Genomic DNA, 56386 nt, shown 5'->3' with positions numbered 1-56386 from the left:
GATTCCCGCCTGCTGCTCCGCGGCATAGACGTGTTCGGCGAGCCCCGCCAACGTGAGGTGAGGCGGCAGGGCGATGTTGCCCTTGTCGTCGAAGAACTGGCCGATCAAGGCTTTCAGGTCCATGTGGGAAAGCTCCTTCGTAGGGTAGAGAGGGGCGCGCACCCCTGCTTCACGTACTTTTGACATTGAAAATATCAGAAGGAGTGTGCCGAACGTTACATGGCGCGCGGGCGGGACGTCGTCAAGCGCTACTGCGCGTCGATGGTGTCCTTAGCCCACTGCGTGACCCACTGGTTGGTGGTGACCCCTTCGATAACGTCCGGATTGTAGGCATACAGTGCATGAACGCCGTTGGCGTCGATGAGGTCACGCGCTCGTTCGAGCCCGTTGCTCACGTCCAGGGGCGCATCACAAATAGAGTCATTCGGCGCACAGATTTGGAAAGTGCGGTCCGCCAACTCCCCAAAGCCATTGGCGCGCGCACCGCGCATGGTGGCGCCCGGGACGATGCCCTGAATCAAGGTCGACACCGGCTGCAGGGCAATCTCCGCGCCCACGCCGCCGACGTGCGCACCCGGGTTAATGCCCACGCCGTCCTGGCGCCGGCCGTCCGCAATGAGGGCCACACCCGCCACGCTCTCCGCGGGGATGGGTCCATTGCCGCCGCCGATGCGGTCCGCCACATCACCCGCGATGACCGCTCCCTGCGAAAATCCGCTCAGGATGAACTTCGTGTCCGGGCAGGTCTCGTGCATGTAGGTCAGCTCGCCCTCGAGGCGCGAGGTGCCTTCGTTGCGGGAATCGTCGTAGCTCATCTCGTGCTGCGCGTTGATGTTCTTAAACTGCGCGGTATAGGGCAGTGTCCACACCTTGACGTCCTCGGGGACGTAGGCCTCCTTCAGGGGATTCGTGATCGAGAGCATGAAGGAATTCGGGTTCGCGCCCGGGTTGATCGGATCATCGTCCGCAGCGGATTCCCACGTTCCCGGCGCGGAGATGAATTCCACGCGCGGGCACCAGTCCGGCTGCTCGGGGGCCGTGTTGTCCTCCTCCTGGGAGGGGGCAGGCTCCGCAAGGTTTCCTTGTTCCCCTTCCTCGCGGGTGTTGAGGAAGTGAACCGCTCCCCCGCCAATCAGGGCGAGGAGGACGACCACGGCAAGGACGGTCAGTGTGTTACGCATGGTTTTACGCATGAAGAAGTTTCTACCTTGGGAAGGTGCGGGATTGACTGGAAAATCCCTGCCACATTACTGAGCGCAGAGCGCGCGGCCCTGCTCGGTGATGAGCTGGACGAGTTCTTCGTGGCCGAGTTCACTGCGGCCCTGCTCGATGAGCTGCCCGGCCACCGCGGGCACGGTGACGGTATCGCCCTGGCAGGAGGCCTGCGCGGCACCCACCAGCTGGTCTTCCACACCGTCGATGTTCACGCCCTTCTCAGCCACTGCGGCCAGGAAGTCCTGGTCCGGGCCCTGTTCAGGCGCGGGCGCGGGAATTTCGGAGATCTCGCGCGCACCGCGGTCCTCCGGCTCGTCATCCTGCGCTCGCTCACTCTGCTCGGAGGGGGACTCCGACGCTGAGCTGGACGACGCCTTGCTTGGCGACGATTCACCGCTCGCCCCCGAGGAGCGCTCCAGCGGCGCCACCGACGTTTCGGTGGCCTCACCTTCCTCGACGGTGGCGGAACCGCAGCCGGTCAACAGCGCGCCGGCGGCCAGCAACACGGCCGCGCCGGCTGCCGCAGCGGGACGGGCGGAGAAAAATCGCATAGCCGTCCCTACTTCTTATCCGCCTGAACCTGGCCCATGACCTTGCGGATAACACCGTGCTGGAAGGTCTGGGTCAGCCCGCCGGCCGGGATCGTCGCATAATCCTCGGTGGGCCAGCCGAACTCGCCCTGCTCGTAGCCGTGCTTTCCCCACTCATCGAAGATCTCTCCCTTGAGGATGTAGTGCGCGCCGGAGTCCATGGACCAGTAGATGTTGCCGTGCTCGAACTCCTGGAAGAAGCCGCCGTTGACGGCCTTCTCCTCACCCACCGGGAAGCCCAGCTCGGAGTCAGCAGCCTTCAGCTCCTTGTACTTCGCGCCGATAGCACCGTGCACGATGTGGAAGGAACCGTCTGGATTGCGGGTCAGTACGCCGTCCTCGAACTCCTGGACCTCGCCGTCGCCGACCTTGCGCGGCTCGGCTACCGGGTACTTGAGGTCGCCGCCCTCGAAGCCGTTCTTGCCCCAGGCGTCGAAGAAGTCCTTCGAGATAGGCCAGGCGCCGGTCTCCGGGGTCCAGTAGATGGAGCCATGCTCGAAGTGGACGTAGCGTCCGCGACCGTCGGGGGTCTTCTCCTCACCGGTCTTCGGGAAACCCAACCAGGAGGTCGGGCCACCGAGCTCGGAGTAGCGTGCGCCGATGCGGCCGATAACGGCGTGCGCACCAGTCTCCGGGGACCAGTAGGCAGTACCGGCCTGGAAGTCCTGGGCCTTGCCGCGCTCGGCGACGTCATACTCGTTGTTCACGCAGGAGCCGATGATGCCGGACTTGGTGGCCTCAGCGATGGCCCCAACCGGGGTGCAGTCCGCGCCACGGTCGCTCTTGTCCAAGCCGAGAGAATCGGCGATGTAGGGCCATGCCTCGGTCATCTCGAACTGCCAGTATTCCCAGCTGTGAACGCCGGTCGGGCGGAACTTGACGACCGGCTCGACGCCGGCGCGCTTGGCGTAGTCAACAAAGGTCTGGGTGGACATGCGCGAGATCGCTTCCAGGCCCACGCCGGCCATGTTGGCCTGACCCTTAGCCACGGAGCCGAGTTGGCCGTAGTCGTCCTTGCCGTTGCCGGCAGAGACGTAGACCTTCATGTCCTTGAGGTTTTCAATACCCAGCTTCGGATCGTGGTCGATCCAGTCCTGGGAGTAGAGATCGCCCCACATGTTGGTGGAGGTGAATCCGCCGGCATCGGCCTGCGCGGCGGTAATGGCCTCCGGCATACCGGTGGTGGTGGTGTCGAGGTAACCCGAGAAAGAGCCAACATACTTGAAGGCCCAGGGGTTGCGCTCGGCCAGGTTCATGGCGGCGGTACCACCCATGGAGATACCGGTCACGGCGCGCTTGCCGTTGGAGCGGTAGCCCTTCTCCAGGATCGGGATGAGCTCCTTCATCAGGAAGGTCTCCCACATGTAGTGGGTGCCGTTGTCTTCCTTCTGCCAGTCGGAGTAGAAAGAGGACTCGCCGCCCACCGGCATGATGAGGTTGACGTTGCGGTCGGCGTACTGGGACAGGATGTTGGTCTCGATGGTCCAACCGGACTCATCGTCACGCGCGCGCAGGCCGTCGAGTGCCCAGACCTCCGGGAAGGTCTTGTCCGGGCTGGAGTACCAATCGCGCGCGAGCTGAATCTGCACGACCTGCTCCTTGTCCGGCATCGCAGCGGACTTAATGTAGACCTTGAGGTGGCGGTTGGTCAGATATTCCACGCGAGAGACGGACACGCCCTCCGGCAGGCCCTCGATCTTCGGGTACTCCGTCTCCACCGGAGTACGCTGCGGCGGGTTGGACGGGGCGAAAGAATCGGAGAAGTTAGAGCTTCCCAGCAGGTCGGTAATGCCCTCGCTCGAGGAGCTTGAGGACTGCGCGTTTGCGATAGGCAGCAACGCAAAGCCCACTGCCACGGCGGTGGGCAGCGCAGCGATGGTCAGGCCCTTGCGGGCTGCGGACGGGGAACGCAGGCCGGAATCCTTAGCGGACCGGCGAGGCTGAGATGACGCAGTGTTCGGCATTGAAGAGTCCTTTTAAGGGGTATATCGAGATAAGGGCACGCGATGCCGCGAGCGAGTTCCGCAGGTTCCCCTCCTGCGGAACTCGCCGCCGCACGCGTGGTGAGCGGTCTAGTGTGTTCTCAAGTTTAAGTTTAACTTGAGACTTTCGGTAGGGGACACGCCCAGCGGTGGGATGAAAAAGCCGCCACACCCAAGGGCACGGCGGCTAGCTAGTTACCAGGCGTTCATAACGTTGAGCACCTGCGGCTTGGAGCGTTCCAGCTGGTAACCGAACTGCTCCCAGTTGTGCAGGCCCTGGGCCGGGTAATCCGTCTGCAGGCGAACACCCATCGCCCGAGCCTTGAGCTCCCACAGGCGGGTGGTGCCGTTGGCGAAGGCTTCCAACGCCATGCCGGACGCGATGTGCTGCGGCAGGTAGCGTTGTTGATCCAGCGGCCCCGGAACACCGGAAGCGGCGGACACGTAAACATCCGTTCCGTTTGCAGCCAGATCCGGGATCAGGTTGAAGGGGTCATTGCTGAAGCGCTTCGGGTTGATGACGGAGCCGTACATGGCGTTGATGTTGAAGCCGCCGGCGTCGAGAAGCGCCAGGCGCATAAAGGTCTGAGCTCCCGGCAACGTCGTGGTGAGGTAGCCAGAGTAGGACAGCGCCTGGCGGAACTGCTCGGGGTGCTTGCCAGCGAGGGTAATCGCTGCGGTAGCGCCCATGGACAGACCAGCAATGGAGTTATTGTTGCGGGCCACGCCGAAGTTGCCCTCAAGGTAAGCCGGCAACTCCTGCGTCAGGAAGGTCTCCCACTGGTAGTTGACCGGCTTGACCAGATCGTACGTAGCCGGACCATTCCAGTCCGCGTAGAAGGAGCCAGCGCCGCCCACCGGCATCACCAGGGTGATGTTGTGATCCACGTAGGTGCGCGCGGCGTTGACGTCATGGATCCACGCGTTGGTGGAATCGGTCGCGCGCAGACCATCGAGCAGGTAGAGGCCCGCGTTGCCGCCGTTCTTGGCTGGCTGGATCTGCACCGGGATGTTTCGGCCCATCGCCTGGGACCACACATCGCAGCGCTGCACCCAGAAGCCGATGCCATCCCACTCGCAGGTGCCGGTGGCGTCCGCGCGCAGCCAGTCACGGTGAGCTGCGGATGCTTCCTGGGTGCCGGCGGTCACGACCAGGCCCAAGGCCACGGCAATAGCGGCCACCACTGAGAGGACCCGAGTCCGCAGGCCAGAGCTTAGTGAACTCATGTTTCTCCTTAACATTTTTACTGCCATTACTACATCGCCAACACGCCAGCGATAGTTACGGATCAATAACAAGAATCTTTTGTAGCGTAACGCACCCTGGCAATTTTTGCCTCCCCGTGGGGGTATTTGCCAGCCCGCCTCAAGCTAGTGGGCAGGGTAATCGGCCGGATCGGCAGAAAACATGAGGGTGCGCCCCGTGGTCACGGAGAAGGCCAGGTTCGCGCGGAAGCGCTCCCACGTCAGGGGCTCGCTGTAGGAAGCAACAAGCTCCTGCACCTCTGGGGTGGCCAGCGCCGCCCGCGCCTGCCGAGTCTTCTCCTTGTCATACCACGGCGGGAGGTACTCGATGTCCGCGCCCGTCAGCGCCGCCTGCCACTCCAGCTCGAGGTGCTTGTCGTGGCCCACACGCCCGCCTTCCTCGCGGGGCATCCGTGCGGCCAGCGGGGTGGCCAGGCCGATGGTGTCGAGCACCCGCACGTTGAGCGGCGCGTTCATTGAGGTCATGCCCAGATTGACCAGGTAGACCGTCGGCGGCTCCTCCGCGCCCGGCTCGCGCGGGACGGTGAGCCAATTAAGAAGGTCCTTCTCCTTGTCCTCTACATAGATAACACCCAGGGCATCGCCGTCCGCGAGCCTCTCGGTGACCTCCCCGTAGCCGCGCATGAACTTCATCGTCATGTAGTCCCGTGCCGAACGCGGCGGGTAACCCGCCTCGCGGTTCGTGGCGTAGGTCCAGAAGTCGCGCTCATCCACGATGGACAGCGGCTGCTCGTAGGCCTCCCAGTCCGTGGGGTGCCCGCGCAGCACAACCACCACGGCCCATACCGCACAGAAGGCTGCCGCGAGCCCAGACACCAGGCCTCTCAGCGGCAGCACGAAGACCGGCAGGAGGGCGGCAAACAGCGGCAGCAGCAGCATGCGGCCGTGCATGAAGTCACCGCCGACGCGCAGCACGTACACCACATGCACCACCGCCGCACCGACCAGCAGGTAAGTGACGGTCGTGGAGCTTCGCAGGGCCGCCGGGCGCAGGTGGGCACGGAAGGTCCACAGCGCAGCACCCGCCAGCACGAGAACGGGCAGGTACAGGGCATACGGCCCAACGAAGTCACCGGCATAGTCCAGGCCGCTGCCCCACGCGCTTGACGACGCCGACTTGGCCACCGCCGTGTGCGGCGTCAACAGGCCGTAATAGCCCATGCGGAAGAATTGGTAACCCGCCGGGATGGGCAGGGCCGCGCCAAGAATGCCGAGCCAGACTTTCCAGTTGCGGTGCGCCGCCAAGAGGAGCAGGCCGGCCAGCCCGCCGTAGAGCGCGAATTCCGGGCGCACGAGCCAGGACAATCCCGCCCACAGCGCCAGCCAGTAGGCGCTGGCGTTATCGCGAGACTGCGCCCAGTGCTGGAGCAACGCCCACAGGGCGGCGAGGTAGAAGATGGACAGGCCCCACTCGAGTCCGGAGGTAAAGAAATCACGGGCAGGCGGCAGCGCGAGGTAGACCAGCGCGCCCGCGGGCGCCAGAAGCGGAGTGGCGAGTTGGCCCGAGCGGAAGAAGGCCCGGGCTGTGGCCCACGCCCCCAACATCATGGCCGCGACCGCCAGAAGCAATCCCAGGTTGACGGCGATGGACTCCAGCGGGGCGTTGGTGACCCAGCGGGCAAGAAGGATGAGGTACTGCCAGAGCGTCGAGGTATTGGCCTCCACGCGCTCGCCCGCGTTGAAAACGGGGCCGTTGCCCTCCTCCAGGTTGCGCACGGTGCGCAGGACGATGAGGCCGTCGTCGGAAATCCAGCGGCGCGCAAAGCCGCCCCAAAACGAGAAAACTCCGATCACGATGACCGAGGCCAGCGCGCTGAGCGCCGCCGCGGTACGTGATTCGGATTTTCGCATTAGGAGAGAGTCTAGCCCATCATGACCGGCATGATGTACACCGCCATGGCAATACAGGCCAGCCACAGAAGGGCCAGGATCTGGAGGACGCGATCCTCCAGGGCAATCTCATCCGGGGCACCGCCGTTGCCGCGGTCCACGTCAGCGGCATAGCGCAGGATGGCGATGGTAAATGGCACCATGGACACCTGGTACCACACGCTGGCCGGGCCATCAGACTCGTTGGAAAGCTGGAAACCCCACAGCGAGTAGGACATGACCACGGCGGTAGCGGCCAAAGTCCACACGAAGCGCAGGTAGGTAGGCGTATAGCCCTCCAAGGACTTACGGATCTTGGCGCCCGTGCGCTCCGCCAGAAGGATCTCCGAGTAGCGCTTGCCGGAGGCCATGAACAGCGAACCGAATGCGGCCACCAGCAGGAACCACTGGGAGAGCACGATGCCCGCGGCCACACCGCCAGCCATGGTGCGCAGCATGAATCCGGAGGACACCAGGGCGATATCAATCACCGGCATGTGCTTCCATCCGAAGCAATAGCCCAGCTGCAGGCCGATGTAGATGGCCATGACGATGGCGAGCTGCAAACCAGCCGTGGCCAAGAAGGACAGACCAATCGAACCGATGATGAGCACCGCCGCCATGGCATAAGCCAAGTTCACTGGAAGCACGCCCGCCGCGATGGGGCGGAAGCGCTTCGTCGGATGCGCGCGGTCCGCCTCCACGTCGCGGGCATCGTTGATGAGATAGATGGAGGATGCGCCCATGCAGAAGACGATGAACGCGAGGAGGACGTCGAGAAGCACGCGCGTGTGGAACAGCGAATCCGCGCCCGCGGCCGCAGGGGCGGCGAGAACGAGGACGTTCTTGACCCACTGCTTGGGGCGCAACGCCTTCACCATGCCATCGGCGAGGTTTTTCGGCGGCTTGCGCTTGCGGCCGGTATCGATGCCGGAGGTGTGCGGCTCAGAGTGGAAGACTCTCTGCTCACCGTCGTCGACGCGGTTAGGACGTTCGCTCATGCGGTCTTCCTTTCATAGCGATGGCATGCTTCCGCGGTGGCGGCTCCCAGCAGGGCGCCGATCGCCGTATCGGATGGGTAATGTACCCCGAGCACCATACGCGAGGCCATCATGACCGGCACACCAACGAGCGGTGCCGGGGTTCCCAGAACGTAAGCGGCGCCCACGAGGAACGCGCTTGTCGACGTCGCGTGCGAAGAAGGAAAGGACAGCTTAGAAGGGGTTTTCACGCCGACTTTGACGTAGTCATAGTCCGGGCGCTTGCGCCGCACAATGCGCTTGATCACAACGCTGGCCGCGTGCGCCGTGAAAGCACCCGCACCGACAGCTACCCATTGGCGGCGGCGCGCCGGATTCTGGTAATTCACGGCGGCACCTAAGCCGGAGAGCGCCAGCCAGCCCAGGGCGTGCTCGCCGAAGTGGCTTAAACCCCGCGCGTGGGCAGAACGCCGGGCGCATCGAAGGCCGCATCCTGGATCTTCTCGAGGACACGGGATTCGGCGACAGAAAGCTTATTGGGCATCGAAGACCTTTCGCCAGGACTCGCGGGAGGTCAGCTCCGGCAGAGCCGCGCGGTACTCGGCGCGCAGGTCGTCGAAGTTATCCTCAATTTCCTTGAGCAGCTCGCGGGTGGACTTCACCAGCTCGAGGGCCAGCTCGCGGTCGCGCTTGCGGAAGGCCACGCCAGTGCCGCCCGCGGTGGAGACGGTGGCGGAATCCACGCGGGAGAGCGTGAACCAGCGGGCCTCCTCCGGGGTGAGGTTGAGCTGCGGTGCTTCGTGGTGTGCCGGGTCTTCCTTGGTGACCAGGTGCTTGGCGGACTTGATGAGCCACGGAATTTTCTTGATCTTGCCCAGGCGGCCACCGACATTGCGGGTGGGCACGCCCGGCGCGCCGGTGGGCGCGGGCAGCTGATCCGCCGAATCGATGATGACGGCGTCCGGGAACTCCTTGCGGATTGCGGCGATGCGCGGCAGCGAGGACTCCAGGATGTCGAAGAGCTGGTCCGGTCCGGCCAGGAAGTCCTTCATGGCTTCCAGCTGGATGGCCATGGTGGAGTACTCCATGCACATGGTGTGCTTGAGGGTGGACTTGAAGATGGACTTGGTAATCCCGCGCGCATCGCCCTCGTGGTAGAGGGCCGCCACGATGAGGCGGTTGCGCAGGTGGAAGTAGGCCTGCCAGTCGATGGCATCGTCCTTATCCGCCCACGCCATGTGCCAGATGGCAGCGCCCGGCCAGGTCACCGTGGGGAAGCCGTGGGCGGCGGCGCGCAGGGAGTATTCGGTGTCATCCCACTTGATGAACAGCGGCAGCGGCTGCCCAATGCTTTCCGCCACGACGCGCGGGAAGAGGCACATCCACCAGCCGTTGTATTCCACGTCGACGCGGCGGTGCAGCGCGCGGGAGTCATACTTCTTCGGGTCGAGGTGGGACTGAGCGTCACCGATGGCGCGCAGCGGGTACTTGGCAAAGTCGTGGTCATAGACGGCGTGCTCGGCCGCACCCCACATGAAGTCAGCGCGGTTCACACGCTCGCCGGTGGTACGCAGCTGGGAGCGCTCCTGCAGGTTGAGCATCTGGCCGCCCACGATGAAGGGCTTGGCAGCGTAGCGCGCTGCTTGGACCGCACGGAGGATGGAATCCGGCTCGATGGCGATGTCATCGTCCATGTAGAGGATGTAGGGCGAGTCGGTGTTTTCCAGCGCCTCGAACATGATGCGGGAGTAACCGCCCGAGCCGCCCAGGTTGCCCTGGCGGAACTCGCGGAAGCGCTCACCGAAGTGCGCCACGGCCTCGTCGTAGCCCGGCTCGTCCGCCGGGTGCTGGTTGCCCTGGTCCGGCATGAGGACGTAGTCGATGATGCCGTCCACCACCGGATCCTCCGCCAGCGCTTGCAGCGCCGCGACGGCGTCGGTGGGGCGGTTGAAGGTCGGAATGCCCACGGCCACGCGCTTCTCCTGCGCCGGGTACTCGCTGCCGTCCGGCAGGAGCTGCGGGTTCGGGGCGTGCGGGGCGCACCAGGCGGCGTCGCTAAGCACGGTGTCCTCAACGGCAGAGGCATCGAACCACAGCAGGCCGCCGTCCTCGAAGTTCTTCAGGGGCAGCTCAAACTCGTGGTGGCCGGTGGTTACCACGTGGTTGGCCACGGCGATGCGCTGGCCGTCCTGCTTGGAACGGTAGAGGGAAATGTTGGCCTCGCCCTCGACGTCCATCGCCAGCACGATGGACTTCAGCTGGGACCAACGGCGCCAGTAGGCGGCTGGGAAGGCGTTGAAGTAGGTCTCGAAGGAGGCCTCCTCACCAGCCGGGATGGTCACGGAGGTGCGGCCGCTCCAGCTGAGTCGCTCGCGGTTCTGCTCGGACTCGATGAGGTAGAGCATGCGGACGTCGACCGGCTCGCCACGCTTGGGCAGCAGGATGCGCTGTACGGGTTCGTACGCAGCAGAATTGTTGGCAGTCACGATATCTTCGGTTCTCCACACAGATTTCGACAGTATTCAGAACCCCAGATTAGTGGTTAAGTACTGCTGCGCTGAGTTCCCACGCGGCTGCTCTTATATGACTCCTTGTCCGCATCCGCGCGCCTTAATCTACTGCAACGTCCACGTCAGCCGAGCTTTGCGCAAGAACGGTGCGCCTTGGCGAAAGGTTTCACACCAGAGGCTGGTGGAACCCTTTACGTCCTGGTGCGTCAGATCCCCAGACTTGGAACCCGAAACCTCCAGTTCACTGCTCAACTAGGCCACAGTGCTCGACGACGCCGACCTGCATGTTTCGGGTTCTAGGTCTGGGGAAATGCTTATGGCACTGGAATGCTCGACCCAACTAGTGTCAGATCAACTAGTGTCAGATCACAGCTCTCGGGGATTTAGGCCGTCACCGGTGCGTCCTCCGAGATGGGCTCGATGCCCAGGCGGTTGAGCATGTAGAGCACGCGGGCGCCGAGGTCATCGGCCAGCTCACGGGTCTCTTCCACGGTTTCGGCGGTGGCGATGTCCCAGATCTTGATGTCTTTGCCGGCCTCGTCGCGCGGGATCTCGCGGCCCAAGTACACGATGTAATCCGGGATGGTCACCAGACGCAGGTCCTCGACGTAGCGGTCCGGGTGCTCCGCCATGCCGCGCTCCTGGAGCACGTGGGCCATGTGGGAGTCAGGGTCGTTTTCCGGGTGGGCTACGGCGGCGTCCACCAGCAGCGCGTTACCGGCATACTTCTTCGTCAAAGCCACGGCTGCCTGCGCCAGCGCATGGTCGGCACCTGCCGAGAAACGCACGTGGATGCGGTGGGTGCCGAAGTGCTCGCGCACCTCGCGCTCCACCATCACGGGAATGAACTCTTCTAAAGTCGCGCCAGCCTCGTGACGCTCAATAGTGGCATCGAGGAAGGAGTCAATCTCCTGGGCAGTGTACTCGTGGCCATAATCTGCGTGTAAATCCTGGCGCAACGTATCGAAACGGCGGGCGTTCGGGGAAGTCATCTCTAAACTCACTTTCTGTTCGCCTATTGTTAACCTACTGTTAACCTTAAGTGATTGTTGGCCAGACCACAAGTTTTATTTTCTTTGGTCTAGTTCCGTACGCTGGCACAACCTCCCCATAAACGGCCAAAGGCCCGCCGGGTGTTCCGGCAGGCCTTCCTGGATTGTTCCTTCTTCTTATCGGGAATGCGCGTTGCGCGACTGCGCAGCTTGAGGTGTTCCTCGAGCCGCTCCGGGGACATCTTCCACATACTGCGGTCTGCGCGCTTCTTTTTGCGCTGGGCCATGCCGTCACCTCCTTTCATCGAGGTGTCTCAGCATAGCGCGCCACGCTGCGCTACCGGGAGCGGCCGGGCCAGCGCCGTGGCCTAGTGACCGCGCTCCTGCGTGATGGCTTGGCCATCACGGAAATAGGGAGCCAGCTTGTTATCGAACATGCTCAGCGCGGAGGCGATGGCCATGTGCATGTCCAGGTACTGGTAAGTGCCCAGGCGGCCGCCGAAGAGGACCTGGTTCTCGCGAGCCTCGGCGGCGGCGAGCTTGCGGTAGGCCTCCAGCTTGGAGCGGTCCTCCGGGGTGTTGATCGGGTAGTACGGCTCATCGCCCTTCTCAGCAAAGCGCGAGTACTCCTTCATAATCACCGTCTTGTCCTTGGGGTACTTATCGGCGCGCTCCGGGTGGAAGTGGCGGAACTCGTGGATGCGGGTGTAGTCCACGTCCGCATCGTTGTAGTTCATCACCGGGGTGCCCTGGAAGTCACCGGTCTCCAGCACCTCCATATCGAAGTCCAGCGTGCGCCAGCCCAGCTCACCCTCGGCGAAGTCGAAGTAGCGATCCAGTGGGCCGGTGTAGACCACCGGCGCGCTTGGCGACGCCCCCCGCACCTCCTCGCGCACGTCGAACCAGTCGGTGTTGAGACGGACGTCGATAAGCTCGTGCTCCGCCATCTTCTCCAGCCAGGCCGCGTAGCCGTCGACGGGCAGGCCCTCGTAGGTGTCGTTGAAATAGCGGTTGTTGAAGGTGTAGCGCACCGGCAGGCGCGTAATGTTCCCGGCCGGCAGCTCCTTCGGGTCGGTCTGCCACTGCTTCGCGGTGTAGTCGCGAATGAAGGCCTCGTAGAGCGGGCGGCCAATGAGCGCGATGGCCTTCTCCTCCAGGTTCTGCGCCTCATCCACGGCGAACTCGCCGGCCTGCTCCTTAATGAGCTGGCGCGCCTCGTCCGGGGAGTAGTAGCGGCCGAAGAACTGGTTAATCAGGCCCAGGCCCATGGGGAACTGGTAGGCCGTACCGTCGTGCATGGCGAAGACGCGGTGCTGATAGTCAGTGAAGTCGGTGAACTGGTTGCAGTACTCCCACACGCGCTTATTCGAGGTGTGGAAAAGGTGCGCGCCGTACTTGTGGACCTCGATGCCGGTCTCCGGCTCGGCCTCCGAGTAGGCGTTGCCGCCCAGGTGCTCGCGGCGCTCGACGATGAGCACCTTCTTGCCCAGCTGGGAGGCTGCGCGCTCGGCCACGGTCAGGCCGAAGAATCCAGATCCAACAACGATGAGGTCATATGCAGTCATGGCCATCAGCTTAAAGCAGTAACACGCACAGAACGGCGGGTGACACCCAAGCGAGAAAACTCGCGTGTCACACCTTCTTTCACTCCAACAACTGGCGTAACATCTGTCCCGTTAGTTAACTTTTTGCGCTCCTCTTAACCTCGTGGCGCACACCATCCTAGGGAGTAACAGTGCACCTCAAACGTCGTCTTGTTCCCGCGAAATCGACGTGGTCGACGCCGGTTATCGCTACGGTCACCTCGATCGCTGTGGTCGCTGCCGCAGCCGTGGGCGGCCAAACCCTTATCCAAACGCAGGAAGCGGGCAGCGGCCCCATCGAAGTGAGCTCGGCCTCCGAATCCTTCGGGTCCGGCGAAACGGTCGTGGTGGATGACCCGGCCATCGCCGCCCAGGGCGAGGGCGAAGGCCCGCGCGCCGTCAAGCAATTCCACCGCGATGAGACTTTCTCCTCCTTCGCCGTCACGTGGAAGGGTTCGCGCGACGTCGCGGCCTTCGTCCGCGCTAAGCAGCCAGACGGGTCCTGGTCCGAGTGGTACGACATGGACGCGATGTCCTACAACAACGATGACCCCTCCGCCACGAACGGCACCGAGCTCATCTTCGTAGGCGATACCAACGACGTGCAGGTCTCCATCAACAATGTGGATCTGGTGACCGGGTCGAACCTGGACGAAGAGTTCACCGAAACCCCCGTTGAGGACGCCGCGCTTGACGACGCCTCCTTCAACGTCGGCGACATCGCCCCCGTCGCTGAGACCGAAGAGCTTCCCGCCAATAGCGACGTCGACGGCCTTGAAGCTGTCTTCATGGACGGCAACGCCCAGGAGGGCGAGGTCATTGAGCCGACCGCTGAGACCGATGGCATGCCGCGCGTGGTCTCGCGCTCTGGCTGGGGCGCGGATGAGAATATCCGCTGCAGGGGCGCCGACTATGACGACGGTGTGAAGGCCATTGCGCTGCACCACACCGCGGGTTCCAATAACTACACCCGCGCGCAGGCGGCCGCGCAGGTGCGCGCCGCGTACAAGTACCACGCCCAGAACCTGGGGTGGTGCGATATCGGATACAACGCGCTGGTCGATAAGTACGGCACCATCTACGAGGGCCGTTACGGCGGGCTCGACAAGGCCGTACAGGGAGCTCACATCGGTGGCTTCAACCGGAATACGTGGGGTATTTCCATGATCGGCAACTATGAGACGGCTCAGCCGACGGAAGCCTTGCTGGAGTCCGTCACCGACCTGGCTGGCTGGAAGGGCGCGATTTCCGGTGTTGATCCGACCTCCCGCGTCTCCCTGCCCTCGGAGGGCTTCAGCGGCTCGCGCTACCCGGCTGGTGCCTCTGCCTCGGTCTATGGCCTCTTCGGGCACAGCGACGTTCACTTCACTGCCTGCCCGGGGCGCTACACCATCGCACAGTGGCCGACGATCCGCCAGGCGGCGCACAAGAAGTACCTCGCCATCAAGTCGGGCGCGTCTGGTTCGACCTCCACGGACTGGGGCAGCGTGGATACACCTACGCCGGATACCTCCGACTCCACGCCGAACGACAACCACGCGCCTTCCGCTCCTGCACCGGCAGCTCCCGCACAGGAGGCAACGTCCTCGCTGGGCGATACTGAAATCCCGATGAGCACCATCACCGCACTAGTCGGCCTGGCTGGCACGCTCTTCGCCATCATGTATGCCCGCTCGGACCAGCAGATTGACATGAACCAGACGGTCAATGGCCTGCCAGTGGAGCAGATCCCGGGCATCGTGACCAAGGTGCTTTCCCTGAGCAAGAACGAGGGCCTGAAGGAAACGTGGACGGCAGTCCTTAACGCCTTCGGTCCGGCGCTGGGTCTGGCTGTTGGCGGTCCGGATGAGTCGGCCGGCATCATCTACCAGCTCTTCCAGAACGGCGTCGTGCTGAGCTCCGAGGACACTGGTACGCACGCGCTGGTGGGACGCATCGCCAAGGAATGGGCGTCGGGCGACAACTCGGCAACACTCGGCTTGCCGACCTCCGACGAACTCCCCACCGGCTTCGGCAAGGAAGTCCGCGTGCAGTTCCAGGGCGGTTCCATCGTCTACAACCCGGAGACTGAGCAGATTCAGGTCTTCACGAACTAATCCCAGCCGCACCGCGTGTGCGCAAAACTCACGCGCACAGCCCTGTGGGATCGCCGATATTGCGGGAGCCACCTCGGTGGCTTCCGCTTCGGCGTTAGTTTGGGCCTAGGGTTTTAAGTATCGGGTGGCGCTCCGCCCACTAAGTCCTCTTCCGCCTGCTGCTTCAACGCTGCTTGTGCTGCCTTGTACGCCGGCTGGGAAGTAATCGGCTCCGCCCACGGTGGTACATAATCCACCCCACCCCGCAACCGGAAGACATAACCCGCGCCAGTCGGCTTATCTGGGTCATCATCATTAATGCCATTGTGATAGGCACACAACATCGTCAAATTCGGCGGATCCGTCGCCCCACCCGCCTTCCACGGCACCAAATGATGCACCTGACAATAATCAGCCGGCTTATTGCACCCTTCACGCGCACACGTCGGATGCTCCGCACTGGCCATTAACCGCTGCTCAAACCCAGCCAAACGCCGCACACGATGCAACCACACCGGCCCAATCGTGGGATGCACCAACGTCACATACCCCACCTCAGCAAACTTATAGCTGACAAACTCCCGCCCCGTCATCCGCCCACCATTAGTCAGCACAAGCTCAATATCATCGCCCTCACCGCGCACAATCTGGTCCAACTCATCCAAGGTGACCACCACATTGGTCGCCACCGCAGGCTTAGAACCCCCATGCGCTTGGTTGAAAAACACCTGACCTGCCGCATCCAACAAATCCGCCGGATTAATCGACTCCAACACCCCGCGCATCTCACTTATCCGCAGCGGCGAATCAGTAATAGTCAACGAATGCGGACCCACCTTCCGATACGTCAACCGCACCCCAAGTTCAGGCACCCGCTTCGGCCGCAACTGCTTCAACCGCTCCTTCGCCACCTTCGGGATACGGTGTGCCGGAGTCGCCGCAAGCCCAACGCGCAGATTCCACGCATCCAACTCCTTTTTCACCCTGCCGGTATAGGACTCAATCAGATTCAAAGTCGCCAGATCATGCCTTTGAGAAACCGCGGCTTCACGCGCCTGGCGCTGCTTGCCCGTAAAACGCGTCGGCCCGAAATACACCGCATGCAGCCCAGCCAACTCCGCAGCATCAGCCACAGAAGCACCACGCGCGCGTAAATCATCCACACTGCCTACCGCAAGCCCCACAAGATCCAACCCCGAACTGCGATAGGAGAAATAAGTCTCCAAATCCCCCATGCCCACGAGACTAAAACACCACCACACACCCCGCAACCGGAGGCAGAAAACTCTCAGAATCTGCTAGAAAAAGGGCAGGTAGCGCTGGGCTTCACGGCTACAGCGCGGCGGGGTACAGCAGCACTAGAACCAGCGCTCAAGCACCTTTGCCACACCTGCCTGGTGATGCGCTACCGTCACCGCATCTGCCGCCTCCATGACCTCTGGGTGAGCGTTCTCCATGGCAACCCCGCAACCTGCCCACTCGAGCATCTCGATATCGTTGGGCATATCGCCAAAGGCGATGATGTCTTCGCGGGCGATACCGTGATGCTCGGCCAGCCACCTAATTCCGCGCCGCTTCGTCACGTTGGGGGCCGCCACCTCGAGGATTCCCTCGGACATTGAGTAGGTCACGTGGGCAAGCTCGGAATCGATGTGCGGAGCAATAAGCTCGTAGAGTTCCGGTGCGGAGAACGCGGTGTTGCGGATCAGCAGCTTCACCGCCGGTCGGGACACCAATTCGCCGACGCTCACGAGGCCGAAGCCTTCAAAAAGCGCGTTCTCCGAATAATGCGATTCCACCACGAAGAGTTCCTCCACCGGATCCAAGACCGAGCCCCCCGTGCGCTCCGCGCCGAAGCCAACACCGCCATGGGGCTCGAGCACCTTCGTGGCCACCTCCACGATTTCCGCGAGGGCTTCAGGCGAGAGCTCGTGGGCGGAGAGCACGCGGTCCTCCGCCGAGTCATAAATCACCGCACCATTTGATGTCACGCACACCGGGCGCACGGTCAGCTGCTCCAGCACGGGCATGATCCAGCGGAAGGGCCGGCCGGTCGCCAGCGCAAACTCGCTGCCCGCGGCAACTGCTCGGGCCACTGCCTCGCGGTTTCGCCTGGGAACTCGGTGGTTCCGGTCCAACAAGGTGCCATCAATATCACTGATGATGAGGCGCGGAGCGCGGTCCGAAAATACGTCACTGGCCATAGCCCTGAGTCTACGTCAGAGCGATGCACACGAGGGCGCACCCGCAACCGCTGGTAGCCACAACAACGTCCACTGCAGCGTTAGATCCCCACCACCGTGCCGCAGTCCGCCACGCGCACAACGACGAAGGCGGCCGCCACGAGAATGCTCGTGACAGCCGCGCTTGCCTGCAAAGACTGCTACTTAGCCCTTAAGCAATAACGTCGTCATCGTCCACGTCTTCCCAGTTCAGGGAACGCTTGATGGCGCGCTTCCAGTCGCGGTAGAGAGCCTCGACTTCGTCCTTCTCGCGCTGCGGCTTCCAGACCTTGAAGTCGCCCTGCTGGGAGCCCAGTACGCTGAGGTCATCCCAGAATCCGGAGTCCAAGCCGGCAGCGAAGGCCGCACCGGTAGCGGTGGTCTCCACGTTCTTCGGGCGGTGGACCTCGACGCCGAGCATGTCTGCCTGGAACTGCATGAGCAGCTCATTCATGGTCATGCCGCCGTCGACGCGCAGCTCTGTGATCTCCACACCGGAGTCGGCGACCATGGCATCAGCAACGTCGCGAGTCTGGTACGCGGTGGACTCGAGCACGGCGCGGGCCAGGTGCTTGCGGTTGGCGTAGCGGGTCAGGCCCACGATGACACCGCGGGCATCCGGGCGCCAGTACGGAGCGAAGAGTCCGGAGAAGGCCGGAACGATGTAAACGCCGCCGTTGTCCTTGACCTCGCGAGCCAGGTTCTCAATGGACGCGGAGTTCGGGATGAGCTGGAGGTTATCGCGCAGCCACTGCACCAAGGAACCACCCATGGAAACGGAACCCTCGAGCGCGTAGACCGGGCGCTCGCCCTCGCGCTGGAAGCACACGGTGGTCAGCAGCCCGTTCTCGGAGAACTTCGGGGTGGTACCGGTGTTGAGCAGGAGGAACAGACCGGTCCCGTAGGTGTTCTTAGCAGAACCCGGGCGGAAGCAGCCCTGGCCAAACATGGCGGCCTGCTGGTCGCCCAGGATGGCGCGAATCGGCACACCGGACAGCGAGCCGCGCTCGCGGACGGTGCGGAAGTCGCCCAGGGACGGGCGGATCTCCGGCAGCATGGAGGTGGGAATCCCCATCTCCTTGCACAGTTCCTCATCCCACTCGAGCTTCTCGATGTCCATGAGAAGAGTACGGGAGGCATTGGTGACATCGGTGGCGTGCAGGGCCTCCTGGCCATTGTCGCCGTCGGCACCACCGGTGAGGTTCCACAGCAGCCAGGTATCGATGGTGCCGAAGAGCAGCTCGCCCTTTTCCGCGCGCTCGCGGGCGCCCTCGACGTTATCGAGGATCCACTTCACCTTCGGGCCGGCCGGGTAGGAGTTGATGATGAGGCCGGTGCGGCGGCGCCACTTGTCCGCACCTTCATCACCAGCGAGTTCCTTACAAATATCGGTGGTGCGGGTGTCCTGCCACACGATGGCGTTGTACACCGGCTTACCCGTGTTCTTGTCCCACACGACGGTGGTCTCACGCTGATTGGTAATGCCAAGTGCTGCGATATCTTCGACATTGATGTCGCCGTTGGCCAAAGCCTCACCCACAGCGCGGCGGGTGTTGCTCCAGATTTCCTCCGGGTCATGCTCGACCCAGCCCTTCTCCGGGAAAATCTGCTCGTGCTCGAGCTGGCCGACGGACACCTGCTCGCCGTCGTGGTTGAAAATGATGCAGCGGGTGGACGTAGTTCCCTGGTCAATCGCTGCAACGTAGTGCTTAGTAGACATTGTGTTCTCCGTTTCTGAGTAGTGTGGGTCTGATTTTTAGAGAGCCATGGACAACAGGCCGACAGCGACGGCCGCCAAGGTCGGTGCAACCACCGGAACCCAGGCATAACCCCAGTTGGCGCTGCCCTTGTCCTTGATGGGGAGGACGAAGGCGTACATGATGCGGGGTCCGAGGTCACGGACCGGGTTGATGGCATAACCAGTGGCGGTACCGAGGGACAGGCCCACGGACACGACGACGAAGGCAACAGCGAAGTACTTCAGTGGACCCAACTCGCCGCGGCCGGGCCAAAGGCGATGAACATGAGCAGTACGCAGGTAGCGATGAACTCGGTGACTGCGTTCCAACCGTTGTTCGGGTGCGCCGGGGCGGTAAAGAAAATCCCCCCAGTGTTCTTGTTGGCGCCGGTGACGTTGCCGGCTTCATCGAGGTTGTTGGCGTCGAAAAGCTGCTTAAACGTAGCCCAGGCAAGGAATGCACCAAGCATGGCGCCGAGAATTTGTCCCAGCAGGTAGTAAGGAACGAGGCCCCATTCAAGGGAACCGTTCACCGCCAGCATGATGGTGACCGCCGGGTTGAGGTGGCCGCCGGAGGGGTCGGCGACACTAGCGCCGATGAAGACCGCGAGGCCCCAGCCCATAGCGATGACGATCCAGTCCGAACCGCGCGCGCCAGAAGTTCGGAGGTTCACAACGGCGCACACGCCGTTGCCGAGCAGGAGCAGCAGCGCAGTGCCGATGAACTCCCACAGGAATGCATCCATTCCGGTCATAAGATGTCCTTTCTTATCTGCCTAGGCCAAGGGCCCAGCGAGGGATATCCACCGCTCGCTAGGCCCCGTGACTTTTAGGCTTCTTCCTTGGTGGCTCGTGCGCTGCCTGCGCGCTCGAGGATGTCGTTTGCCTCACGGTCGGTCAGTGCTGCCTCAGCGGCGAGCTCTGCCTCGGTGTGCTTGGTGAAGTGGGAGACTTCCCGCTCGATATCGGTCTGATCCCAGCCCAGCAGCGGGGCGACGAATTCAGCGATCGGCTGTGCGGCAGCGACGCCGCGGTCGGCGAACTCGATGGCCACGCGCAGGCGGCGGGAGACGATGTCGTCGATGTGCAGGGCACCCTCGTGGGTCACGGCGTAGCGCACCTCTGCCCAGATGTAGCTCTCAGCACCCGGAACCGGTTCGAGCAGCGTGGCGTCGTCAGCAGCCGGAGCCAGCACCTCACCGATCAGCGAGCCGTAGCGGCCGAGCAGGTGCTCGATGCGGTCCTCGCTGAGGTTGTAGCGGCGGGCCAGTGCCGGAACCTGGTTAGCCAGTGCGTGGTAGCCGTCCGCACCCAGAATCGGGGTGCGCTCGGTCACCGACTCAGCCACCTTGGTCCCCAGCTCCTTCGCGGCCAGATCCACCGCGTCCTTGCCGATGACGCGGTACGTGGTGTACTTGCCACCGGCGACGGACACCATGCCCGGTGCGACGCGGGCGACGGCGTGGTTGCGCGACAGGTTAGTGGTGGAATCGGACTTGCCGGACAGCAACGGGCGCAGGCCGGAGTACACACCGACGATGTCATCGCGGGTGATCTTGTCGCGCACGCGCTGGTTGACCTCGTCCAGGATGTAGTCGATATCCGCCTTGGTCGGCGCCGGATCCGGCAGGGACAGGCCCTTCTCCCAATCGGTGTCGGTGGTGCCGATGATCCAGTACTCACCCCACGGGATGACGAAAAGCACGGACTTTTCGGTGACGAAGCACAGCGCGGCATCGGCGTCGAGGGCATCCTTCGGAACCACGATGTGCACACCCTTGGAGGCATGAACCGTGAATTTTCCTTCGACGCCCGCCATCTGCTGAATCTTGTCGTTCCACACGCCGGTCGCGTTGATGAAAACCTTGCCCTTGACGGTGGCCTCGCGGCCGGTTTCCAGGTCACGGACCTTTGCAGCGGTGACGCGCCCGCGGGCGTCCTTCTCAAAACCAATCACCTCGGTGCCGGTACGCACGTTGGCCCCGTATTCGGCGGCGGTGCGCAGGACGGTCATGGTGTGGCGGGCGTCGTCGACAAGCGTGTCGTAGTAGCGCACGCCACCGACGACGGCGTCCTCCTTGAGGCCCGGGGTCACCTTCAGCACGCCCTTGCGGGTGAGGTGCTTCTGCATCGGAACGCTCTTGGCGCCTCCCATGAGGTCATAGAGGGTAAAGCCGCCGAACATCATGACGCGCTCCCAACCGCGGTGGGTCAGCGGGAAGATGAACTTCAGCGGCTTCACCAGGTGCGGTGCGAGGGTGGACATGTTGAGCTCGCGCTCCTTGAGGGACTCCGCCACGAGGCGGAAATCAAACATGGCCAGGTAGCGCAGGCCACCGTGGAACATCTTGGAGGAGCGCGACGAGGTGCCAGCGGCGAAGTCGCGGGCCTCGAGCACGGCCGTCTTCAGGCCACGAGTGGCCGCATCCACGGCAGCGCCAGCGCCTACGGAACCTCCGCCGATGATGACGACGTCATAGTCCTCGGTGGAGTAGTCGTTCCACGTCTTTTCAAAATACTCAGGGTTGAAGCTGTTAATACTCGTCGTGGTCATTGTTGACCGAGTCTCCTCTCTCGCTGCACGGCGTCAGAAAGTCCTGTCCAGTTGACGATGTGCGCAGCATGTTGCGCTCATCCACCACGCGCGTCCTGTGCACCGATGCCTCGGCCACCTGCCCGAAGGGCGGATGAAGAAGAAGTTTTCTCCCACGGCCAATGCTATAGGTCACGCCAAATTATCTCCGGAGACGCTACTCACACGTAAGTTCCGCTTCCGTAAGCTGGAGTTTCCAAGGCACTCCATAGGTGAACAAAATAAAATAACACCCCCTTCCGGGGGTGTTAACGGGCGTTGCGAACGCTTCTTAAGTCCAGGGTGTCAAGACTTATTTCTTCTCTTGCTGCAAGCGCGCCATGGCTTCCAGCACCTCGGCCATTCCGTAGCGCTCGGTGGAATACGTCACCGCCTGCGCAGCCTTAATCACCTCAATGGGTGCAGTCTCAAGCGCCACCATGCGCACGGCGACGCCGTCCCCACCCTCCACAAAGGTTTCATCCCCCGGCTCATTGGCAAAGAACAAGAGATCCTTCGGCTCGGCCCCAATCTTTTTCACCACGGCCGCCAGCCCCTCCGCGGGGGAAGAGGCCGTCACGACCTCTCCCCCGGGGGCATCGTTGAACTGCACCCCTTCGGCACCGTCCGAGCAGGCGATGCGCCAACACGATTGCGGAAGGTCCCCAAAGGCGGCAGCGTCCAGCACCTCGCCCTGCGGCGAGAGCACGACAAACTCCTCAACCTGCGGGTCGAGCTGCGTCAGCGCTTCTTGGAGCCGCGTCGAGATTTCCCCGTTTTCCATGCTCAGCGCGCTCTGATCCGCCACGACCACGCGCGGCGCTTCAGAATACTGCGCCTTCACGCGGTGGGGCAGGCGCGAGACAATGAGCCGAGATTGCGTCGCCGCGGAGAGCAACCCCTGTTCCACCACGGAGCCAGCGAAGATTTCCTTACTGCTCGCAGCCATGGAAGCTTGGGCCTCCATGACATCAGACTTCAGTTGCGCCATCACCCCCGTGATCTTGTCGCGGCCTTCCTCTACACCGCGCATGGCCTCTTCCACCACCGAGTTGAGGTTTTCCTTGATCCACTCGAGGGTTTCCGGCGCGGTACGCGGGCGGTCCTTCTCGGCGGTCTCGGCTTCGGCTTCTGCGGTACCGGTTTCCTCGTTACTACCCGGCTTCATCAACGCCATCCGATCGCGCATGAGCTCCACGGTGGCCTCGGACACGCGCTCCTTGAGATTGGTCAGATCATCGCGCAGCCGGCGCACGCGGTAGCGCTCAGTCTCCACCTCGGAGTCCTGGGCCTCGGCTTCCTCCAGCGTCGGCGCGCCCCCACCCTTACGGGCCGGTACCCAGTATTCGCCAGCCGGCATCGGGCCGAATTCCTCCTCGTACTGAGCCCACAGCCCCTCCAGAGCCTCCTGCATCCGGCGGCGCACCTCCGCGATATCCGCATCGAAATCGCCCGTGGTGTAGTAGGGCTCAAGAGCCGTGATCAGCACTGGGGTCTTGGTGCGGCCTAGGTGCTTCTTCTGGCCCTTCGTCCAAATGCGCTGGGAGCCGAAGATGACCTGCGGGATGATCGGCACACCCGCGCCGTGGGCGATACGCGCCGCACCGTTGCGCATGCTGCGAATCTCGAAGCTGCGGGAAATCGTGCCCTCAGCGAAGACCCCCACGAGCTCGCCATTCTTGGCCAGCTCAATGCCTTTGACAATCGACGCCCCGCCATCGATGCGATCCACCGGAACATGCCCCATCACCTGAAAAAGCTGCCCGGCCACCGGCGTCTGGAAGATGGAGGCTTTAGCCAAGTAGCGCACCAAACGCCGCTTGCGATAAGCCAAGAAGGCCCCGAAGAGGAAATCCATGTAGCCGGTGTGGTTGCACACGATGACGGCCCCGCCCTTATCCGGGATATTCTCCTCGCCGGACAGGCGCATCTTCAGCCCCTGGGCCAAGGTCACCCCGCGGCCAATGTGCGTAATCTGCCGGTAGAGGAAATTAGTCACAACGCTCATGATGCTCCAGGGAGGATTCAGGGCCTTAAGAGGGCACAACCGGGGATCGGAGGAGGCGCCTGCGGCGCCTCCTGTCATTCTTCTAGGAGTTTACGGGGTAAAGAACGTCCTTACCCACGAATGGGCGCAATGCCTCCGGAACCACCACGGAACCGTCTGCCTGCTGGTGGTTCTCCAGGATGGCCACGAGCCAGCGGGTGGTAGCCAGGGTGCCGTTGAGCGTGGCGGCGTACTGGGTCTTGCCGTTCTCATCGCGGTAGCGCGTGGAGAGGCGGCGCGCCTGGAAGGTGGTGCAGTTCGAGGTCGAAGTGAGCTCGCGGTACGTGCCCTGGGTAGGCACCCACGCCTCGTTATCGAACTTGCGGGCTGCAGAAGAACCGAGGTCTCCGCCCGCGATGTCGATGGTGCGGTAGGGCAGCTCCATCGCCGCGAGCATGTCCTTTTCCATGTTCAGCAGCTTCTGGTGCATCTCCTCGGCGTCTTCCGGCTTGCAGTAGACAAACATCTCCAGCTTGTCGAACTGGTGCACGCGCAGAATGCCGCGGGTGTCCTTGCCGTGCGAACCCGCCTCGCGGCGGAAGCAGGAGGACCAGCCTGCATACTGCAGCGGGCCCTTGGACAGGTCGATAATCTCTTCCTTGTGGTAGCCAGCCAGAGCCACCTCAGAGGTACCAACCAGATAAAGATCATCCGCCGGCAGGTAGTAGACCTCATCCGCGTGCTGGCCCAAGAAACCGGTTCCCTGCATCACGTCCGGGCGCACGAGCACCGGCGGGATCATGAGGCTAAAGCCGGCCTCACGGGCTTTCTGCGCAGCCAGCATCAGCATGCCCAGCTGCAGGAAGGCGCCGTCACCGGTGAGGTAGTAGAAACGTGCGCCGCCGACCTTGGCGCCCCGTTTGACGTCGATAAGCCCCAGCGTCTCACCCAACTCCAGGTGATCCTTCGGTTCAAAGTCGAACTGCGGCTTCTCGCCGACCTCCTCGAGCACGACGAAATCATCCTCGCCACCAGCCGGGGCACCCTCCACCACGTTGGAGAGCTGGTACTGCAGCTCCTCCACCTTGGCTTCGGCCGCGGCCGCTTCCTCGCCGGCCGCCTTGACCTTTTCCTTCAGCTCATTGGAGCCCTCCAGCAGCGCCGGGCGCTCCTCCGGGGAGGCCTGGCCAATCTTCTTGCCAAAGGCCTTCTGCTCCGAGCGCAGCTGGTCAGCCTTCACAATTGCCGCGCGGCGCTGCTCATCGGCGGCGAGCAGCTGGTCCACCAGGGCGGGGTCCTCCCCACGGTTTACCTGAGAGGCGCGGACGACATCGGGATTTTCGCGAAGAAATTTGAGATCAATCACGCCGGATAGTCTAGCGCACGGCCACACCTTTGCGCTGGTCATAACCAGCTGGCTATCATGGATAACATGGCAGCTCACATTATTACCGACGGCCCCGTGCCCAAGCACGCTCAGCTGCGGGATATTCTCTCCGAGCTCTGCCGCACCACCCTCAAACCCGGTGACATCCTCCCGGGCGAGCGCATTCTCGAGGAAACCTACGGCGTCTCCCGCATCACCGTGCGCCGCGCCATCGGTGACTTGGTGGCGGAGGGCCGCCTGCGCCGCGTGCGCGGTAAAGGTACCTTCGTGGCTCCGAACCCACTGGTCTCCCGGCTCCACCTGGCGTCCTTTTCCGATGAGATGGGCTACCAAAAGGTACAGGCTTCCTCGCGGATCCTGCTGGGCGAGCGCAGCACCGCCCCCAGTGAGGTCTGCGAGTTTTTCGGCACGGAAACCACCGTGGCCCATACCCACCTGCGGCGCCTGCGCTTGGGCGATGGCGAGCCCTATTCCATCGACGATGGCTGGTACAACTCCACCTTTGCGCCGTCGCTGCTGGAGAATGACATCTACAATTCCGTCTACGCGATTTTGGATAGCACCTTCGAGGTCCCCATCACCGAGGCCGAGCAGACGGTCACGGCCGTCGCGGCAGAGGAGGACATCGCCGAGCTTCTCGACGTCTCACCGGGCACCCCACTGCTGCACATCACCCGCCTCGCCCGCTCCGGTGATCGCCCCGTGGAGTGGTGCTCCTCGGTCTACCGCACAGACCGCTACCGGCTCACAACGCACGTCTCTCGCGCACGTATCTAGCGGCGCCGTGCTCCCGCACGGCGCCGGGCGGGCTAGAAGCCAGGGACGCTAAGGGAGTAGTATGAAGAGTTCTATGAGCACTTCATCTGCGTGGCGCTCCGCCTCCGCCATCCGCGTCGTCCTCGTTGCAGCCGTGGCCGCAGCCGCCTTCATGGCGTCCTACGGCCTCTTTAGCGGCGAGCCAACCGGCACCGATTCGGCCGCACAAGGCTCCGCTACCCCCAGCGCCGACGGCAGTCAGGCCGCCGATCCCTCCGAAGGAGAGATCGCATCCTTTACCACCGCCTCCGCTGGTTCGTGCGTGACGTGGGACATCGCCCCAGACGGCACTGCCACCGACTTCGAGCAGACCAGCTGCGATAAGCCACACCGCTTCGAGGTCTCCTCCCGCGAGGACCTCAGCGCCTACCCCACCAGCGAGTTCGGCCCCAATGCCAAGCGCCCCGACATCACTCGGCAAAACGCCCTGCGCGATGAGCTGTGCGAAGCCCCCACGGTGAGCTATCTCAACGGCAAGTGGGATCCCAACGGCCGCTACGACATCGCCTCCATCCTGCCGCCGGCCGCCTCCTGGGAACAGGGCGACCGCACCTTGCTGTGCGGCCTGCAGACCACCGACGCCAACGGCGTCCCCCAGGAATCCACCGGCAAGGTCAGTGAGGTGGACCAGGCGGTCGTCGCCAAGCCCGGCGAATGCCGCAAGGTGGATGAGAACCAGGTGCTCAGCACCGTGCCGTGCAGCGAGCCGCACCAGATGGAGACCGCATCCGTCATTAACCTGGCCGAGAAATTCCCCGATGGCTACCCCAACGACGAGGACATGGATAAGTTCCTCTCCGAAACGTGTACTCAGGACGCCATGGACTACCTGGGCGGCGAGGAAAACCTCTACCAATCCACACTGCAGCCTTTCTGGGGCGCGATGAACCGCGAGTCCTGGGAGGCCGGCTCCCGTTCGGTGAACTGCTCCCTCATCCATGTCAACGAAGGCCTGTTTTCCACCATTACCGGCTCCGCTGCGGAGGGACGAGATTCCCTGAATATCAACGGCGCCCCGCCCACCGAGCAGCCGAAGCGCAACCCGCTGCGTGATCAGAACGCCCAGCCGGGCGGCGAGAACTCCCAGCCGGCTGGCGACAGTGCCGTTCCCGCCGCCACTACTGCACCGGCGCCGGCCCAATAAACCCCGACTATTCCACAGGGAGTAAGCACATGTACGAGGTCAGCGAGGAACGCTTCGAAGAGCTAGTCGGTGAGGCCCTGGATAAGATTCCGGATCGCTTCGTCGACCAGATGCGCAACCTGGTCATCTTGGTGGAGGAAGAAAACCCAGACAACCCTAACCTGCTGGGCCTCTACGAAGGCGTGATGCTCACGCACCGCACCGCCTCGCACACCGGATACTTGCCGGATACCATCTCCATTTACCGGCAACCTTTGCAGGCCATTAGCAACTCCGAGGAGGAGCTCGCCCACGAGGTCATGGTGACCGTCTTCCACGAGGTCGGGCACTATTTCGGTTTCGAGGAGGACCGCCTCCACGAGCTCGGCTGGGGGTAGGCGCCCCGCCGGGTGCCTACCGTGGCCGCGCGAAACTAGACCTCGGTATCCGCCCAGCGCTCCAGCGTCCACTGGCCAAAAGGCTGACCCTGCGGCTCCATGAGGGTAAAACGGCAGTTCGGCATGTAGCCGGTATAGGCAAAGTCGGGGTCCACGCCGCAGGCATGCGTGGTCACCACGCGGATGGCAGCACCGTGGCTGACGACGACTATATCCTCATCATCCTCCAGCTCCGCAGCAAGATCCTCCAACACCGGTTGGTAGCGCTCGAGCACATCCACGTAGCTCTCACCGCCAGGCATCCGGGCAGCTTCATCGCCGTCGAGCCAGCCGCGCAGCGCCACCATGTATTCGCGGTGGGTATCCTCGCTGCCACTCATTTCATGCTCACCGGCAAAGACCTCGTGCAGGCCTACACGCACCTCCACCGAGACGTTGCGCTCATCGGCGGCCTCGCCGTATGTGCGGGCGGCCAGCATCGCGGTCTGCTGGGCGCGCAGGGCAATAGAGCACACAAAGCGCACGCGGCGCCCCGCGCACAGCTCAGCCAACTCGCGGCCAACATCTTCCGCCTGGCCGCGGCCGCGCTCGGTGAGCTCGGCGCCCGGCGGGCGGGTGTCCATGATGCGGTCAATATTGGAAAAGGTCTGGCCGTGGCGCAGCAGGATGATTCTTCCGGTCATGCTTCACCACACTATTGGCCGGTGCGCGCCTGCGCTACCCATTCATCGGCCTCTTTCAACCGCGCCAAATCCCGTGGGGCCTCCCCTAGCGCCACCACGGAAGGCCAGGAACCCACGAAAACGACATCCTCCGCGCGCAACCACAGCGCCCGCAGCGCCTCCGCGACCGGCTGGTCCTCGATGTGTCCGATGAGGTCGGCATGGAAACGGTAGTTACCGAAGACGGTGCGCAGCGGACGCGATTCGATGCGGGAGAGGTCCACCCCGCGGTGCGCGAATTCCTGCAGGGCCCCAACCAGGGAGCCGGGCTCATTGGGAAGGGTGAAGATGACGGACGTCCTGTCCTTGCCGGTCCGCGCGGTGGGCTTTCCGGCCGGCCCCACGAGGACGAATCGCGTCGTGGCCCCCGCGACATCCGCCACGTTCTCCGCAAGAGACTCCAGCCCGAAGACCTCCGCTGCCCGTGCCGGGGCAGCCGCGGCATCCACCTCCCCTCGCGCCACGGCCTGCGCCGCCGCGCCATTCGACGCCGCCGGAACATAGTCCACGCCCGGCAGGTTCTGCTCCAACCAACCGCGCACCTGCTGGTAGGCCACAGGATGCGTGGAGAAGGTGCGAAGAGTCTCCGCGGAAGTGCCGGGGCGCACCAGAATGGAGAAGGACACCGGCAGGTCTACTTCGCGGTAGATCTGGACCCGGGAGCCGTCGGCAAGCGCGTCAAAGGTGGCAGTCACCGGACCGTCCACGGAGTTTTCGATAGCCACGCAGGCATAGTCCGCCGCACCTGAGCGCACCGCTGCCAACGCCTCGGCCGGCGAGTTCACCGGCAGCCCCTCGGGGGAAGCAAAGTCTGCGGCGAAGTGCTGCATCGCCGCTTCCGTGAAGGTTCCGGCCGGCCCGAGGAATGCGATGGTGGTGCTCATGACAGCAACTTTATCTCACGTAACTACTAAACTGAGCCGCCATGGACAGCACCGAGTTCACTCTGGACAAGCTGCGCGAGGATCTATCTGGTCTGGGCCCCGCGGAGCACAGCTTCACGTACCTCGACCTCGAGCGCCGGCCGCACACGCACGGGCGCTTGAGCGGCTGGATTCTCTCGGTCAAGGACCTCAATGACGTCGCCGGCATGCCCACCACGCTCGGTCATGCCGAGCGCGCTTACGTGGCGGAGGAGACCGATCCTTTTGTGCAGGAGCTTATCGACGCCGGCGCGCTCATCGTCGGCAAGTCCGCCGCGCCCGAGCTGGGCCTGCGCGTGGACACCGAACCCGTAGGCCTGCCCCACCCAGATAACCCGCTCTACCCGGCCCATACCCCGGGCGGTTCCTCCGGCGGAGCGGCGGTCCAGGTGGCGCGGGGTCTGCTGCGCGCCGCGCATGCCTCCGACGGCGGAGGCTCCATCCGTGTGCCGGCTGCCGCCTGCGGCGTCGTCGGGTTCAAGCCGGGTGGTGAGGACCTCTCGGTGCAGGGGTTCATCACGCGCAGCATCGCCGATACCGCGACGCTGCACGGCCTTCGTCCGCGCGCCCGGCGCGCCCGCATCGGAGTGCTGACGGATCCCCTCTTCGCTAACACCGAGGTGGCCCCGCACATGCTGCGCGCGGTCGCAGAGGCTACCGCCACCTTTGAAGGCGCGGGTTTTGAAACCGTGGCCATTTCCCCTTACCCCCAGGCCGCGACTACCTTTGAGGCCTTCCAACACATCTTTAGCCGCCGGCTGGCCGGCCTTGACTTCGCGGAGGGTTACGCGGAGTGGATCCGTGCGAAGGGCCGGCGTGTCACGGATTCCGAATTCGCCTCAGCCCGCGCGCACGCCGCGCAGCTGCCGGAGCTGCTGGCACAAGAGTGGGAAGTCGATGCCATCTTGAGCCCCATGCTGGCCTTCGATCCGCCCCGGCGCGGTCACTTCCTAGCGCTAGAGCACCAGGCCAACTTTGATGAGCAAACGCGGTGGTCACCGTGGGGCTCGTTGTTCAACGTGGCGCAGCTGCCCGCCATCTCCGTGCCGTGGCCGGTGCGCGATCACCCGCCCGTGGGCGTGCAGTTGGGTTCAATCACGCTTGACGACGCCTCCCTTCTCGGCCTCGCCCAGGTGCTTCACCCATGACCGCGCGCTCACGCCTGCGCGCGGAAATCCTCATTGTCCTCACCATCACGTTTGGTATCTCGGGTGTGCGCGCCGCGCTGCGGTTGACCGATTCTCTGCTCAACCCGGCCCCGCTCAACGAGCAATCGGTCACCATCAACGCCTCGCAGTCGGCGACCACGCTGCTCGACCTTGCTTTCCAGCTCTGCAGCGCCGCGGTGCTCTTCGCGTGGGGAGCGCTTGCGCTCTATCTGATCTCTTTCCCGCCCCGCCCGCGGTGGCGCGATGGTGTGCACGGCGCGGCGTTGGCGGCAGTCATTGGTCTGCCGGGGTTGGTGCTGTATTACGTGGCGCTGCACTTCGGTTGGACCAAGGAGGTGGTGCCGGGGGCTTTTGACAGTTGGATTGAGATCCCGGTGCTGCTCATCAAGTCCTTCGCCAACGCGTGGGCGGAGGAGCTGGTGGTGGTGTACTGGTTCATGACTAGGCTCAAGCAGTCTGGGTGGGCCCTGCCCGCAACGCTGGCTGCTTCCTCCATCCTGCGCGGTTCTTATCACCTCTACCAGGGTGTTTCCGCAGGCTTCGGCAATATCATCATGGGCGTGCTCTATGGCTGGTACTTCCACCGCACGGGGAAGGTGTGGCCTCTGGTCATCGCGCATTTTCTGATCGACGCCATCGCTTTCGTGGGCTACACATTGCTCTTCGGTGCTTAAGCGCGGGCCGAGGGCTCGTGGCACCGAAAAGACCACGACCGCGCCCTGTGTGAAAGGTGGGGCGGAAGTGATTTCGCGGTACAGTGTTCCCCATGACCTACCAAGGACACGATCCAGAGCGCGATTCCCGCCGCGCTGGCGATCCCCACGGCGATTCCCGCCGCGCGGGTGCCACTGGCCCGGCCCACCCCCACGGCCCGGATGGCCCGCGCGGTGCGCATGCTGCCGGGCAGGATGCCGGTGAGTTCGTCCTTGGCGCTGACGGGCAGCCCCTGCGGGATCGTTATGGACGCCCGGTGCGTCGCCGCCCCTCCGGGCAGCGAGCTAATCCCACGCACTCTTCTTCTCGCGCTCAGCGCCCCAGTGCGCAGCGCTCGCGTCCGGAGGAAACCCGCTTCGACGTCGATGCTTATATGGCTCAGCACGCATCGCCGCGCCCGGCGCCCCAGCAGAACATGCCCGCCCGGGAACCTGCCGCCGGCGCATACCGGCGAAGCCCCGACGCACCGCCGCGCAGCTACTCCCCACAGACTGCGTCCCGCGGGCGTCCTGCTCGGCGCCCGCATAGCCGCCGCAAGAAGGTCAACCCGGCCAAGCAGGTCTTCGGCTGCTTAGGCTGGCTCATCGTCATCGCCCTCGTCTTCATGGTGGCCTTCACCTTGTGGACGGATTCGCGCCTGACCCGTATCGATGCCTTGCCCTCCGAGCAGGTGACGCCGACCTCCGGGACGAACTGGCTGTTGGTGGGCTCGGACTCGCGCCAGGGCCTCACCGAGGAACAACAGGCCGAGCTGGGCACCGGCGGTGACGTAGGAGTTGGCCGCACCGACACCATCATGCTTCTGCACATTCCCGCATCCGGAAAGGCCCAGCTGGTCTCCATTCCGCGCGATAGCTACGTCGATGTGCCCGGCTTCGGCATGGACAAGGTCAACGCCGCCTTCACCTACGGTGGGCCGCAGCTGCTGACCCAAACCGTGGAACAAGCCACCGGCCTCCACATCGATCACTATGCGGAGATCGGCATGGGCGGCTTAGCCAACGTCGTGGATTCCGTGGGCGGCGTGGAGATTTGTGTCAAGGAACCCATCAACGATCCGCTCGCCGGCATCGACCTCCAAGCGGGATGCCAGAAGCTCCGCGGCCCGGATGCCCTCGGCTACGTGCGCACCCGCGCCACCGCGATGGGTGACTTGGACCGCGTCGAGCGCCAGCGCGAGTTCTTCGCCGCGCTGCTGGATAAGGCAACATCCTTCTCCACCATCGGCAACCCCTTCAAGGCCATCTCCTTGGTCAACCACACCGCAGATTCCTTCATCGTCAACGAGAAGGACCACGTCTGGCACCTTGCCCGCGTGGCACTGTCGATGGCCTCGGGCGTGGAGACGAAGACTGTGCCGATCGGCGGCTTCCAGGACACGGTCGTGGGTAATGTCGTCCTCTGGGATGACGCCGAGGCCCAAGCACTTTGGGACTCCATGCGCTAAGGCTTCGACCGGTCGTTTCGATCAAATAGGGCTCCAAAACCTCGTGGTTTTGGAGCCCTATTTGATCGATATGTACCTAAGCCTCGGGGCGAAGGCGCCGAGGAATTAGCGCAGCGTCACCTGACGGGACTTGATGTTCTGCAGCTGCTTGCGCTCATCGGCGTTGAGGTTGGCGTCGTTGGAGATCTCCTCCTCCAACGCCTTGTTCACGCGGGACAGCTCGGCCTCGTAGGAGTCGTGCGCGACCTCTGGATCGAGGTCAAAGACCGGGGCGATCAGACCGTGGGTGCGGAAGACACCGGCGAACTTGGTGTCCTCGCCCAAGTTGAGTTCGCCGCGAGCGGCCACGCGTGCCAGCGCGTTGAGGAAAGCGTTCTCGTCATCGCACGGGCGGACCCAGCGGATGTGGGCCTTGCCGCCACCGGCGTTAGCCCAGAAGGCGGTGCCGACAAAGCCCTCAGCCTCCTGGCCCACCTGGTAGGACTCGATGACGGAATCGTTGGCGCGCTGCAGAGCCTGCGCCATCTGCGGCGGAACCTGTGCGCCCTCCGGCATCCACCACGCGAAGTCCTGGTAGACGTTGATCTCCAGCTCGGCGTCCTCTTCCAGCAGCTCCTTGAGCTCCGGCTGGGAGCCATCAGCAGCGGTGGACTCGAGGGTGGAGCCCGGCGCGTTGTTCTTCACCCAGTTCAGAGCGAAAGCCAAGTCGCGGCCCGGGTTGTGGGTGTGGGACTGTACCTGCAGGCCCACGAAAGCCTCGCCGCCAGACTCCTCGTCACGAATAAGCGCCGCGGTAGCACCGGGCAGCACGGTGGCGACGTAGACGTCCTTGTCAAAGCCCTTGACGGACAGCTTCGCCGTTGCGGAAGGAACAAATTCCTGCAGGGCGACGAGGCTAGCCTCAGCGGCGAGCCCACCGAAGGGGCGGGGGTCCTTTTCCAGGGCAGCGCGCTCGGCGGCGCGGGCAGCGAGCTTAGCTTGGCGGCGGGACATGCCCTCCGGCAGCTGTTCGTTCTTCTTTTTCTTCTTGGCCATACTGAACAACTTACCTGTTCATTACAGCTCAATGGCATGCAGGGCCACTTCCGGTTGGTTCGTGGCGAGAATATCCACCCCATTGGCCCACGCCCACTTCATGTCCTCGGGTTTATCGATGGTCCACATGTACGTGGGCAGGCCGTGCGCGCCAATCGCGTCGGGCTGCAGCTTGCCGCGCAACAGCGACATGCCCAGGCCAGTGGGCTGCGATAACAGGATGTCGGGGCGGTTGAAATGGCGCTCCCAATCGCGGCGCAGGTAGATGCGGTCGACGTGCGGGGCGAGCGCCGCCATTCGACGAATAGCCCGGTGGGAAAAGGAAATCATGTGGATCCGGGGGTCGTCGAGAAGCCCTGCGTAGCGCAGCCGCAGCACCATTTGCTCTTCGAGGATGTCGCCCTGCCCCGAGGGATGCTTGGTCTCAATGTAGAGGTGGTGCTTCTTATCCCCGAGCATCTCGAGGAGCTCGTCGAGAAGCAGCATGCGCTGGCCACCGCCAATCTTCAGGCGGCGCAGCTCCTCCCAGGTCATGCGAGACACTCGGCCCGAGCCGTTCGTGGTGCGGTCCAGGGTGGGATCGTGGTGAACCACCACCTTGCCATCACTGCTCAGGCGGATATCGCACTCGATACCGTGAATGGGAAGCGCGAGCGCTTTCTCAAAGGCAAGAGGGGATAGCTCCGGATATTTCCCGGAGTATCCCCTGTGGGCGACGATCTTCACTAGCCGAAGATTTCTTCCTTGATGGTGTTGAGCGTGTTGAAGGAGTTCTCAAAGCGCTCCTTCTCGTGGTCATCGAGGGCCAGCTCGATAACGCGGTTGACGCCGGAGCGGTCAACGATGGCCGGGGTGCCAATGAAGACATCCTCGTGGCCGTACTCGCCCTGGAGGTAGGCAGAGACCGGCAGCGCAACAGCCTGGTTCTGGATGACCGCGCGGGTGATGCGGGCCAGGGCCATGCCGATGCCGTAGGAGGTGGAGCCCTTAGCGTCGATGATGTGGTAGGCAGCGTCGCGGGTGTCCTCGAAGATCTTCTCGATGCGCTCGTTGTAGCCCGGGTCCTTCTCAGAACGGTGGGACAGGGAGACACCTGCGATGTTGGCGGAGGAGACGACCGGCAGCTCGGAGTCACCGTGCTCACCAATGATGTAGGCGTGGACGGAGGTCGGCGCCACGTCATCCATCTCAGAGAGCATGTAGCGGTAGCGGGCCGAGTCCAGGACGGTGCCGGAGCCGATGACGCGCTGGTGCGGGAAGCCCGAGGCCTTCCACACCGCATAGGTCAGCAGGTCCACCGGGTTGGAGGCGACCAGGAAGATGCCGTCGAAGTCGTTCTTCATGACGTCCGCCACGATGGAGTTCATGATGTTGACGTTCTTGTCCACGAGCTGCAGACGGGTCTCACCAGGCTTCTGCGCAGCACCGGCGCAGATGACGACCATGGAGGCGTCCTTGCAGTCTTCGTAGGTGCCCTTGGTCACGCGGGTGCGGGACGGGGCCCAGACGACGCCATGGTTGAGGTCCATGACGTTGCCTTCGAGCTTCTTTTCGTCGATGTCGATGATGGCCAGGTGGTCAACAGTGCCCTGGTTGACCAGAGCGTAGGCGTAAGCAACTCCAACGTCGCCAGCACCGATGAGTACTACTTTGTTTCCAACATGATTTCCCATGCCTCCTATTGTGCCCCCAATGTCCGAATTTTGCTCGTTATGCGCCCGAATTCACAGGACCAGTAGTCCGATCTCACATTTTCATGTCCGATTGTGCACGGTTTGAGGCTTCCCTGCGCGCCCGCGCTAAAGCTGGTTCAATGGCCACCATGCGTCAACTCGCACGCCGCATCGCACTGACAACCGCTCAGAAGGGCCTTCAGGCTGCAATCTTTTCCCTGGAGCTCATCAGCGATCTCACACCCGGCATGCGCATGACCGGCCGGCGGCGCCTGCCGCAAAATATGTGGCCCGGGATCTTCGGCGCGGAGGTAGCAACCTGGGCAGCCGTCTCCCCGTCGCTATTGCCACGCCCGTGGTGGGTCACCGCCGCCAACGTGGCCATCGGCCAAGGTGCGGGGCACCTCGCCGCTACCACCGCGGCCTTCGCAGCGAAGCGTGGGCTCCGCCTCGCTGGGCGACGCCCCCAGGACCACGTGGGCCCCACCACCCGGCGCTACTCCTACTACCTGCTTGGGCTCGGAACATTCATCGCGGGCATACGCTCCCTGCGCAACCAATCAGAACAAGCCCGCCTCGTTGGCAAGCTCAATGACCGCGGCCCCCAATCCGCAGCACTGGGCATGGTGGTGGGCACCGCGGGCTACGGCGCCCTGCTCATCGTCGGGGAGGCAGCGCAGATCGCCGTCACCCAGCTTTCCCGCCAGGTGCAGCGCTGGCTGCCCAGGTGGATAGCGTGGCCGCTAGCCGGCGGCGCGGTCGGCTTCGCTGCGGCTGTGGTCAGCGACCGCATGGTGTGGCGCCGGCTGCTCCGCAGGGCCTCCATCCAAGGTCTGGCCCTCAATAAATTGGTGTACCCAGGCTCCGCGATGCCGTGGGAGCCGGAACGCTCGGGAAGCCCGTGGTCCCACGAGCCGTGGACGGCCGTCGGCTCCCAGGGCAGGGCCTTCCTCGACCGCGGCCCACGCGCCCAGGACATCAAAGAAGTTATGCACTTCGAACGTGCCCACGAGCCGATCCGTATTTACATCGGGCTCATCCGCGGCCGTGGTCCGCACGCCGCCGCCCGCCACGCGGTGGCGGAGATGGATCGCACGGGCGCATTCCACCGCGACACCATCGTGCTGCAAATGCCCTCCGGCTCAGGCTGGATCAACAATTATTCGGTCAGCGGCTATGAATTCCTCACGCGCGGCAATTGCGCCACCGTAGCCCTGCAATTTGACTACCTGCCCTCCATGTTTTCCTACCTGGTGGATAAGAACCTCTCCCGCACCTTTGCGCGCGAGCTCATCGCCGCCGTTCATGCCCGCCTCGCGCTCTTGCCCGAGGACAACCGCCCGAAGCTGTACTTAAGCGGCGAGTCCTTGGGCTGCTATGCCATCGTGGAAAACTACGAGACGCTCGAAGAACTGCTAGCCGACTGCGATGGTGCGGTGTTCACTGGGCCGCCTCGGATGACCAGCTTCATGCGGCGCCTGCACCGTGAACGCGGTTCCTTGGAACGCCTGCCGCTTATCGACGGCGGCCGGCACCTCCGCTTCGCCAGCGTTCCCGCCCACATGGAACACGATGCCTTCGGCGAACCCTATGGCCCCTGGGAGCGCCCGCGCGTGGCGGTGGGGCAGCACGCCTCCGATGCCATCGTGTGGTGGGACAGCAAGCTCATCTATGCCCGCCCCAACTGGATCCACGAGCCGACCCCGCAGACCTTGTACGCAGATACCTTTAAGAACCTGCGCTGGCACCCGTTCATCACCTTCTGGCAGGTAGCACTGGACCAGATCAACTCGCTCAACGTGCCGGGCGGCCACGGCCACAACTACTTTGAGGAAACCTTCTGGTACTGGGATTCCGTCCTCGGATCCCAAACGCGCACCCAGCTCACTCCGGAGCTCGCTGAGCGCATGCGGGACTTTGTGGAGCGCGACCAGCTCAACAAACCTTCCGACTTCCGCACGCACGTGCGCAAGCAGCTCTAGCCGCGCGCCAGTGCGCTCACTGCGCTAGCCACACTTGACGCCGGTGCTGTGGTGCGGGCAGTAACCGTTGGGCACCTTGTGCAGGTACTGCTGGTGCTCGTCCTCGGCCAGGTAATACTCCCCCGAGTCCGTCTCACCGAGGAGGGTGACCTCGGTGGTGGTGGCGCCGAAGCCGGCGTCGGCAAGCTTGCCCGCGTAGGAATCCACGAGCTGCTGGATCTCCGCGCGTTCCTCCTCGGTCTCTGGATAGAACGCCGAGCGGTACTGCGTACCGACGTCATTGCCCTGTCGGAAGCCCTGGGTCGGATCGTGCGCCTCCAGAGCCTCGACCACTAGGTCGCGCAGGCTCACACGCTGCGGGTCATAGGTAATCTGCACGGCCTCCGCGTGGTTGGTCAGCCCGCGGCAGACCTCGTAGTACGTCGGGTTAGGAGTGGTGCCGCCCGCATAGCCCACGGACGTCGACTCCACACCCTCGGTTTCCCAGAACATCTTCTCCGCGCCCCAGAAACAGCCGATGGCAATGATGAGGGACTTCTGCCCTTCCTTCCACGGACCGGTGATAGGAGTCCCCAGGACCGCATGGGGCTGCGGGTTGTCCAAGACGGGCTCGGATCGCCCGGGAAGGGCGTCCTCCGCTGCCACCAGCTTGGGTTCTGGCTTGAAAAGAAACATGCAGGATTCTCCTTCGCGTAGTGTTGTCCTCCCCTTATACTCCGCTAGGCCGCTTGCAATCCAGGTTTTCGTTCACGGCGGTTCCCATTAAAAAAATATTGTGGCCAAATCCTCATCCGCGCCCTACGATGGGGCCTCGTACCCCAAAGAAAGGATGACACAAATGGCTGTTTACGAACTTCCTGAACTCGACTACGCATACGACGCTCTGGAGCCGCACATCTCCGCTGAGATCATGGAGCTGCACCACTCCAAGCACCACGCTGGCTACGTTGCTGGCGCTAACGCTGCGCTCGAGGCTCTGGAGGAGCAGCGCAACGGCGAGGCTAACGCTGACGCTATCCGCGCTCTGTCCAAGAACCTTGCCTTCAACCTGGGTGGCCACACCAACCACTCCATCTTCTGGAAGAACCTCTCCCCGAACGGTGGCGGCGAGCCGACCGGCGAGCTGGCTGAGGCTATTAACCGCGACTTCGGTTCCTTCGAGAAGTTCAAGGCTCACTTCTCCGCCGTTGCTACCGGCCTGCAGGGCTCCGGTTGGGCAGTTCTGGGCTACGACCACGTTGCTGGCCGCCTGATTATTGAGCAGCTCACTGATCAGCAGGGCAACATCTCGGTGAACTTCACCCCGCTGCTGATGCTGGATATGTGGGAGCACGCCTTCTACCTCCAGTACAAGAACGTGAAGGCTGACTACGTCAAGGCTGTCTGGAACGTCTTCAACTGGGATGACGTTGCTGAGCGTTACGCTGCTGCTACCAAGTAAGCATTCCGGCCTCCTTTAAGGCCATATTGCTTCGACCGCGCTGGGTCCTCTTCAATGAGGCTCGGCGCGGTTTCGCGTTTTCAACAAGCTCCAGGCCTTTGCACAGGACTCCTGCTCCCGGTGCGCGAGGCGAAACTGCCCGAGTTGCCAAAGTTATGCGCCGCCATTGCCGATCCGAGGGGGATCTTCGTCATGTAGGGCAGTTGGCCTATCGGTCAAGGCAATCCGCAGCCCGTGAGTGGCGGTGAACTACACCCCTTCTGCCCCACCCGCCCCAACTTTCCCTATAGAGATTTAGAAATTAAACCCACCTCCACAAAACAGCTATGGCATAATTCACACCACCTGCACACAGGGATGCGTATTACAGGCTTGCCTTCTTGCTGAGGAGCCAACGCTGATGCGACATCTCAATTGACTCTCTTCAGGTGGTTTTGTGAACTCACTACTTCTCGTCTTTATCGGACTCGCCATGATGGTGGCGGGCTACCTGCTGTACTCCCGCTTCCTTGCGTCGAAGGTGTATCAGCTCTCTGATAATTTTGCCACGCCCTCCCACACCATGGAGGACGGTGTCGACTACGTCCCTACTAACAAATACGTGCTGTGGGGCCATCACTTCACCTCGGTCGCGGGTGCTGCACCCATCATCGGCCCCGCCGTCGCCGTGATTTGGGGCTGGCTGCCAGCCTTCCTCTGGGTCACGCTCGGCACGGTCTTCTTTGCCGGAATGCATGACCTGGGCGCGCTGTGGGCTTCCCAGCGCCACCGCGGACAGTCCATCGGCACGCTCTCTGGGCGCTATATCGGCGCCCGCGGGCGCGCGCTCTTCCTCGTCGTGATCTTCCTGCTGCTGCTCATGGTCAACGCGGCCTTCGCGGTGGTCATTTCCAACCTGCTGATTTCCACGCCCACCGCCGTCATCCCCACCTGGGGCGCCATCCTCGTCGCCCTGCTCATCGGCCAGGCCATCTACCGCTTCCGTTGGAACCTGACCATCGTCTCCATCGTGGGCGTCGCTGCCTTGTACGCGCTGATGATCATCGGTGACCGCGTCCCGCTGGCCCTGCCGGAAACCGTCCTGGGCATCCCGGACCGCGGCGTGTGGATCATCCTGCTCTTCGTCTACGCCTTCATCGCCTCCCTGCTGCCGGTGTGGGTCCTGTTGCAGCCGCGCGACTACATCAACGGCCTGCAGCTCTTCGTCGGCCTCATCATCCTCTACGGCTCCTTCCTTATCACCCGCCCCGAGGTTGTTGCACCGACCGTGTCGGATCACGTCCCTGACAACACACCAGGCATCTTCCCGCTGCTCTTCGTCACCATCGCCTGCGGCGCCGTCTCCGGCTTCCACGGCGTGGTGAGCTCCGGTACCTCTTCCAAGCAGCTGGATAAGGAAACCGACGCCCGCTTCGTCGGCTACTTCGGCGCCGTGGGCGAGGGCCTCCTCGCACTGGGCACCATCGTCGCCACCACATCCGGTTTCAAGACCGCCGCCGATTGGGAGGCCGTCTACAACGAGTGGAACGCCGGCGGCGTCGGCGCCTTCGTCCAGGGTGGCGGCGCCCTCATGAACGAAGGTTTGGGAATCCCTACTTCACTCTCCGCCACCATCCTGGCCACCATGGCCGTGCTTTTTGCCGCGACGACGATGGACTCCGGTGTACGTCTGCAGCGCATGGTGGTCTCCGAGGCCGCCGAGCTCATGGGCATCAAGCTCAGCGGCCTGGTCGCCACCATCATCGCCGTCGGCTGCGCTTTGGGCCTGACCTTCTCCACCGGTGTCGACGGCTCCGGCGGCATGCTCATCTGGCCGCTCTTCGGCACCACCAACCAGCTCATGGCAGGCCTGACGCTGTCCATCATCGTGGTCATCCTCACCCAGCTGCGCCGCCCGACGTGGCCAGTGCTGCTCCCGTTGATTTTTGTTACCGTCATGTCTCTGTGGGCGGCGGTGCTGCAGCTCAAGACGCTGTTCCAGGCCGGAAACTGGCTGCTGCTCCTTATCGATGGCGTCATTATCGTCGCCGCCATCTGGGTCATCGCCGAAGCCATCGCCGCCATTTCCCGCGCCCGCAAGGCCCCGCAGGTGGTGTGGAAGGACGAAGACATCGAGCCGCCCCTGCCAGTCAATGCTCGATAAACTGAAGGCCTTTGGGCGCGGTCTAGACGAGTTCTACTCCGCGCCCTATCGGCGTTCCTTCGCTAAGGCGCAGCAGGAGGAAGACGATCTCTTCATGCTGCTTATCCTCTCGGAGGCCCTCGGCCTGCCGAATCCCGCCAGCTATTACACCTTGGAGCTACTGCCGCTGATGTACGAAGATTTCCACGCCTGGCACACGCGCATGGGCATGGAGCGCTCACCTTTGAACGGAATCTCATGTTGCTAGCCCCCGTCATGTTCTTCGGCGGCAAGGGTGGAGTGGGTAAGACCACGCTGGCCACCGCCACCGCGCTGCGCCTGTCCCAGGAAGGCAAGCGCGTGCTGCTGGTATCTACCGACCCGGCGCACAACCTGGGGCACATCTTTGGCACCGCGCTTTCCGACGTCCCCACTACCGTCCGCCCCCACTTAAGCGTCATCGAGATCGACCCGGCGCGGGCGACGGAGGAGCACCTAGAGGGCGTCGCCAAGCAAATGCGTCGTTTCATGCCAGAACGCCTCCACCGCGAGGTGGACCGCCACCTGGACCTGGCCCGGCACTCGCCCGGCACGCACGAGGCGGCGATGCTGGAGCGCATTGCGCAGCTCATCGAAGAGCAGCAGGATGGTGGAGGGTTTGAGCACATCATCTTCGATACCGCCCCCTCCGGGCACACCGCCCGACTCATGGCGCTGCCGGAAATCATGGCCGCGTATACCGATGGACTGCTCGCGCGGCGCGAGAAATCCGACAAGTTCGGCGCGGTGGTGCGCGGCATGACCTCAGCGGAGAAGGCCGTTTCCGCCAGCTCGCAGGACCCGGTGGACCGCCGCAACCAGGAGATCCGCTCCACGCTGCTCAAGCGCCGCCGCCGTTTCGAGCGTTTGCGCGCCGTGCTTTCCGACGAAGCCACCACGTCCTTCTTCCTCGTCCTCACCGCCGATCGCACCCCAGTGCTGGAAACCGCCGAGTTCTTCGCGGACCTGAGTTCCCATGGCGTGCACTGCGGTGGGCTGCTGGTCAACCGCCGCACTCCGGAAAGCACGGAAGAGTTTCTTCAGCAGCGCCGCGCCTCGGAGGATGCGGCCCTCGCTCTACTCTCGGAGAAACTGCCGGGCCAGCCGGTGCACACCTTGCCCTGGCTGCCGCATGAGGTATCCACCCCCGAAGCGCTCGCTGCTCTGGCCGCCGAGCTCCCCTTCGGCAGCTAGTCGGCCTCGACCAAGCTACCGCCCTCGGCGGTGCGTGTCACGACGAAATCCTTGAAGTGCTCGACTGGCGGGGCATCATCGCCCTCCCGCCACACCAGCCCCAGCTCACGGTAGGCCGCGGGCTGCAGTGGGATGGGGTTGCGGGCTTTGAGGTACGGGTCATCGAGCGGCAGCAGCGCCGATCCCAGGCCAGCAGCCACGAGGCCGGCCACGGTGGTCAGCTCCATGGATTCGAAGACGAGGCGCGGGGTGAATCCGGCTTCGCTCGCCAGGGAATCCAGCAGCATACGCGTTCCATAGCCGGGCAGCATGCCGATGAAGGGCTCCTCCCGAAAATCTTCCATGCGCACGCTGTCTTGTCCTGCCGCCCAATGCCCTTCCGGAACCGCGAGCCCGAGGCGTTGCAATTTGAGCTGGTGCCAGCCCACGGCCCCCGGGGTGGTGGGGCGGGGGCCAACGAGCGCGAGATCTGACTCCCCGGCCGCTACTCTCTCCACGAGCTCGCGCGCCGCGCCCTGGTGCAAGCGAATATCCACGTGAGGGTGTTCGGCGCGATAGGCCTTGAGCAGTTCCGGGACCATCCACGTGCCGAGGGAATGCATGAAGTCGAGGCGCACGGTCCCGCGCTCAGGATCCATGAGGCGGGAAACGGCATCGCGTGCGGCGACTTCGGACATCAACATCCGCCGGGCATGCTCCACGAATGCCTGGCCGCGAGCATTGAGTCGCAGGCGCCGGCCGCTGCGCTCGAAGAGGCTGGCCCCCACCTCCGCCTCAATGCGCTGCACGCGGCGGGTTAGCGCGGATTGGGAGAGCCCGAGGGCGTCGGCAGCCGCGCCGACGAGGCCATGGTCGGCCACGGCGACGACGCCGCGCACATCCTCCAGATTCATGCACACCTCACATGTTTTATGTAACTTTTAGACATTTTACACATAACCCGCGCTAGGCCATGCTTGATGCATGACCAGAACGCGGCGCGCCACCATTGCCATGCTCTTCGTGGGCTTGGCAATTTTTTCTTGCCTCTACCCCACCCAAGCCATGCTGCCCACCCTGGTGGAGGACATGGGCATGTCCCCCACGGAAGCCGCCATGACCATCTCCGCGGCCACAGGCGCGCTGGCTATCTGCGTGATCCCCGTGTCCATCATCTCCGAGCGCATCGGCCGCGGAAAACTGCTGCTCGTCTCTACCATCGCGGCCACGCTCATCGGCATGCTCGTGCCGCTGGCGCCCAATCCGGAGATACTTATCGCCACCCGCGCGCTCCAGGGCGCCGTCATCGCCGGCGCACCCGCCACCGCCATGGCCTGGATCTCGGAGGAGCTGGAAAGCTCCTACGTCGCCCGTGCCATGGGGTTGTACATCGCCGGCACCACCATCGGTGGGCTCACCGGCCGCCTCATTCCCACCGGGCTGCTCGAGCTCACGTCCTGGCGCTGGGCGCTGGCGGGCTCTAGCCTGGTCACGCTGATTTTGGCTATCATCGCGGCGATCTTGCTGCCCTACCAACAGAACTTCACCCCGAAAGCGATTCACTTCCGCTCGGAGCTGCGCGCCATCTTCCGCCATGCCCGGGATACCCGCCTGATTCCCTTGTTCATCGTGGCCTTCGTGGCGATGGGAACCTTCGTGTCCCTCTATAACTTCTTGGCTTTTCGGCTCATCGACCACTTCCACCTCGCGCCCGGTTTGGCCGGCTTGGTCTTCCTCTTCTACCTCACCGGCACGTGGTCTTCGGCGCGGGCGGGCCGGTTGGTCACGCAGGTCGGCCACGCCAACACCTTGCTGCTGTCCTGCCTGCTTTTTGCCGTGGGCATCGCGCTCTGTATGGGGGCACTGATCCCCACCCTTCTCGGCATCGTGCTCTTCACCATCGGCTTCTTCGCAGCGCACTCCACGGCCTCGGGGTGGGTGGGGCATATCGCCACTCACGACCGCGCTGAGGCCTCCAGCCTCTATGTCTTCTTCTACTACCTGGGCAGTTCCCTCCTGGGCGCGCTAGCGGGCGTGCTCTTTGATTTCCTGTCGTGGACCGGCTTCATCGCCGTCTACGCCGCCCTCGCCGCGGGCATCGCGGTGTTGAGTTGGGTTGTGAGAAAACCGGATAAACTCGTGTTTTATGGATAAGTGGTCGCCGCGCACATGGCACAGGAAAGCATCCCGCCCGGTCAGCCTGTGGATGATGGTCTTTCTTCTCGCGGGCGCAATCCATACCTTTATCCCGAATTACCGGTGGGTCCTCATCCACCTTTTCACGCTCGGCATCCTCAGCAACAGCATCGTGGTGTGGTCCCAGCACCTCACCGAAAAATTCGTGCAGCTCAAAGTTCCGATGTCGGCCCGCCCTCGCCAGCTCGCGCGGATTTATCTGCAGAATGCCGGCGTTATCCTCACCCTCGTGGGCCAAATCCTCAGTGAATATTGGGGCCACCACTGGGTGCTCACACAGATAGGTGCCACACTTGTCGCGCTCGCCGTGGTCTGGCACGGCGTGGCCCTCTTTGCCTTATGGCGCCAAGCGGAATCCAAAAGATTCCGCCCTGTCGTTGCTGCGTACGTAGCCTCAGCCTTCTTTCTTGCCGTTGGTGCCACCCTTGGTGCCTTCCTCGCGACGCACCCCTCCCATCCGCGCCTGCTCATCGCGCACGTGGCCGCCAATATTGGTGGCTTCGTGGGGCTGGCGGCGGCCGGCTCACTCACCATCTTGTTCCCATCTATCTGGCGCACCAAGGGAATCAATCCGCACATGGGCCTGAGCTTCACGCTGTTGGCGCTGGGCGTGGTGACCACCGTGATCGGCAGCGCGTGGAATGTACCGCAAGCGGGCCTCATCCTCTACTGCGTCGGCTGGGCGCTCAGCCTGCAGAGCTGGTTACTCAATGCCCTTAGCGTGTTCCGGGAACCACGCGGGCGCATCACCTTCCCGGCGCTTTCTGTGCTCTTTTCCTGCTTCTGGCTGCTCGGCGGTCTGGTGTATTACACCACCCAGCATTTCTTCTCCAGCGAGCCACAGATTCCCATGCTCGCGCTCGTCGTAGGGTTTGGCGCCCAACTGCTCATCGGCGTCATGGGCTATATGCTGCCCACCACGATGGGCGGCGGCCCTTCAGCGGTGCGGGCTGGCCTGCGCGAATATAACCGCTGGGGGCTGGGGCGCTCGGTCTTTATCAACGGCGGGCTTGCCCTCTGGCTGGCCACCTCCAGTTCCCTCACCATGGTTGCCGCCTCGCTGCTCTGCCTCGGTTCCATGGCCGTCCTCCCCATCCTCACCGCCCGCGCGGTCAAGGCCCAGAAAGCCGTGGTTCTCAAGAAGGCCGAAGGCCCAGCCCCAACGAGCACAACGGACTGGGACCAGGTGTGGGTGGCGCTTGCGGTGCTCATTATCCTCGGCGGACTCAGCCTCATTGTGTAGATCCCCAGACCTCGATCCCGCAACCTCCTGCGTGGGCAGTGGGGCGTCGGCAAGCGCTTGGCGACGCCCACCTGCAGGTTGCGGGTTTCAGGTCTGGGGACTTGCAAAACGGGAAGGCAGAAGAAGCTAGGGCTCGAGGGGAGGCACGCCCGGCGCGCCGGCGGACATCCACTCGCGGACCACGTGGGTAGCGCGCACATCGCCGGCGTTATAGCGCAGAATCTGCCCACGCGCGTCCGTGTCACCGGCAAGCGCAGCGCGGCGGGCGTTAACGGATTCTTCGCCGTCAAACTCTTCCGGCCATTCAAAGCCCGCGACCGGGGCCACGGTCTTCAGACCCAACCCCGCGGTGCCGGCGAAACTACGCTTGACGTGGACAAACATATCCACCCACTCCTCCGAGGAGATGAACTTTTCCACTTCCTGGAGGTTGGGGGTAGAAAAACGCTGCGCGGACCTGCGCATCCAATGGTTCTCCCCGTGGGCGGAGTAGCAATACGCCGCAAAGGTCTTTCCCGCCGCATGTGCGTCAGCGCGCACTCCCATGAGCCACTCCCAAAACTCGGCGAAATTCTCTGCTTCCGCCCGGCCGCCGAGCGGCTCCCACGTGGCAAAAGAGTGATACTCACCGTCCAGGAGTGCACCCCACAGGTAGGCGCCTTGATCCAGGTAGGCCTCCATATCGACGTCGACTTCCACATCCGCGCGAGGAACGCTGACCTGCCCGCGGCGCAGCAGGGGAATACCTTCGCGCCAGGCGACGGCGAGGGCGGAGGGGGCGCCGAGGGAAGCGTCAATAAGCCCCTGCACTGTCGTGATGCCCCGCTCGCGGTAGGGGTTGGCGCGGTCGCCCGGCAGGAAGAGGGAGATATCATCGCGGGCTTCCAGCTCTTCCCGGCACAAGGGCCAAAAGCGGCAGGAGGCGCACTCCTTGACACGGCGCGGGCCCGCGGGCAGCGGTTGTGCCAGTGCCTCATCGATGGCAAAACGCGAGGTATCCGTGACAAAAGCCTGGCTGCGGTCCTGCCCAATCGCCGCGCCCCTGCCAGAATTCAGCCCCACTTCTTCCAAGCCCCGTGCTGCCAGCGCCAAACGGTAGCCGTCGATGGCGTGATGCCGAATCTTGTACTTGGCCGGCAAGGGCTCGCTCAGCCCCAAGCGGTGGGTTGGCACGACGAGCGCGCGCGAGGCCTCATGCCGGCGCGCCACGCGGTGGTCGGAGACGATGACGGGGCTATACATTTCGCCGTCCCGAACAAGGAGCTCCACGCGCACCATCCACTCTTCGGTGGAAAAGACGGCGTTGGTGATGTGCGTATACCCGCGAGCTAGAGCCTCCAACGTGGCCAGGGCCCGATCGAAGTCGCTACCCTCCAGGTCAATGCGGCGAAAACGGCCCGGCCCCTTTGCGGGAAGGCGGCTCAAGGCGGCATCGATAGCCGCCGCATGGCGTTCCGCGCGGGCCTGACTTACCGCGGTACGTGGGATCTCGGGATGCGCGCGGCGCTGCACCAAGCGATAACGGCAGCCCACAAGATCCGTGGCGACGAGCACATCCTTCACAGCAGGTGAGCTTAGTAGACCACCTTGCTAGAGTTGTAGCGAGACCCTAAGGAAAAATAATTTAAGGACGTTTCAATGGGCATTATGAAGAAGATCCGCAAGGCCCGCCGTGAGGCCCGCGCTGAGGTTAAGGCCGCCAAGACCCGCGCAAAGGCAGAGGTAAAGGCTGCCGATAAGGCCAAGCACCGCCAGCAAAAGCTGTTGGCTAAGCAGGAGAAGGCGCTTATCAAGTCCGAGGAAAAGGGCCTGAAGAACCGCCGCAAGCACGAATACAAAATGGCCAAGAAGGAACTCGAGCGCATTAAGGAAGGCCGTTTAAATAAGAACAATGTTAAGCGTTATGCCGGCGCCCTGCGCACCGCCGCACCTCTTCTTTTGCCCCTGATTTACCGCGGCATCACCGTTGCCCAGCGCGAGGTTGAGAAGAAGCGCGCGCACAAGGCTGGCGTCAGCGCTGAGCAGCTGGCCTCCTTCTCCGGCCACGGCGCACCGCTAAAGGCGCGCACCGCCGGCATCCGCAACTCCCTGAAGGACGCCCAGCTGCCCGCCGGCTTTAAGCGCGACGTCAAGGAGCGGCTCAACGAGCTCGATTCCGCAATCGACAATGCGGAATACATGACTGAGCAGCAGCGCCAGCGCGCACACCGCTCCATCTCCGGCGAGATTGATTCTCTCAACGACGAGATCCAGTCCAAGCTGGGCGCATAACCCTTCGCACCACAGCTTCCAGCCTTCGATCCCTACATTTCCCGCCTCCTAACAAGGGCGGGAAAGCGGATCGGAGGCTTTTTCTTTCGGGTTTAAAATCAGCCTTTGTTACCGGCCAGAATATTGCTTCTCCTAGCGCCCCTTAACTGTGTCGCAGACGTGGTTTTGCTCTATAGTCAATAACAAGAGAAGGTTCTTTTAATGACTTTCTCTTTAATCCGTTAAGTTACTTAAAGTTTAGGCTTCCGCTCTTGTGGTGAACGATGAGGGAAGCCCAAGCACAGCGCGATCAGATTACAGATCGAATGGAGAATCATGGCACGCCGCGAAATCACCCAGTTTTTTGACGACATTGATAACAAGCCCCTCAGCGAGGAAGAACTGATTGTCATCCGCTTCAGCGTTGACGGTAAAGACTATCTCCTCGATGTTTCCCAGGAGAATGCCGATAAGTTCCACGCCGCAATGGAACCTTTTGTCAAGGCCGCCCGTCACCCGGTGAAGAAGGACACCCGCCGCTACAAGCCGGCCGATGTCCGCGCCTGGGCCGCCCAGCACGGCTACCAGGTGGCCGAGCGCGGCAAGATCCCCAACGACGTCATCCTGGCCTACCGCGACGCCAACAACCTCTAAAGAACGCCCTGCTCGCGGGCGGCCGCCACGGCCGACGTGCGCGAGCGCACTCCTAATTTGTCGTAAATGTGGACGAGGTGAGACTTCACCGTCGCCTCCGAAAGCATCAGCTCCACACCGATCTCCCGGTTGGAGGATCCCGCCGCGACTAGCTTCAGTACTTCCAGCTCGCGCGGGGTAAGGGAGGTGCGCGGCGTGCGCACGCGGGTCATCAGCTTATCGGCCACTACCGGCGAAAGCGCCGAATCACCGTCGGCCGCCGAGCGCACCGCCGCGAGCAGCTCGACCGGCGGCGCATCCTTCAGCAAGTAGCCTACCGCTCCGGCCTCAATCGCCCCGAGAATGTCCGCGTCAGTGTCGTAATTGGTCACCACGAGCACCTTGGGCGGGTTCTCCATGGAGTAGCGGATGGCGGCAGTCGCCTCCGCGCCGCCCATGACGCGGGTGCCTTCAATACCCGCTCCAAACCGCAGATCCATGAGGAGGACGTCAATGCCACCTGCCTGCGCTGCGGAGACGGCGGCTTCGGCGGTCGCTACCTCACCCACCACCTCGATATCCTCAGCCCCCTCGAGCACCGAGCGTAGACCTAGGCGTACGATCTCGTGGTCGTCGGCAAGCAAGACCCTAATCACGGGCTTCCTCCTCATTGGTACGGTGTGGACAAATTCCTAATCTACATCGTTATGTAAGGGCACACTAACTGAGACCGCCGTGCCGCTTCCTGGCGTGGATTCAATCACGACCTCTCCACCAAGTTCCTCGGCACGTCTGCGCATCGCCGATAGACCAATATGCCCCAACCCCGCCGGCTTATTCTCCACTGCCTCGACATCAAAGCCGTCTCCATTGTCCACCACGTCCACGCGCACCTCATCCGGCGCATAGGTCACCGTCACCCGTGCCTTGCTGGCGTGGGCATGCTTGACGACGTTCCCCATCGCCCCCTGCGCAATCCGCAACAGTGCTGCTTCCACCTTCATGGGAAGTTGCTGGACATCGCCCTCAACGTCCACGGAAACATCAACCCCACCGGTTGCCGCGAAGTTATCCGCCATCCTGGTCATAGCTGACTCCAGGGAGGTTTCTGATAACGCCGCCGGCTGTAGTGCTGCGATCATGGCACGCGCCTCGTGGAGGTTATCCGCCGCGGTGCGCCGGGCGAGTTCAATGCGCTCCTGCGCCTTAGGGATATTCTCCTGGGCCAGGTCGCGGTCAGCGGCGTGCAGAAGCATCTGGATGGAGGACAGGCCCTGTGCCAGAGTGTCGTGGATTTCGTGGGCGATGCGCTGGCGCTCAGCGGTCATGCCGGCCGTGCGCTCGGACTCCACCAGCTGGGAACGGGTTTTCACCAACTCTTGGTTCATCCGGCTCAGCGCCCGGAAGGCATAGGTGATAGCGATCGTCACCAGGGCCGATACCGCTGGGCCCATGACGCCGCCGAAGGACAGCCCGCCCGGTACCTGCACCAGCACGGTCATCACCGTGGCCGCGATAACGCAGATGACGCCGGGGATCATCTCCAGTACGTAGAGGTACACAAAGTACAGGGAAAACACGAGGTAGATGGCCGCAGGCGCCACAGCCAAGTCAGCGAGCCACAACACCGTGAGGATGACTATCCAGCCATAACGCGCGATGCGCGGCAGCGTCTCCAAGTAGGCCGAGCCCCCGAAGTACACCACGGCGAAAGAAACCAAGAGCAGCAGGTTGAGCACGCCCTGCCACAGAGGTAGGCGCACCGTGGTAAAAATCGCCACCACCAGCAGCGTCGCCGTCAGGACGTGGATACCGTTGCGCAGGGCATCCGATTCAACCGAGCGCTGGTCTAGTGTGGACGTCATGCGCCACAGCCTACTTCCCCCGCTTGCCGCCTGCCTGATCGGCATCGGCTTCGCCGCCGCGGGGTGCTCGGATGCAGACGACCCCACCCCCAGCACCCCGGCCGCAAGCCCTGCGACACCCACCGACGCAGGCGATGGCCTGCCCATCGACGCCACGGCGGAGGTCAGCGACTGGGAAGACTGCCCCTATCTGGATACCCAATGGGTGGCCGATACGAACGGGCAGAGGATGACCCGGTGGGGCGTCGACAAGCGCTTTGGCACCCCCGCCTGCGTGTTCTGGTCCTACCCCGAGGACCCACAAGCCACCGTCCTCATCCGCCAGATGCCCAGCGTGGAGGAAGCGCGCGCGGTCGTGGACTGGGCCGCCCCTGTCGAGGACACGGAGCTTGCCGAATTCGATGGCTGGTCGGGCGGGCGCGGCGTCTTTGAGGATCACTCGGTCTTCGCCGTGCAGAAGGACAACCACGCCGTGGTGGTGTGGTCGAACCAGCTGCAAACGCTCAAACCTCAGCTCATAGCGCAGGAAGCGATCAAGCGTTTAGGCCTATAAGGCCTAAACGTATAAGACCTAAGCATTTAATGGTCTAAACAGCAACGTCGTTATAGGGCATCTGCGCTGCTACCCAGGGAAACACAACCTCCATGAGCAGGAAGAAGACCCCCACGGCAAGGGCCAGCGCCAGCACGGCCTTTACTGCGGTGGGGCCAGGCAAAAGGTTCCACAATGCGCGATACATTAGTTCTCCTCCAAGACGGCGGGGCGGTCATTGTCATCTGAGCCGGGCTTCTTAGCCTCCCGGTCGGTCTCCATGGCGTGCACGATCATGCGTTCCGCATTGGAGAACTGCGGATGGCACGTCGTGAGTGTAAGCAAGGATTCGCTCGGCTCAACGCCCTCCGCTCCGGGAACAGGTTGGAGCACGCTCACATCGCCCGGCAACGTGATGTGGCGGCCCTGAACCGGCTGGTACTCCGGCTTGGCTTGCTGCTCTGGGCTGAAGCACTCCCCCGGGGAACCGCCGATAGGCAGCACGCGGTACGTGATCCACTCCGTCGCAGTTTCGATGACGATGGCGTCACAGGTGTGCAGGTTACCCAAGTCATTAAAGGGCGCGCCCTTGCCCACGCGGTGTCCGGCCACCGCAAAGTTGCCCGGCTCACCGGGCATCTGCGTGTCGGTGTAGCGCCCCGGTCCGCGCAGCAAATCATTCTCGTTGGTGCCTTCGAGGACCGCGAAGGCGAAGTCCGAGCCGAAGGCAGGGATATAGAGGCGTGCAAATGCTTCACCGAGCTGCGGGGCATGGCCAGCGCCGCGCGGATTGTGCCACTCCTCCTGTAGCGTCTCGTTGGCTTCGTCCTGTAGCTTGCCGGAGGCGATGTTGGTCCAGTAGGACTCGTAAAACGCAAAGAGCAGCAGCAGCACGCCGGCCGTCAGCATCAGCTCACCGATGACGGAGCCGACGGTCGTTCGCGTGCGTGCGGTGGGGTGGGGCATACTCACTACCCTAGCCTCCCTGTAACGTGTAAGTGCCCCACCACCCTGCAGAAAGAGGAGTAGGCGATGATCGAAATTTTCATGTATCCGGTCTCCGGAATCATGAAACTCTGGCACCTCCTGTTAGGCGCTTTCTTCAGCGGCTCCATGGCATGGATCCTCACCATCGTCTTCCTCGTGCTGACGGTCCGCGGGCTCATTGCTCCGCTGAACTGGCTTTCCGTGAAGCAAGGCCGCATCGGAGCCCTCATGCGCCCAGAGATGACCGAGCTCAACGCGCAGCTCGCTCGGGCCGACACCGTCGATGAGGCCGTCGCCGTCCTTACGCAGCAGCGCGATCTCAAGAAGCGCTTTCAACACAACCCGCTGGTGGGTTGCTTCCCAGCCTTCCTCATCATTCCCGCCTTTATTGGCCTCTACCAGGTGGTGCTCCGCGTCTCCGGTTCCACACATGAGCCGGTGGGTATGCTCACGCTTGACGACGTCTCCGCTTTCCGCGCCTCCACCGTCTTCGGCGTTCCCCTCACCGATTTCGCCCGCGAGCACCGCGACTTGGTCCTGCCCATGCTCATCGCGGCTCTCGTGTTTACCTCCCTCAACACGCTCATTACGCTCTACCGCGGCTACCTCACCACGCTTTCGACGAAAAGATCCCTCGCCGCTTGCTGTGGCTCATGGCCCTCATGGTGGTTCTTATCCCGTGGATGCTGTGGATGGTGGCCTGGCACGGCCCCATCCCCGTGACCATCATCTTCTACTGGGGCTGTTCCTACCTCTTTACCCTGCTACAGACGGGCGTGTACGAAATCATTCTGCGCAAGCGCTACCCGCTGCCGGAGGCCGTCCACGAGCAGCGCCGCGCCAGCATCCAGCGCTGGCGCACCAAGGAGAAGAAGCGGGAAAAGAAAGCGGCTAAGCAGCGGCTCAAAGAGGAGCCGGGGCACAAGGAAGAGCTCGCCGCTAACCGCAAGCGCCACTCGGAGATCGTGGCGGAGGCACGAAAAATTGTTAAATCGAATAGTCGGCAGGAGGGGCCGACAGAAGCCGAATAGCCAGCTGCTTGGCCGTCACGAGCGGGGCGACGTCGCGGGTAAGGCGCGCGCCAGCCAACCCGCCGTCAAGGAAGATGAGAATTTCGCTCGCCTGCTCCTCTGAGGGGTAGCCATTCTTGGTGTTGAGGAGTGCTGTGACCGTGGAGTGCATCCACGTGCGGTGCTCGACGCAGGCGGCCACGATGCCGCGCTCGGCATCAGTTTCTGGCCGCGGATACTCGCCCGCAGCGTTGAGGAAGTGCGAGCCCCTGAATTCCATGGAGGGCTGCTCCTCGATGGCCTTGTCGAAGAAGGCCAGGATCTTGCTTTCCGGGTCTGTCGCGTCCTCGGTGCGCTTTTGCCAATCGGCGCGGTATTCCTCATCAAGGGCCTCAACGTACGCGATAACGAGGGCGTCCTTAGAGCCGAAGAGGGAGTACAGCGATGCCTTAGCGACGTCCGCCTCACGCAGGATGCGGTCGATTCCGATAACGCGGATTCCTTCAGTGGTAAAGAGCCGCGTGGCGGATTCGAGCAGTCGGCTGCGCGGACTCGGACGATTGCGTCGCGACTTCTTTTCGGCCATTTCTTCTCCTCACATGACAAAACCGGTTCATCTACACAATATAGACAAACCGGTATGTATGCGAATTATTATTTCTTGCGGCCCGTAATGGCTCCCACAATCCACAGCAGGATACAGGCGCCGACCGTTGCCGTAATAATCATCAGGAACCAGCTATCACCAACACTCTTATTAAAGAGCGCAAGCAAGCCGCCACCAATCAAGCCGCCGATAACACCAACAATGAGGTTAGTGAACAGCCCCTGATCGCGCTTCATAATCTTCTCAGCGAGCCAGCCCGCAATGATGCCGACAACAATCGAACCAAAGAAACCGAGACCAAGTCCCATGTCACTCTCTCCTTCTCATAACAGTAAATAGCTTTTATTTACGTGCTCCCCACCGTACGCCTGAAAACACCAAAACGACCCGGGCCCACCATATATCCAATAAATGGGCCCGAATCGTTATTACGGGGTTATGCGAAGGTTACTCGGAGTCCGGACGAACCACCATCATCGGGCACGGAGCGGACTGGAGTAGCGCGCGGGAGGTGGAGCCAAGCAGCATGCCCTTGAAGCCACCACGGCCGTGGGAACCCACGACGAGAAGCTGGGCGCCCTCAGAAGCCTCTGCCAGCGCACGGACCGGACGGTCGCGGGCAATAACCTTCTTGACCTGTACCTCCGGGTACTTTTCTTGGAACTCAGCTAGGCGCTCGGTCAGCAGCTCTGCCTGCTCCTTCTCCACCTCAGCCCACTCGGCCTGCGCAGCGGAGAGGCCGGCCAGAGAAGCCTGCACCTGCATATCCATCCAGGTGTGAACGGCAATGAGCTCCGCGCCGCGGGCATCGGCTTCCTTGAAGGCGTAATCGGTTGCCTTCTGGGAAACCTCGGAACCATCGACGCCGATGACAACCGGACCGTACTTGGTGGACTCAGTGACGTGGTTATCCTCACGGACTACGACCACCGGGCAGGAGGCGTGGGAGACGACGGATGCGGACACCGAGCCCATCACCATGCCGGAGAGACCACCCATACCGCGGGAGCCCATGACAATCATGGTGACGTCCTTGGACATCTCCAGCAGCATGTCAATCGGGGAGCCCTCAGCCACGGTGTGGCCAATCTTCAGATCCGGGGCAACCTTGTGGGCCTCGGCGCGGGCATCCTCGATCTTCTCTAGGGTTTCCGCCTGGAGGTCATCAAAAAGCTCCTTCGGCGGAACCATGCCTTCGGCGTAGAGGAACTGCGGCATCGTATAGCTCGATGCGATACGCAGCGGGATACCACGCTTTACCGCGGTATTAGCAGCCCAGCGGACGGCGTTCTTCGACGCTTCCGAACCATCAACGGCTACGACGACAATGTCTTCCTTTGCCATGACCTTTCCTTTCGAAGTGCTTACACTTCCAGTCTAATACCTATTACTAGACCTGTGGGGTGGTAGCAGCGTCCGCGTTCGCAGGGAAGAGGATGTTGTAGGCGGCCACGACAATGTCACGAATGACGGCACCGATACCATTAGAGAAGAAATCGATGACGGGTGCGAGAATAGAGTTAAAATCCATGGGTCAAAGAATATCGCAAAAAAGGCGTGGCGCAACACCACTTCCTATCCGTGATGGGCTAAACCCCACCCACGCCCGCGTGCCTGAAGGTCCGATTACCGCGTGGAACTTCATTCACCACCTCATCGTCACTCAGCGCCACCGTCACCCCGACGACAACGAGGCTGCGCTACAGGCCCGCTTCGACGCAGACGAAGTTGTGCGCCAGGATGGTTCCCCTCTTCGCCCTGATAGTATTCTCGCCACCAACGCAGTGGTGTACTTCTACCGCATGCCGGCTCCCGAAACTCCCGTCCCATACGACATACCAATCCTCTTTGAGGACGAGCACCTCCTAGTGGTGGATAAGCCGCCCTTCATGGCCACCATGCCCCGCGCCCGGCACATCACAGAGACTGCAACCGTGCGCCTGCGCCGGATGGCCGGAAACAACGAGCTATCTCCCGCGCATCGTCTCGACCGGCTTACATCCGGCATCCTCGTCTTCACGAAGGACCGCTCCGTCCGGGGCGCCTACCAAACGTTGTTTGCCGAGCGCCGCGTAAACAAGACCTACGAGGCCATCGCGCCGCTTGCCGACGTCTCCCCAGGCGCCATCTGGCGCTCCCGGATGGAGAAGACCCCGGGGGAATTGCAAGGCCGCATCGTCGAGGGGGAAGTCAATGCCATCACCGAGGTCGCCGGCGTGGAGCCGGTAGATAAGGCCCCCTACGAGTCCATCCACGGTTCACTACCAGAGCTCGCGAAGTACACCTTGAAGCCGCAGACCGGAAAGACGCATCAACTCCGATTGCACATGCTCCAGGCAGGAATACCCATTATTGGGGACCCCATCTACCCCGTCATCTACCCGGCAGAAGCCGAGGACATGCGAATTCCAATGCACTTGACGGCTACGCACATTTCTTTTGCCGACCCCGTAACCGGCTATACCCGTGAGTTTCACTCTCAATTACCACTACATACCCATAATCTTCTTCGCCCGTAGTTTTGGCTCCAGTACCCCAAACGGCTGGGCCAAGCAACTCTGCTGCCAAAGAATCGGGACGGAATTTGAACGGCAGTCAAACCATTGCCTTTGAAATCTCGGTCCGATAGCCTAGGACACCCCTATACTTCCCTATCCGAAAGGAACTGACACGATGAAGAAGCCCCTAGCTATCATCGGTGCCGCCGCACTTATGGTCACGGCAACCCCCACAGCGACAGCTGAGGACGGGCTAGTGAACAACGATCGACAAGGATCGTCTACTGATCTCAATGAACTCGTCGTCGACTCCCCCTTCTACGACATAATCGCGATTCCAGTCACGCTCGCATCGCTCGCCCTTTCGTTCCTGGGCGTCCCTCAGTGCGGTCTGCACGACACCCGCGGTTGCAAGAAGGGCTAAGTACCGCCGGAACCAGAGCCAGCGCCTGTTCCTGTTTCCTGTAGATTTAGCCTTCGGCCCGCTTTTGCTGCGGCTGGGGGCTATTTTTGTTGTTCTCTACGAGGCAAGCCCATAACTTGGACGGTTGTGCCTATGTTCACGGGTGCTGTAGCCGGCAAATGGTCTGGGGATGAGTGTCCTCAGCCGACAGAGCTGTGTTGCATGTTTGGGCAGCGGCGGGGGACCTGACCCCTGTTTGGTAGACACCTGATATCCAGCCCGGTTGGGTTGGGAAGAAAGGTAATCTACCACCATGCCTAGGTACTCCGAACAGTTCAAACGTGATGCTGTGGCCCTCTACGAAAACAATGAGGACCTCTCACTTCACGCGGCTTCAGCAGAGCTTGGAGTCAATCG

The 56386-nt window shown here is 62.9% G+C and carries 55 protein-coding genes and 2 pseudogenes (1 of these 57 cut by a window edge); 22 read left to right on the top strand and 35 right to left on the bottom strand.

What is annotated here, in order from left to right:
• The 12 genes and pseudogenes from FME68_RS10455 to glf form a co-directional block, all read right to left on the bottom strand.
• Positions 1-123: the 5' end (the start) of a FadD32-like long-chain-fatty-acid--AMP ligase gene (locus tag FME68_RS10455; protein ID WP_158397506.1), read on the bottom strand. It extends 1737 nt beyond the left edge of the window; only the first 123 of its 1860 coding nucleotides appear in the window; it begins with the start codon at positions 121-123; the stop codon falls past the left edge of the window.
• 125 nt (positions 124-248) lie between these two features.
• On the bottom strand, positions 249-1181 hold the full coding sequence (locus tag FME68_RS10450; protein ID WP_049156975.1) for a cutinase family protein: 933 nt from the start codon (positions 1179-1181) through the stop codon (positions 249-251).
• A gap of 66 nt (positions 1182-1247) precedes the next feature.
• On the bottom strand, positions 1248-1766 hold the full coding sequence (locus tag FME68_RS10445; RefSeq protein WP_158397505.1) for a hypothetical protein: 519 nt from the start codon (positions 1764-1766) through the stop codon (positions 1248-1250).
• A gap of 8 nt (positions 1767-1774) precedes the next feature.
• Positions 1775-3688 (bottom strand): alpha/beta hydrolase-fold protein, encoded by a 1914-nt coding sequence (locus FME68_RS10440; RefSeq protein WP_371441011.1) that lies wholly within the window; start codon positions 3686-3688, stop codon positions 1775-1777.
• Positions 3689-3982: 294 nt separating this feature from the next.
• On the bottom strand, positions 3983-5014 hold the full coding sequence (locus FME68_RS10435; RefSeq protein ID WP_193394656.1) for an alpha/beta hydrolase: 1032 nt from the start codon (positions 5012-5014) through the stop codon (positions 3983-3985).
• 144 nt (positions 5015-5158) lie between these two features.
• Positions 5159-6904 carry an arabinofuranosyltransferase AftB family protein gene (locus FME68_RS10430; protein ID WP_158397504.1) on the bottom strand — a complete coding sequence of 582 codons (1746 nt, stop codon included), beginning with the start codon at positions 6902-6904 and terminating at the stop codon, positions 5159-5161.
• Positions 6905-6915: 11 nt separating this feature from the next.
• Entirely contained in the window at positions 6916-7923 is a 1008-nt protein-coding gene (locus FME68_RS10425; protein WP_070754316.1) for a decaprenyl-phosphate phosphoribosyltransferase, read from the bottom strand.
• Positions 7920-8446 (bottom strand): annotated as a pseudogene (locus tag FME68_RS10420) (phosphatase PAP2 family protein). Before FME68_RS10420 ends, FME68_RS10425 begins: the two are co-directional and overlap by 4 nt.
• Entirely contained in the window at positions 8436-10388 is a 1953-nt protein-coding gene (locus FME68_RS10415) for a glycosyltransferase (RefSeq protein ID WP_046647597.1), read from the bottom strand. Before FME68_RS10415 ends, FME68_RS10420 begins: the two are co-directional and overlap by 11 nt.
• A gap of 407 nt (positions 10389-10795) precedes the next feature.
• Positions 10796-11404: a three-helix bundle dimerization domain-containing protein gene (locus FME68_RS10410; protein ID WP_158397502.1), complete on the bottom strand. Its 609-nt coding sequence runs from the start codon at positions 11402-11404 to the stop codon at positions 10796-10798.
• An 89-nt stretch (positions 11405-11493) separates the two neighbouring features.
• Positions 11494-11691 carry a hypothetical protein gene (locus FME68_RS10405; RefSeq protein WP_070545133.1) on the bottom strand — a complete coding sequence of 66 codons (198 nt, stop codon included), beginning with the start codon at positions 11689-11691 and terminating at the stop codon, positions 11494-11496.
• A gap of 81 nt (positions 11692-11772) precedes the next feature.
• Positions 11773-12969, bottom strand: coding sequence for a UDP-galactopyranose mutase (glf, locus tag FME68_RS10400; RefSeq protein WP_158397501.1), 1197 nt, complete (start codon positions 12967-12969; stop codon positions 11773-11775).
• A gap of 170 nt (positions 12970-13139) precedes the next feature.
• Here glf and FME68_RS10395 point away from each other — a divergent pair, with 170 nt between their 5' ends.
• Positions 13140-15083, top strand: coding sequence for an N-acetylmuramoyl-L-alanine amidase (locus tag FME68_RS10395; protein ID WP_328287814.1), 1944 nt, complete (start codon positions 13140-13142; stop codon positions 15081-15083).
• Between the two features lie 113 nt (positions 15084-15196).
• Here the strand turns inward: FME68_RS10395 and FME68_RS10390 are convergent, their stop codons facing one another.
• The 7 genes and pseudogenes from FME68_RS10390 to serS form a co-directional block, all read right to left on the bottom strand.
• Positions 15197-16297, bottom strand: a complete 1101-nt coding sequence (locus FME68_RS10390) for an HNH endonuclease signature motif containing protein (protein ID WP_158397500.1) — start codon at positions 16295-16297, stop codon at positions 15197-15199.
• Positions 16298-16420: 123 nt separating this feature from the next.
• A complete protein-coding gene (locus FME68_RS10385; RefSeq protein ID WP_070821744.1) occupies positions 16421-17266 on the bottom strand; it encodes a Cof-type HAD-IIB family hydrolase in 846 nt (281 codons plus the stop codon).
• 190 nt (positions 17267-17456) lie between these two features.
• Complete coding sequence (glpK, locus tag FME68_RS10380; RefSeq protein WP_158397499.1) at positions 17457-19004, bottom strand: glycerol kinase GlpK; 1548 nt, start codon at positions 19002-19004, stop codon at positions 17457-17459.
• Positions 19005-19040: 36 nt separating this feature from the next.
• Positions 19041-19777, bottom strand: a pseudogene (locus tag FME68_RS10375) (MIP/aquaporin family protein).
• Positions 19778-19851: 74 nt separating this feature from the next.
• Complete coding sequence (locus FME68_RS10370) at positions 19852-21576, bottom strand: glycerol-3-phosphate dehydrogenase/oxidase (protein WP_158397498.1); 1725 nt, start codon at positions 21574-21576, stop codon at positions 19852-19854.
• Positions 21577-21907: 331 nt separating this feature from the next.
• Positions 21908-23602, bottom strand: a complete 1695-nt coding sequence (locus tag FME68_RS10365; protein ID WP_158397497.1) for a lysophospholipid acyltransferase family protein — start codon at positions 23600-23602, stop codon at positions 21908-21910.
• Between the two features lie 82 nt (positions 23603-23684).
• Complete coding sequence (serS, locus tag FME68_RS10360; protein ID WP_070510890.1) at positions 23685-24947, bottom strand: serine--tRNA ligase; 1263 nt, start codon at positions 24945-24947, stop codon at positions 23685-23687.
• A 66-nt stretch (positions 24948-25013) separates the two neighbouring features.
• Between serS and FME68_RS10355 the strand changes: the two genes are divergently transcribed.
• The 3 genes from FME68_RS10355 to FME68_RS10345 all read left to right on the top strand — a co-directional run bounded on the left by FME68_RS10355 (position 25014) and on the right by FME68_RS10345 (position 27305).
• Positions 25014-25745 (top strand): GntR family transcriptional regulator, encoded by a 732-nt coding sequence (locus FME68_RS10355; RefSeq protein WP_118783649.1) that lies wholly within the window; start codon positions 25014-25016, stop codon positions 25743-25745.
• A 73-nt stretch (positions 25746-25818) separates the two neighbouring features.
• Entirely contained in the window at positions 25819-26928 is a 1110-nt protein-coding gene (locus FME68_RS10350) for a septum formation family protein (RefSeq protein ID WP_158397495.1), read from the top strand.
• A gap of 29 nt (positions 26929-26957) precedes the next feature.
• Positions 26958-27305: a metallopeptidase family protein gene (locus FME68_RS10345; protein WP_046647619.1), complete on the top strand. Its 348-nt coding sequence runs from the start codon at positions 26958-26960 to the stop codon at positions 27303-27305.
• 35 nt (positions 27306-27340) lie between these two features.
• Here the strand turns inward: FME68_RS10345 and FME68_RS10340 are convergent, their stop codons facing one another.
• On the bottom strand, positions 27341-27988 hold the full coding sequence (locus FME68_RS10340) for a histidine phosphatase family protein (protein ID WP_070510884.1): 648 nt from the start codon (positions 27986-27988) through the stop codon (positions 27341-27343).
• Positions 27989-27999: 11 nt separating this feature from the next.
• Complete coding sequence (gene pheA / locus FME68_RS10335; RefSeq protein ID WP_049156889.1) at positions 28000-28911, bottom strand: prephenate dehydratase; 912 nt, start codon at positions 28909-28911, stop codon at positions 28000-28002.
• Positions 28912-28952: 41 nt separating this feature from the next.
• On the opposite strand from pheA, the gene FME68_RS10330 reads away from it, so the two are divergent.
• The 3 genes from FME68_RS10330 to FME68_RS10320 all read left to right on the top strand — a co-directional run bounded on the left by FME68_RS10330 (position 28953) and on the right by FME68_RS10320 (position 32280).
• On the top strand, positions 28953-30098 hold the full coding sequence (locus tag FME68_RS10330) for an amidase (protein WP_158397494.1): 1146 nt from the start codon (positions 28953-28955) through the stop codon (positions 30096-30098).
• A complete protein-coding gene (locus tag FME68_RS10325; protein WP_158397493.1) occupies positions 30095-30793 on the top strand; it encodes a CPBP family intramembrane glutamic endopeptidase in 699 nt (232 codons plus the stop codon). The genes FME68_RS10330 and FME68_RS10325 overlap by 4 nt, the downstream gene beginning before the upstream one ends.
• A gap of 92 nt (positions 30794-30885) precedes the next feature.
• Entirely contained in the window at positions 30886-32280 is a 1395-nt protein-coding gene (locus FME68_RS10320) for an LCP family protein (protein WP_082254424.1), read from the top strand.
• Positions 32281-32385: 105 nt separating this feature from the next.
• Here the strand turns inward: FME68_RS10320 and FME68_RS10315 are convergent, their stop codons facing one another.
• The 3 genes from FME68_RS10315 to FME68_RS10305 are packed head-to-tail and all read right to left on the bottom strand — an operon-like array spanning position 32386 to position 34988.
• A complete protein-coding gene (locus FME68_RS10315) occupies positions 32386-33315 on the bottom strand; it encodes a DUF5926 family protein (protein WP_046647623.1) in 930 nt (309 codons plus the stop codon).
• A 21-nt stretch (positions 33316-33336) separates the two neighbouring features.
• Positions 33337-34041 carry a glycerophosphodiester phosphodiesterase family protein gene (locus FME68_RS10310; RefSeq protein ID WP_328287813.1) on the bottom strand — a complete coding sequence of 235 codons (705 nt, stop codon included), beginning with the start codon at positions 34039-34041 and terminating at the stop codon, positions 33337-33339.
• A complete protein-coding gene (locus FME68_RS10305; RefSeq protein ID WP_046647625.1) occupies positions 34041-34988 on the bottom strand; it encodes an L-lactate dehydrogenase in 948 nt (315 codons plus the stop codon). The genes FME68_RS10310 and FME68_RS10305 overlap by 1 nt, the downstream gene beginning before the upstream one ends.
• Before the next feature lie 140 nt (positions 34989-35128).
• Between FME68_RS10305 and FME68_RS10300 the strand changes: the two genes are divergently transcribed.
• Entirely contained in the window at positions 35129-36970 is a 1842-nt protein-coding gene (locus FME68_RS10300) for an alpha/beta-hydrolase family protein (protein ID WP_158397492.1), read from the top strand.
• Between the two features lie 24 nt (positions 36971-36994).
• Here the strand turns inward: FME68_RS10300 and msrA are convergent, their stop codons facing one another.
• On the bottom strand, positions 36995-37645 hold the full coding sequence (gene msrA, locus FME68_RS10295; RefSeq protein WP_158397491.1) for a peptide-methionine (S)-S-oxide reductase MsrA: 651 nt from the start codon (positions 37643-37645) through the stop codon (positions 36995-36997).
• Positions 37646-37808: 163 nt separating this feature from the next.
• Between msrA and FME68_RS10290 the strand changes: the two genes are divergently transcribed.
• The 4 genes from FME68_RS10290 (at position 37809) to FME68_RS10275 (ending at position 41766) form a co-directional block, all read left to right on the top strand.
• Complete coding sequence (locus FME68_RS10290) at positions 37809-38411, top strand: superoxide dismutase (protein WP_046647628.1); 603 nt, start codon at positions 37809-37811, stop codon at positions 38409-38411.
• Between the two features lie 436 nt (positions 38412-38847).
• Complete coding sequence (locus tag FME68_RS10285) at positions 38848-40554, top strand: carbon starvation CstA family protein (RefSeq protein WP_328287812.1); 1707 nt, start codon at positions 38848-38850, stop codon at positions 40552-40554.
• Positions 40544-40801 carry a cory-CC-star protein gene (locus FME68_RS10280; RefSeq protein ID WP_046647629.1) on the top strand — a complete coding sequence of 86 codons (258 nt, stop codon included), beginning with the start codon at positions 40544-40546 and terminating at the stop codon, positions 40799-40801. The genes FME68_RS10285 and FME68_RS10280 overlap by 11 nt, the downstream gene beginning before the upstream one ends.
• Complete coding sequence (locus FME68_RS10275) at positions 40792-41766, top strand: ArsA family ATPase (RefSeq protein ID WP_158397490.1); 975 nt, start codon at positions 40792-40794, stop codon at positions 41764-41766. The genes FME68_RS10280 and FME68_RS10275 overlap by 10 nt, the downstream gene beginning before the upstream one ends.
• Here the strand turns inward: FME68_RS10275 and FME68_RS10270 are convergent.
• The gene (locus tag FME68_RS10270; RefSeq protein WP_158397489.1) at positions 41763-42659 is read right to left on the bottom strand and encodes a LysR family transcriptional regulator; all 897 of its coding nucleotides are present in this window, start codon (positions 42657-42659) and stop codon (positions 41763-41765) included. The genes FME68_RS10275 and FME68_RS10270 overlap by 4 nt on opposite strands.
• 70 nt (positions 42660-42729) lie before the next feature.
• Here FME68_RS10270 and FME68_RS10265 point away from each other — a divergent pair, with 70 nt between their 5' ends.
• Together FME68_RS10265 and FME68_RS10260 are read left to right on the top strand one after the other, a co-directional pair.
• Positions 42730-43899: an MFS transporter gene (locus FME68_RS10265; protein WP_158397488.1), complete on the top strand. Its 1170-nt coding sequence runs from the start codon at positions 42730-42732 to the stop codon at positions 43897-43899.
• Positions 43892-45184, top strand: coding sequence for a copper oxidase (locus FME68_RS10260; protein ID WP_158397487.1), 1293 nt, complete (start codon positions 43892-43894; stop codon positions 45182-45184). The genes FME68_RS10265 and FME68_RS10260 overlap by 8 nt, the downstream gene beginning before the upstream one ends.
• Positions 45185-45310: 126 nt before the next feature.
• On the opposite strand, the gene FME68_RS10255 is transcribed toward FME68_RS10260, so the two are convergent.
• Positions 45311-46747 (bottom strand): TM0106 family RecB-like putative nuclease, encoded by a 1437-nt coding sequence (locus tag FME68_RS10255; protein WP_328287811.1) that lies wholly within the window; start codon positions 46745-46747, stop codon positions 45311-45313.
• Positions 46748-46822: 75 nt separating this feature from the next.
• Here FME68_RS10255 and FME68_RS10250 point away from each other — a divergent pair, with 75 nt between their 5' ends.
• Positions 46823-47455, top strand: coding sequence for a DUF6474 family protein (locus FME68_RS10250; RefSeq protein WP_158397486.1), 633 nt, complete (start codon positions 46823-46825; stop codon positions 47453-47455).
• 315 nt (positions 47456-47770) lie between these two features.
• Entirely contained in the window at positions 47771-48088 is a 318-nt protein-coding gene (locus tag FME68_RS10245; protein WP_070517764.1) for a histone-like nucleoid-structuring protein Lsr2, read from the top strand.
• Here FME68_RS10245 and FME68_RS10240 read toward each other — a convergent pair.
• Positions 48085-48723 (bottom strand): LuxR C-terminal-related transcriptional regulator, encoded by a 639-nt coding sequence (locus tag FME68_RS10240; RefSeq protein WP_046647640.1) that lies wholly within the window; start codon positions 48721-48723, stop codon positions 48085-48087. The two genes, FME68_RS10245 and FME68_RS10240, sit on opposite strands and share 4 nt — an antisense overlap.
• Before the next feature lie 36 nt (positions 48724-48759).
• A complete protein-coding gene (locus FME68_RS10235; protein ID WP_046647642.1) occupies positions 48760-49932 on the bottom strand; it encodes a sensor histidine kinase in 1173 nt (390 codons plus the stop codon).
• Between FME68_RS10235 and FME68_RS10230 the strand changes: the two genes are divergently transcribed.
• Positions 49931-50485, top strand: a complete 555-nt coding sequence (locus FME68_RS10230) for a DUF2020 domain-containing protein (RefSeq protein ID WP_102234474.1) — start codon at positions 49931-49933, stop codon at positions 50483-50485. The genes FME68_RS10235 and FME68_RS10230 overlap by 2 nt on opposite strands.
• A 34-nt stretch (positions 50486-50519) precedes the next feature.
• Here the strand turns inward: FME68_RS10230 and FME68_RS13080 are convergent, their stop codons facing one another.
• Both FME68_RS13080 and FME68_RS10225 read right to left on the bottom strand, forming a co-directional pair.
• On the bottom strand, positions 50520-50672 hold the full coding sequence (locus FME68_RS13080; protein ID WP_168166775.1) for a hypothetical protein: 153 nt from the start codon (positions 50670-50672) through the stop codon (positions 50520-50522).
• Positions 50672-51430 carry a class E sortase gene (locus FME68_RS10225; protein ID WP_158397523.1) on the bottom strand — a complete coding sequence of 253 codons (759 nt, stop codon included), beginning with the start codon at positions 51428-51430 and terminating at the stop codon, positions 50672-50674. The genes FME68_RS13080 and FME68_RS10225 overlap by 1 nt, the downstream gene beginning before the upstream one ends.
• A gap of 66 nt (positions 51431-51496) precedes the next feature.
• Between FME68_RS10225 and FME68_RS10220 the strand changes: the two genes are divergently transcribed.
• A complete protein-coding gene (locus FME68_RS10220) occupies positions 51497-52174 on the top strand; it encodes a YidC/Oxa1 family membrane protein insertase (protein ID WP_230308976.1) in 678 nt (225 codons plus the stop codon).
• Complete coding sequence (locus tag FME68_RS13305; RefSeq protein WP_230308975.1) at positions 52114-52482, top strand: hypothetical protein; 369 nt, start codon at positions 52114-52116, stop codon at positions 52480-52482. The genes FME68_RS10220 and FME68_RS13305 overlap by 61 nt, the downstream gene beginning before the upstream one ends.
• Here the strand turns inward: FME68_RS13305 and FME68_RS10215 are convergent.
• The 4 genes from FME68_RS10215 to FME68_RS13075 form a co-directional block, all read right to left on the bottom strand.
• Positions 52439-53047 carry a TetR/AcrR family transcriptional regulator gene (locus FME68_RS10215; RefSeq protein ID WP_046647650.1) on the bottom strand — a complete coding sequence of 203 codons (609 nt, stop codon included), beginning with the start codon at positions 53045-53047 and terminating at the stop codon, positions 52439-52441. The genes FME68_RS13305 and FME68_RS10215 overlap by 44 nt on opposite strands.
• A gap of 68 nt (positions 53048-53115) precedes the next feature.
• Positions 53116-53376: a GlsB/YeaQ/YmgE family stress response membrane protein gene (locus tag FME68_RS10210; protein ID WP_010188457.1), complete on the bottom strand. Its 261-nt coding sequence runs from the start codon at positions 53374-53376 to the stop codon at positions 53116-53118.
• A 139-nt stretch (positions 53377-53515) separates the two neighbouring features.
• The gene (locus tag FME68_RS10205; RefSeq protein ID WP_046647652.1) at positions 53516-54412 is read right to left on the bottom strand and encodes a universal stress protein; all 897 of its coding nucleotides are present in this window, start codon (positions 54410-54412) and stop codon (positions 53516-53518) included.
• Positions 54413-54458: 46 nt separating this feature from the next.
• Positions 54459-54599 carry a hypothetical protein gene (locus FME68_RS13075; RefSeq protein WP_168160887.1) on the bottom strand — a complete coding sequence of 47 codons (141 nt, stop codon included), beginning with the start codon at positions 54597-54599 and terminating at the stop codon, positions 54459-54461.
• Between FME68_RS13075 and FME68_RS10200 the strand changes: the two genes are divergently transcribed.
• The 3 genes from FME68_RS10200 to FME68_RS13545 form a co-directional block, all read left to right on the top strand.
• Positions 54535-55587, top strand: a complete 1053-nt coding sequence (locus tag FME68_RS10200) for a pseudouridine synthase (protein ID WP_158397484.1) — start codon at positions 54535-54537, stop codon at positions 55585-55587. The genes FME68_RS13075 and FME68_RS10200 overlap by 65 nt on opposite strands.
• Positions 55588-55741: 154 nt before the next feature.
• On the top strand, positions 55742-55990 hold the full coding sequence (locus tag FME68_RS10195) for a hypothetical protein (RefSeq protein WP_158397483.1): 249 nt from the start codon (positions 55742-55744) through the stop codon (positions 55988-55990).
• 292 nt (positions 55991-56282) lie between these two features.
• The coding region (locus FME68_RS13545; RefSeq protein WP_491523153.1) for a transposase at positions 56283-56386 on the top strand (104 nt) is incomplete at its 3' end.

Origin of the sequence: Corynebacterium hiratae (assembly GCF_009708045.1) — a bacterium.
Lineage (GTDB): Bacteria > Actinomycetota > Actinomycetes > Mycobacteriales > Mycobacteriaceae > Corynebacterium > Corynebacterium hiratae.
The sequence above is the reverse complement of the archived record's forward strand: the minus strand, read 5'-3'. Positions and strand labels throughout refer to the sequence as shown.

Excerpts from the sequence above, each read along its gene's own strand:
- FME68_RS10450 (WP_049156975.1), bottom strand. The coding sequence starts at position 1,181 with ATGCGTAACACACTGACCGTCCTTGCCGTGGTCGTCCTCCTCGCCCTG.
- FME68_RS10445 (WP_158397505.1), bottom strand. The coding sequence starts at position 1,766 with ATGCGATTTTTCTCCGCCCGTCCCGCTGCGGCAGCCGGCGCGGCCGTG.
- FME68_RS10435 (WP_193394656.1), bottom strand. The coding sequence starts at position 5,014 with ATGAGTTCACTAAGCTCTGGCCTGCGGACTCGGGTCCTCTCAGTGGTG.
- FME68_RS10430 (WP_158397504.1), bottom strand. The coding sequence starts at position 6,904 with ATGCGAAAATCCGAATCACGTACCGCGGCGGCGCTCAGCGCGCTGGCC.
- FME68_RS10425 (WP_070754316.1), bottom strand. The coding sequence starts at position 7,923 with ATGAGCGAACGTCCTAACCGCGTCGACGACGGTGAGCAGAGAGTCTTC.
- FME68_RS10410 (WP_158397502.1), bottom strand. The coding sequence starts at position 11,404 with ATGACTTCCCCGAACGCCCGCCGTTTCGATACGTTGCGCCAGGATTTA.
- FME68_RS10405 (WP_070545133.1), bottom strand. The coding sequence starts at position 11,691 with ATGGCCCAGCGCAAAAAGAAGCGCGCAGACCGCAGTATGTGGAAGATG.
- glf (WP_158397501.1), bottom strand. The coding sequence starts at position 12,969 with ATGACTGCATATGACCTCATCGTTGTTGGATCTGGATTCTTCGGCCTG.
- FME68_RS10390 (WP_158397500.1), bottom strand. The coding sequence starts at position 16,297 with ATGGGGGATTTGGAGACTTATTTCTCCTATCGCAGTTCGGGGTTGGAT.
- FME68_RS10385 (WP_070821744.1), bottom strand. The coding sequence starts at position 17,266 with ATGGCCAGTGACGTATTTTCGGACCGCGCTCCGCGCCTCATCATCAGT.
- glpK (WP_158397499.1), bottom strand. The coding sequence starts at position 19,004 with ATGTCTACTAAGCACTACGTTGCAGCGATTGACCAGGGAACTACGTCC.
- FME68_RS10370 (WP_158397498.1), bottom strand. The coding sequence starts at position 21,576 with ATGACCACGACGAGTATTAACAGCTTCAACCCTGAGTATTTTGAAAAG.
- FME68_RS10365 (WP_158397497.1), bottom strand. The coding sequence starts at position 23,602 with ATGAGCGTTGTGACTAATTTCCTCTACCGGCAGATTACGCACATTGGC.
- FME68_RS10355 (WP_118783649.1), top strand. The coding sequence starts at position 25,014 with ATGGCAGCTCACATTATTACCGACGGCCCCGTGCCCAAGCACGCTCAG.
- FME68_RS10350 (WP_158397495.1), top strand. The coding sequence starts at position 25,819 with ATGAGCACTTCATCTGCGTGGCGCTCCGCCTCCGCCATCCGCGTCGTC.
- FME68_RS10345 (WP_046647619.1), top strand. The coding sequence starts at position 26,958 with ATGTACGAGGTCAGCGAGGAACGCTTCGAAGAGCTAGTCGGTGAGGCC.
- FME68_RS10340 (WP_070510884.1), bottom strand. The coding sequence starts at position 27,988 with ATGACCGGAAGAATCATCCTGCTGCGCCACGGCCAGACCTTTTCCAAT.
- pheA (WP_049156889.1), bottom strand. The coding sequence starts at position 28,911 with ATGAGCACCACCATCGCATTCCTCGGGCCGGCCGGAACCTTCACGGAA.
- FME68_RS10330 (WP_158397494.1), top strand. The coding sequence starts at position 28,953 with ATGGACAGCACCGAGTTCACTCTGGACAAGCTGCGCGAGGATCTATCT.
- FME68_RS10325 (WP_158397493.1), top strand. The coding sequence starts at position 30,095 with ATGACCGCGCGCTCACGCCTGCGCGCGGAAATCCTCATTGTCCTCACC.
- FME68_RS10320 (WP_082254424.1), top strand. The coding sequence starts at position 30,886 with ATGACCTACCAAGGACACGATCCAGAGCGCGATTCCCGCCGCGCTGGC.
- FME68_RS10315 (WP_046647623.1), bottom strand. The coding sequence starts at position 33,315 with ATGGCCAAGAAGAAAAAGAAGAACGAACAGCTGCCGGAGGGCATGTCC.
- FME68_RS10305 (WP_046647625.1), bottom strand. The coding sequence starts at position 34,988 with ATGGGAAATCATGTTGGAAACAAAGTAGTACTCATCGGTGCTGGCGAC.
- FME68_RS10300 (WP_158397492.1), top strand. The coding sequence starts at position 35,129 with ATGGCCACCATGCGTCAACTCGCACGCCGCATCGCACTGACAACCGCT.
- msrA (WP_158397491.1), bottom strand. The coding sequence starts at position 37,645 with ATGTTTCTTTTCAAGCCAGAACCCAAGCTGGTGGCAGCGGAGGACGCC.
- FME68_RS10290 (WP_046647628.1), top strand. The coding sequence starts at position 37,809 with ATGGCTGTTTACGAACTTCCTGAACTCGACTACGCATACGACGCTCTG.
- FME68_RS10280 (WP_046647629.1), top strand. The coding sequence starts at position 40,544 with ATGCTCGATAAACTGAAGGCCTTTGGGCGCGGTCTAGACGAGTTCTAC.
- FME68_RS10275 (WP_158397490.1), top strand. The coding sequence starts at position 40,792 with ATGTTGCTAGCCCCCGTCATGTTCTTCGGCGGCAAGGGTGGAGTGGGT.
- FME68_RS10270 (WP_158397489.1), bottom strand. The coding sequence starts at position 42,659 with ATGAATCTGGAGGATGTGCGCGGCGTCGTCGCCGTGGCCGACCATGGC.
- FME68_RS10265 (WP_158397488.1), top strand. The coding sequence starts at position 42,730 with ATGACCAGAACGCGGCGCGCCACCATTGCCATGCTCTTCGTGGGCTTG.
- FME68_RS10260 (WP_158397487.1), top strand. The coding sequence starts at position 43,892 with ATGGATAAGTGGTCGCCGCGCACATGGCACAGGAAAGCATCCCGCCCG.
- FME68_RS10250 (WP_158397486.1), top strand. The coding sequence starts at position 46,823 with ATGGGCATTATGAAGAAGATCCGCAAGGCCCGCCGTGAGGCCCGCGCT.
- FME68_RS10245 (WP_070517764.1), top strand. The coding sequence starts at position 47,771 with ATGGCACGCCGCGAAATCACCCAGTTTTTTGACGACATTGATAACAAG.
- FME68_RS10230 (WP_102234474.1), top strand. The coding sequence starts at position 49,931 with ATGCGCCACAGCCTACTTCCCCCGCTTGCCGCCTGCCTGATCGGCATC.
- FME68_RS10235 (WP_046647642.1), bottom strand. The coding sequence starts at position 49,932 with ATGACGTCCACACTAGACCAGCGCTCGGTTGAATCGGATGCCCTGCGC.
- FME68_RS13080 (WP_168166775.1), bottom strand. The coding sequence starts at position 50,672 with ATGTATCGCGCATTGTGGAACCTTTTGCCTGGCCCCACCGCAGTAAAG.
- FME68_RS10225 (WP_158397523.1), bottom strand. The coding sequence starts at position 51,430 with ATGCCCCACCCCACCGCACGCACGCGAACGACCGTCGGCTCCGTCATC.
- FME68_RS10220 (WP_230308976.1), top strand. The coding sequence starts at position 51,497 with ATGATCGAAATTTTCATGTATCCGGTCTCCGGAATCATGAAACTCTGG.
- FME68_RS13305 (WP_230308975.1), top strand. The coding sequence starts at position 52,114 with ATGGTGGTTCTTATCCCGTGGATGCTGTGGATGGTGGCCTGGCACGGC.
- FME68_RS10215 (WP_046647650.1), bottom strand. The coding sequence starts at position 53,047 with ATGGCCGAAAAGAAGTCGCGACGCAATCGTCCGAGTCCGCGCAGCCGA.
- FME68_RS10210 (WP_010188457.1), bottom strand. The coding sequence starts at position 53,376 with ATGGGACTTGGTCTCGGTTTCTTTGGTTCGATTGTTGTCGGCATCATT.
- FME68_RS10205 (WP_046647652.1), bottom strand. The coding sequence starts at position 54,412 with ATGGCAAAGGAAGACATTGTCGTCGTAGCCGTTGATGGTTCGGAAGCG.
- FME68_RS10200 (WP_158397484.1), top strand. The coding sequence starts at position 54,535 with ATGACGGCACCGATACCATTAGAGAAGAAATCGATGACGGGTGCGAGA.
- FME68_RS13075 (WP_168160887.1), bottom strand. The coding sequence starts at position 54,599 with ATGGATTTTAACTCTATTCTCGCACCCGTCATCGATTTCTTCTCTAAT.
- FME68_RS10195 (WP_158397483.1), top strand. The coding sequence starts at position 55,742 with ATGAAGAAGCCCCTAGCTATCATCGGTGCCGCCGCACTTATGGTCACG.